53 protein-coding genes (1 of these 53 running past the window's edge) are annotated in these 57,671 nt (G+C 45.4%); 20 read left to right on the top strand and 33 right to left on the bottom strand.

Annotated features, from left to right (window positions below; translation table 11 throughout):
- Both L3V36_RS21830 and L3V36_RS21825 read left to right on the top strand, forming a co-directional pair.
- Positions 1–112, top strand: partial view of a thiol:disulfide interchange protein DsbA/DsbL gene (locus tag L3V36_RS21830; RefSeq protein ID WP_004735755.1) — the end only. Its footprint begins 488 nt before the window's first position; the window shows 112 of its 600 coding nt (coding positions 489–600); the start codon falls outside the window, past its left edge; the stop codon is at positions 110–112.
- Between the two features lie 139 nt (positions 113–251).
- Positions 252–1,208, top strand: coding sequence for a DUF2860 domain-containing protein (locus tag L3V36_RS21825; protein WP_208775656.1), 957 nt, complete (start codon positions 252–254; stop codon positions 1,206–1,208).
- A 127-nt stretch (positions 1,209–1,335) separates the two neighbouring features.
- Here L3V36_RS21825 and L3V36_RS21820 read toward each other — a convergent pair whose 3' ends face one another.
- On the bottom strand, positions 1,336–2,859 hold the full coding sequence (locus L3V36_RS21820) for a YifB family Mg chelatase-like AAA ATPase (protein WP_102501391.1): 1,524 nt from the start codon (positions 2,857–2,859) through the stop codon (positions 1,336–1,338).
- Positions 2,860–3,331: 472 nt separating this feature from the next.
- Between L3V36_RS21820 and ilvG the strand changes: the two genes are divergently transcribed.
- From ilvG to ilvA, 5 genes are read left to right on the top strand one after another with little or no spacing between them, the layout of a single operon-like run.
- Complete coding sequence (gene ilvG / locus L3V36_RS21815) at positions 3,332–4,978, top strand: acetolactate synthase 2 catalytic subunit (RefSeq protein WP_004735752.1); 1,647 nt, start codon at positions 3,332–3,334, stop codon at positions 4,976–4,978.
- Position 4,979: 1 nt separating this feature from the next.
- A complete protein-coding gene (gene ilvM, locus L3V36_RS21810) occupies positions 4,980–5,264 on the top strand; it encodes an acetolactate synthase 2 small subunit (RefSeq protein WP_017077311.1) in 285 nt (94 codons plus the stop codon).
- A gap of 12 nt (positions 5,265–5,276) precedes the next feature.
- A complete protein-coding gene (locus L3V36_RS21805; protein ID WP_004735750.1) occupies positions 5,277–6,245 on the top strand; it encodes a branched-chain amino acid transaminase in 969 nt (322 codons plus the stop codon).
- 33 nt (positions 6,246–6,278) lie between these two features.
- Positions 6,279–8,120: a dihydroxy-acid dehydratase gene (gene ilvD, locus L3V36_RS21800; RefSeq protein ID WP_086050351.1), complete on the top strand. Its 1,842-nt coding sequence runs from the start codon at positions 6,279–6,281 to the stop codon at positions 8,118–8,120.
- Between the two features lie 2 nt (positions 8,121–8,122).
- Positions 8,123–9,667: a threonine ammonia-lyase, biosynthetic gene (ilvA, locus tag L3V36_RS21795; protein WP_208775657.1), complete on the top strand. Its 1,545-nt coding sequence runs from the start codon at positions 8,123–8,125 to the stop codon at positions 9,665–9,667.
- A 97-nt stretch (positions 9,668–9,764) separates the two neighbouring features.
- Here the strand turns inward: ilvA and punR are convergent, their stop codons facing one another.
- Positions 9,765–10,679 (bottom strand): DNA-binding transcriptional activator PunR, encoded by a 915-nt coding sequence (gene punR / locus L3V36_RS21790; protein WP_102446667.1) that lies wholly within the window; start codon positions 10,677–10,679, stop codon positions 9,765–9,767.
- 163 nt (positions 10,680–10,842) lie between these two features.
- Between punR and punC the strand changes: the two genes are divergently transcribed.
- Positions 10,843–12,054 carry a purine nucleoside transporter PunC gene (gene punC, locus L3V36_RS21785; RefSeq protein WP_054548319.1) on the top strand — a complete coding sequence of 404 codons (1,212 nt, stop codon included), beginning with the start codon at positions 10,843–10,845 and terminating at the stop codon, positions 12,052–12,054.
- A gap of 127 nt (positions 12,055–12,181) precedes the next feature.
- Here the strand turns inward: punC and glmU are convergent, their stop codons facing one another.
- The 23 genes from glmU to L3V36_RS21670 form a co-directional block, all read right to left on the bottom strand.
- Complete coding sequence (gene glmU, locus L3V36_RS21780; RefSeq protein ID WP_004735743.1) at positions 12,182–13,540, bottom strand: bifunctional UDP-N-acetylglucosamine diphosphorylase/glucosamine-1-phosphate N-acetyltransferase GlmU; 1,359 nt, start codon at positions 13,538–13,540, stop codon at positions 12,182–12,184.
- A gap of 215 nt (positions 13,541–13,755) precedes the next feature.
- Positions 13,756–14,178 (bottom strand): F0F1 ATP synthase subunit epsilon, encoded by a 423-nt coding sequence (locus L3V36_RS21775; protein ID WP_004735742.1) that lies wholly within the window; start codon positions 14,176–14,178, stop codon positions 13,756–13,758.
- An 18-nt stretch (positions 14,179–14,196) separates the two neighbouring features.
- Positions 14,197–15,600, bottom strand: a complete 1,404-nt coding sequence (atpD, locus tag L3V36_RS21770; protein WP_017073834.1) for a F0F1 ATP synthase subunit beta — start codon at positions 15,598–15,600, stop codon at positions 14,197–14,199.
- A 34-nt stretch (positions 15,601–15,634) separates the two neighbouring features.
- A complete protein-coding gene (gene atpG / locus L3V36_RS21765; RefSeq protein WP_017073833.1) occupies positions 15,635–16,501 on the bottom strand; it encodes a F0F1 ATP synthase subunit gamma in 867 nt (288 codons plus the stop codon).
- 48 nt (positions 16,502–16,549) lie between these two features.
- Entirely contained in the window at positions 16,550–18,091 is a 1,542-nt protein-coding gene (atpA, locus tag L3V36_RS21760) for a F0F1 ATP synthase subunit alpha (protein WP_004735737.1), read from the bottom strand.
- Positions 18,092–18,104: 13 nt separating this feature from the next.
- The gene (gene atpH, locus L3V36_RS21755) at positions 18,105–18,638 is read right to left on the bottom strand and encodes a F0F1 ATP synthase subunit delta (RefSeq protein WP_004735736.1); all 534 of its coding nucleotides are present in this window, start codon (positions 18,636–18,638) and stop codon (positions 18,105–18,107) included.
- Between the two features lie 15 nt (positions 18,639–18,653).
- Positions 18,654–19,124 (bottom strand): F0F1 ATP synthase subunit B, encoded by a 471-nt coding sequence (gene atpF / locus L3V36_RS21750; protein ID WP_017077303.1) that lies wholly within the window; start codon positions 19,122–19,124, stop codon positions 18,654–18,656.
- A 58-nt stretch (positions 19,125–19,182) separates the two neighbouring features.
- Entirely contained in the window at positions 19,183–19,440 is a 258-nt protein-coding gene (gene atpE, locus L3V36_RS21745) for a F0F1 ATP synthase subunit C (RefSeq protein WP_004735734.1), read from the bottom strand.
- A gap of 50 nt (positions 19,441–19,490) precedes the next feature.
- Entirely contained in the window at positions 19,491–20,288 is a 798-nt protein-coding gene (gene atpB / locus L3V36_RS21740; protein ID WP_004735733.1) for a F0F1 ATP synthase subunit A, read from the bottom strand.
- Between the two features lie 8 nt (positions 20,289–20,296).
- Positions 20,297–20,686: a F0F1 ATP synthase subunit I gene (locus L3V36_RS21735; protein WP_004735732.1), complete on the bottom strand. Its 390-nt coding sequence runs from the start codon at positions 20,684–20,686 to the stop codon at positions 20,297–20,299.
- Positions 20,687–20,877: 191 nt separating this feature from the next.
- Positions 20,878–21,759 carry a ParB/RepB/Spo0J family partition protein gene (locus tag L3V36_RS21730; RefSeq protein WP_017081731.1) on the bottom strand — a complete coding sequence of 294 codons (882 nt, stop codon included), beginning with the start codon at positions 21,757–21,759 and terminating at the stop codon, positions 20,878–20,880.
- A 23-nt stretch (positions 21,760–21,782) separates the two neighbouring features.
- Complete coding sequence (locus L3V36_RS21725; RefSeq protein ID WP_017077301.1) at positions 21,783–22,556, bottom strand: ParA family protein; 774 nt, start codon at positions 22,554–22,556, stop codon at positions 21,783–21,785.
- A 14-nt stretch (positions 22,557–22,570) separates the two neighbouring features.
- Entirely contained in the window at positions 22,571–23,203 is a 633-nt protein-coding gene (gene rsmG / locus L3V36_RS21720; RefSeq protein ID WP_017058801.1) for a 16S rRNA (guanine(527)-N(7))-methyltransferase RsmG, read from the bottom strand.
- Positions 23,203–25,098, bottom strand: a complete 1,896-nt coding sequence (mnmG, locus tag L3V36_RS21715) for a tRNA uridine-5-carboxymethylaminomethyl(34) synthesis enzyme MnmG (protein ID WP_017077300.1) — start codon at positions 25,096–25,098, stop codon at positions 23,203–23,205. The genes rsmG and mnmG overlap by 1 nt, the downstream gene beginning before the upstream one ends.
- Positions 25,099–25,580: 482 nt before the next feature.
- Positions 25,581–26,015 carry an FMN-binding protein MioC gene (gene mioC, locus L3V36_RS21710; RefSeq protein WP_017095240.1) on the bottom strand — a complete coding sequence of 145 codons (435 nt, stop codon included), beginning with the start codon at positions 26,013–26,015 and terminating at the stop codon, positions 25,581–25,583.
- Between the two features lie 48 nt (positions 26,016–26,063).
- Positions 26,064–27,425, bottom strand: coding sequence for a tRNA uridine-5-carboxymethylaminomethyl(34) synthesis GTPase MnmE (mnmE, locus tag L3V36_RS21705; protein WP_102446674.1), 1,362 nt, complete (start codon positions 27,423–27,425; stop codon positions 26,064–26,066).
- Between the two features lie 130 nt (positions 27,426–27,555).
- On the bottom strand, positions 27,556–29,178 hold the full coding sequence (gene yidC / locus L3V36_RS21700; protein ID WP_004735803.1) for a membrane protein insertase YidC: 1,623 nt from the start codon (positions 29,176–29,178) through the stop codon (positions 27,556–27,558).
- 2 nt (positions 29,179–29,180) lie between these two features.
- Complete coding sequence (gene yidD / locus L3V36_RS21695) at positions 29,181–29,438, bottom strand: membrane protein insertion efficiency factor YidD (RefSeq protein ID WP_004735802.1); 258 nt, start codon at positions 29,436–29,438, stop codon at positions 29,181–29,183.
- A complete protein-coding gene (gene rnpA, locus L3V36_RS21690) occupies positions 29,405–29,728 on the bottom strand; it encodes a ribonuclease P protein component (RefSeq protein WP_017055478.1) in 324 nt (107 codons plus the stop codon). Before rnpA ends, yidD begins: the two co-directional genes overlap by 34 nt.
- Before the next feature lie 45 nt (positions 29,729–29,773).
- Positions 29,774–29,908 (bottom strand): 50S ribosomal protein L34, encoded by a 135-nt coding sequence (gene rpmH, locus L3V36_RS21685; RefSeq protein WP_004735800.1) that lies wholly within the window; start codon positions 29,906–29,908, stop codon positions 29,774–29,776.
- 206 nt (positions 29,909–30,114) lie between these two features.
- Positions 30,115–30,852: an amino acid ABC transporter ATP-binding protein gene (locus L3V36_RS21680; RefSeq protein WP_004735798.1), complete on the bottom strand. Its 738-nt coding sequence runs from the start codon at positions 30,850–30,852 to the stop codon at positions 30,115–30,117.
- A complete protein-coding gene (locus tag L3V36_RS21675; RefSeq protein ID WP_004735796.1) occupies positions 30,849–31,520 on the bottom strand; it encodes an amino acid ABC transporter permease in 672 nt (223 codons plus the stop codon). Before L3V36_RS21675 ends, L3V36_RS21680 begins: the two co-directional genes overlap by 4 nt.
- Before the next feature lie 129 nt (positions 31,521–31,649).
- Positions 31,650–32,399 (bottom strand): amino acid ABC transporter substrate-binding protein, encoded by a 750-nt coding sequence (locus L3V36_RS21670; RefSeq protein ID WP_026012349.1) that lies wholly within the window; start codon positions 32,397–32,399, stop codon positions 31,650–31,652.
- Between the two features lie 309 nt (positions 32,400–32,708).
- Here L3V36_RS21670 and dnaA point away from each other — a divergent pair, with 309 nt between their 5' ends.
- The 5 genes from dnaA (at position 32,709) to L3V36_RS21645 (ending at position 39,847) form a co-directional block, all read left to right on the top strand.
- Complete coding sequence (gene dnaA / locus L3V36_RS21665; RefSeq protein ID WP_017077294.1) at positions 32,709–34,130, top strand: chromosomal replication initiator protein DnaA; 1,422 nt, start codon at positions 32,709–32,711, stop codon at positions 34,128–34,130.
- An 81-nt stretch (positions 34,131–34,211) separates the two neighbouring features.
- Entirely contained in the window at positions 34,212–35,312 is a 1,101-nt protein-coding gene (dnaN, locus tag L3V36_RS21660) for a DNA polymerase III subunit beta (protein WP_017073815.1), read from the top strand.
- Between the two features lie 81 nt (positions 35,313–35,393).
- Entirely contained in the window at positions 35,394–36,473 is a 1,080-nt protein-coding gene (gene recF / locus L3V36_RS21655) for a DNA replication/repair protein RecF (protein WP_017080844.1), read from the top strand.
- A gap of 17 nt (positions 36,474–36,490) precedes the next feature.
- A complete protein-coding gene (gene gyrB, locus L3V36_RS21650) occupies positions 36,491–38,908 on the top strand; it encodes a DNA topoisomerase (ATP-hydrolyzing) subunit B (RefSeq protein ID WP_102446668.1) in 2,418 nt (805 codons plus the stop codon).
- A gap of 504 nt (positions 38,909–39,412) precedes the next feature.
- Positions 39,413–39,847, top strand: a complete 435-nt coding sequence (locus L3V36_RS21645) for an Hsp20 family protein (RefSeq protein ID WP_017080845.1) — start codon at positions 39,413–39,415, stop codon at positions 39,845–39,847.
- Positions 39,848–40,078: 231 nt separating this feature from the next.
- On the opposite strand, the gene L3V36_RS21640 is transcribed toward L3V36_RS21645, so the two are convergent.
- From L3V36_RS21640 to glyQ, 4 genes are all read right to left on the bottom strand, one after another.
- Positions 40,079–41,329: a valine--pyruvate transaminase gene (locus tag L3V36_RS21640; protein ID WP_017092348.1), complete on the bottom strand. Its 1,251-nt coding sequence runs from the start codon at positions 41,327–41,329 to the stop codon at positions 40,079–40,081.
- A 255-nt stretch (positions 41,330–41,584) separates the two neighbouring features.
- The gene (locus tag L3V36_RS21635) at positions 41,585–43,672 is read right to left on the bottom strand and encodes an alpha-amylase (RefSeq protein ID WP_208775658.1); all 2,088 of its coding nucleotides are present in this window, start codon (positions 43,670–43,672) and stop codon (positions 41,585–41,587) included.
- A 202-nt stretch (positions 43,673–43,874) separates the two neighbouring features.
- A complete protein-coding gene (glyS, locus tag L3V36_RS21630; RefSeq protein WP_102501385.1) occupies positions 43,875–45,956 on the bottom strand; it encodes a glycine--tRNA ligase subunit beta in 2,082 nt (693 codons plus the stop codon).
- 2 nt (positions 45,957–45,958) lie between these two features.
- Positions 45,959–46,888: a glycine--tRNA ligase subunit alpha gene (gene glyQ / locus L3V36_RS21625; protein WP_004736678.1), complete on the bottom strand. Its 930-nt coding sequence runs from the start codon at positions 46,886–46,888 to the stop codon at positions 45,959–45,961.
- 420 nt (positions 46,889–47,308) lie between these two features.
- On the opposite strand from glyQ, the gene L3V36_RS21620 reads away from it, so the two are divergent.
- Complete coding sequence (locus tag L3V36_RS21620) at positions 47,309–47,863, top strand: TMEM165/GDT1 family protein (protein ID WP_017077289.1); 555 nt, start codon at positions 47,309–47,311, stop codon at positions 47,861–47,863.
- A 151-nt stretch (positions 47,864–48,014) separates the two neighbouring features.
- The gene (locus tag L3V36_RS21615; protein ID WP_004736676.1) at positions 48,015–48,269 is read left to right on the top strand and encodes a hypothetical protein; all 255 of its coding nucleotides are present in this window, start codon (positions 48,015–48,017) and stop codon (positions 48,267–48,269) included.
- Positions 48,270–48,352: 83 nt separating this feature from the next.
- Here L3V36_RS21615 and tusA read toward each other — a convergent pair whose 3' ends face one another.
- Positions 48,353–48,604, bottom strand: coding sequence for a sulfurtransferase TusA (tusA, locus tag L3V36_RS21610; protein ID WP_004736675.1), 252 nt, complete (start codon positions 48,602–48,604; stop codon positions 48,353–48,355).
- Between the two features lie 149 nt (positions 48,605–48,753).
- On the opposite strand from tusA, the gene L3V36_RS21605 reads away from it, so the two are divergent.
- Both L3V36_RS21605 and L3V36_RS21600 read left to right on the top strand, forming a co-directional pair.
- The gene (locus tag L3V36_RS21605; RefSeq protein ID WP_004736674.1) at positions 48,754–48,939 is read left to right on the top strand and encodes a hypothetical protein; all 186 of its coding nucleotides are present in this window, start codon (positions 48,754–48,756) and stop codon (positions 48,937–48,939) included.
- 156 nt (positions 48,940–49,095) lie between these two features.
- The gene (locus L3V36_RS21600; protein ID WP_102485368.1) at positions 49,096–50,037 is read left to right on the top strand and encodes a LysR family transcriptional regulator; all 942 of its coding nucleotides are present in this window, start codon (positions 49,096–49,098) and stop codon (positions 50,035–50,037) included.
- Between the two features lie 109 nt (positions 50,038–50,146).
- Here the strand turns inward: L3V36_RS21600 and L3V36_RS21595 are convergent, their stop codons facing one another.
- The 3 genes from L3V36_RS21595 to fadB form a co-directional block, all read right to left on the bottom strand.
- A complete protein-coding gene (locus L3V36_RS21595; protein WP_017094369.1) occupies positions 50,147–51,127 on the bottom strand; it encodes an MDR family oxidoreductase in 981 nt (326 codons plus the stop codon).
- 242 nt (positions 51,128–51,369) lie between these two features.
- Positions 51,370–52,533 (bottom strand): acetyl-CoA C-acyltransferase FadA, encoded by a 1,164-nt coding sequence (fadA, locus tag L3V36_RS21590; RefSeq protein WP_004736671.1) that lies wholly within the window; start codon positions 52,531–52,533, stop codon positions 51,370–51,372.
- 26 nt (positions 52,534–52,559) lie between these two features.
- A complete protein-coding gene (gene fadB, locus L3V36_RS21585) occupies positions 52,560–54,731 on the bottom strand; it encodes a fatty acid oxidation complex subunit alpha FadB (RefSeq protein ID WP_208775659.1) in 2,172 nt (723 codons plus the stop codon).
- Between the two features lie 227 nt (positions 54,732–54,958).
- Between fadB and L3V36_RS21580 the strand changes: the two genes are divergently transcribed.
- Genes L3V36_RS21580 through hemG form a run of 3 tightly spaced genes read left to right on the top strand, consistent with a single transcriptional unit; the run spans position 54,959 to position 57,612 of the window.
- Positions 54,959–55,582, top strand: coding sequence for a YigZ family protein (locus L3V36_RS21580; protein WP_004736669.1), 624 nt, complete (start codon positions 54,959–54,961; stop codon positions 55,580–55,582).
- A gap of 34 nt (positions 55,583–55,616) precedes the next feature.
- On the top strand, positions 55,617–57,074 hold the full coding sequence (locus tag L3V36_RS21575; protein WP_017077285.1) for a TrkH family potassium uptake protein: 1,458 nt from the start codon (positions 55,617–55,619) through the stop codon (positions 57,072–57,074).
- A 10-nt stretch (positions 57,075–57,084) separates the two neighbouring features.
- The gene (hemG, locus tag L3V36_RS21570; RefSeq protein ID WP_017077284.1) at positions 57,085–57,612 is read left to right on the top strand and encodes a menaquinone-dependent protoporphyrinogen IX dehydrogenase; all 528 of its coding nucleotides are present in this window, start codon (positions 57,085–57,087) and stop codon (positions 57,610–57,612) included.
- Positions 57,613–57,671 lie beyond the last annotated feature (59 nt).

The raw sequence follows: 57,671 nt of genomic DNA, 5'->3' as shown, positions 1-57,671 counted from the left end.
CTTGTCAGGCGTTCCAGCAGTTGTAGTAAACAACCGCTACCTGATTGACGCTCAAGGCATTAACTCTCTCGATGAGTACTTCGAGCTGGTTAACTTCTTATTAAAGAAGTAAGGTAATGATTAAAGGAAGCTTCGGCTTCCTTTTTTTTGCTTGTTCAAAAATCATCATTGATAAATAATTAACCTGGAAATTTAAAGCTTTACTGCTATTAATAACCCGTCCTAAGAACCGGTGGGCAAGGAGCCCTTGAATGAAAATAAAAATAACTCTTCTCGCATTGAGCGTTGCAGCCTCTCCCGCTTTTGCCAAGCTTGCAGGCGAACAAGGTTTCAGTGGTGAAATATCTATCAATACCGGGGTTGCTTCTTCCACCTCAAACTTTAATACCGATGCTGATAGCACCATTTCGTCAAATACACAGAAAGCCTCATCTGAGAGCTCATTTCTTGTCGCACCTTTAGGCAGTGTCGCTTACACCTTTGGTGAGAAGCTAAATCACCAGGTGTACACAGGTACCGCTCGTGATGATGTGGCAACCGGTACTGTTGTGCTGGAGGTTGGCTATAAATACCAATTAGAGTCAGGCATGACTATCGACGCGTCACTTCTGCCAACCATCATGTCAGGTGAAACTTGGGCAAACCCTTACGCAGAAGGCGTTGCTCGAAGCAAAACCGATGAAACCGGCAATGCCTTTCGTTTGAAATTAAGTAGCATCGCAGGTTCTGCATTCTCGCTAGACATGGCTTACGCGACTAAAGATGTCGACAATGATGAGATTCAAGAACAAGAGCTCAAACGAGATGCCAATACTCTCTACCTGAAAGGCCAATACCGCGTTCCATTGAGCCGCACCATGATGCTTATCCCATCGATCATTTATCAAACCAGAGATGCCGACGGTAACGCTGAGTCTTACGACCAGTTTGGTGGTGAAGTGAGTTTGTTTGGTGGCATGGGCCGTCATCAGTACGCATTAACCGCAGGCTACAACCAACGTTCTTACGATGCTAACAACTCGATTTACGACAAAACTCGCAGCGATGACAACATTAACCTTTTCGCCGCGTATGAATATGAGCAATTCATGAACTGGGACAACTGGTCGTTTGTTTCTCTTGCAGGCTACGGTACCAGCGACTCGAATATAACCTTCTACGATGAATCACAATACATCGTCTCAGTCGGTCTGAACTACAAGTTCTAGTTAGGCATTACTGCTCGCTAATAACCATTAGTTCATAACAACGAAAGCCTGCGTAAAAAGCAGGCTTTCTTGTTTTTATACCAATCACAGTAAATAAATGACCCGTTGTTTACTACGATTGGTATGACTACACAGCTTGAGCTGAAAGTTGTTTCAGCAAGCGATCCATCGCTCGATAGCCAAGCGCCTCCGATAAATGCTTCTTTTCAATCTGCTCGTTACCCTCTAAGTCTGCAATAGTTCGCGCTACCTTGATGATTCGATGATAGGCACGAATCGATAAACCCAATCGATGCAGTGCGGTCTCGAGAAACTCCGCATCTTCGCGTCGCAATGGGCAATACTTTTCAATTTCTCGGCTACCTAACAGTGCATTCGACTTATGGTTTCGAGATAACATCAACTGATGCGCTTGTTTAACTCGTTGCTTCACGACTTGAGTGGTTTCTCCACGATCGCCTCCTTCGGCTAACATCCCTTTGGGCAATAGAGGGATCTCCAATGACATATCGAATCTATCCAACAATGGCCCAGATAAGCGGTTGAGGTAACGCAGGATAATTTGCGGGTTCGCTCGAGCTTGATTGCCCTCGTAATAACCTGTTGGACTTGGGTTAAGTGCACCGACTAATTGAAAGCGAGCAGGAAAGCGAGTCTTACCCGCGACACGGGAGATAATGATTTCACCCGACTCTAGCGGCTCTCGCAGTGAATCAAGCACCTTACGCTCAAACTCTGGCATCTCATCAAGAAACAATAAGCCATTATGCGCCAAAGATATCTCACCGGGGCGAGGTATCGAGCCACCACCGACCAATGCTGCCATCGAACTCGAATGGTGTGGAGAACGGAAAGGTCGTTGTTTCCAGTTGTATTGATTGATCTCTTGTTGCGTTAAAGAAGCCACCGAAGCCGTTTCCATCGCCTCGTCATCACTCATCTCAGGTAACAAATCGCGCAATCGAGAAGCCAACATGGTTTTTCCAGTTCCGGGCGGGCCGAGAAAAAGCAGGTTATGGTTGCCCGCTGCGGCGATCTCCAGTGCTCGCTTACCTTGCTGCTGGCCAATAATATCTTGTAAGTCACGATTATCAGACACATCGACATGATGATGCTCGGTTCGATATAAACCAAGCTGAGCCTGGCCACACATATCCGCACAAACCTCTAGCAAGGTTTGCGCTGATTTATGGGCCCCCTTGCCGACTAAGGCTGCCTGATCACCATTGTGGTGTGGAACCACTAAGCATCGTTCGACACTATCGGCGGCTAACGTCGCAGGCAAAACGCCCTTTACCGAGCGAAGTTCTCCTGACAATGCCAACTCACCGATAAATTCATGTTGAGCTATTTTTGATGTCGGAAGCTGATCTGACGCCACCAAAATCCCAAGCGCGATTGGCAGATCGAAACGTCCACCCTCTTTGGGTAAATCAGCAGGCGCGAGGTTGACCGTGATCCTTTTCGAAGGAAATTCAAAGCGAGAGTTGATGATGGCACTCCTGACTCGATCTTTAGATTCTTTGACCGTCGTTTCAGGTAGCCCCACCAATGTAAACCCAGGCATACCGTTGCTTATATGCACTTCAACGGTCACTTCTGGTGCCTCTACTCCCACACTAGCCCGGCTGTGAATTATCGCGAGTCCCATAACTTTCCTTTGTCTTTGATTTAAAAGTATTCGCTCTGGGTATTCGTTGCTCACCAAAGCGATAAGGTTGTTATATAGCTTGGTGGAATGGTGTTTTAATGTGAAAAAAGAATGACATTTTCCTTGTCATACTGCAGATTTGTGTGATAACACTAGAGATGTAGACTTTTACTGAAGACAATAAACGAGAAAACTCGAATATTATGATTTTTAACGCTCGCATTTACGCACTGATTAACCTGATTATCGTAGTCATTATTAAGACTGCGCGGGGGCGAGTGGGAAGAAAGTAACCACGAATTAGAAAAAACCCCCGCACTGAAAAGTCCGGGGGTTTTTTCTAATTTAGCGATTCGATTTTTATAATTTTTATTATTTTCGGCCTTGCCGATTTACAGGAAGAATGGGAGCACAAGATGTGCAAAGACAACGGAAACAATGACCAAAATAAAGGTAATACGGAGGGATTACGATGAAAGGCGCAGAACTAGTCGTATCCGCACTCAAGCAACAAGGCATTGAGACCGTATTTGGTTACCCAGGTGGTGCCATCATGCCAATCTACGATGCACTTTATGACGGCGGTGTTGAACACATCCTTTGTCGCCATGAACAAGGTGCTGCAATGGCTGCCATTGGTATGGCGCGTGCAACACAAGACGTGGCTGTTTGTATGGCAACCTCAGGCCCAGGCGCGACTAACCTAGTAACAGGTCTTGCTGATGCCTTTATGGACTCCATCCCACTCGTCGCTATCACAGGTCAAGTTGCTAGCTCCCACATCGGTACCGATGCATTCCAAGAAATGGATGTGATTGGTATGTCTCTGTCATGTACTAAACACAGCTACCTCGTTACCGATATTGAAGATCTTGCGCCAACATTGGCTGAAGCATTTATCGTTGCAAAAGCAGGGCGTCCCGGTCCGGTTATTGTCGATATCGCTAAAGATGTTCAACTAGCCGAATCCCCTGTAAAAATTCTTCCTGAATTTACACCACCAGCCATTCCTGTTGTGACAACGGATGCTATTGAGCAAGCTCAGTACTTCCTGTCTCAAGCGACTCGTCCTGTTTTATACGTAGGTGGTGGCGTTCAACTGGCGAAAGCAACCGATGCAGTTCGCGAGTTTTTACGCCTTAACCCAATGCCGGCCGTAAGCACACTGAAAGGCTTAGGCACTATCGAACGTGACGACCCGCACTACCTTGGCATGCTTGGTATGCACGGCACTAAAGCCGCTAACCTAGTGGTTCAAGAAAGTGACCTGTTGATTGTTGTTGGCGCTCGTTTTGATGACCGAGTAACAGGCAAGCTTGATACTTTTGCTCCTCACGCAAAAGTTATCCATATCGATATCGATGCGGCAGAGTTCAGTAAGCTGCGCCTTGCTGATGCGCCAATTCGCGGTGACATCAACAAGATCCTGCCTCAACTAGAACTGAGCCAAGACATCTCATCTTGGGTTCACCACTCAGAAGGCCTTCGTAGCTCATTCAAGTGGCGCTACGACCACCCAGGTGATCTGATCTTTGCTCCACTACTGCTAAAGCAGCTATCAGACATGATGCCAGCAAGCTCTATCATTTCGACGGATGTTGGCCAACATCAGATGTGGGCCGCTCAGCACATTCAGCCTCGCGATCCTCAAAACTTCATCACCTCAGCCGGTCTAGGCACTATGGGCTTTGGTTTACCAGCCGCTATGGGTGCATCGGTTGGTCGTCCTGATGACCAATCGATTCTTATCTCTGGTGATGGTTCATTCATGATGAACATACAAGAGCTTGGCACGCTAAAGCGTCGTCAGATCCCAGTGAAGATGGTGCTTCTGAATAACTCTCGCTTGGGCATGGTTCGCCAATGGCAATCTCTGTTCTTTGATGGCCGACACAGTGAAACCATCTTGGATGACAATCCTGACTTCGTCATGCTCGCGAAAGCATTTGATATCCCGGGCAAAACCATCACGCGTAAAGAAGAAGTAGAGCCAGCATTGAAAGAGATGCTAGAAAGCAAAACTGCTTACCTACTTCACGTCCTTATCGATGAAGAAGAAAACGTATGGCCACTAGTACCGCCAGGTGCTTCAAACAGTGAGATGTTGGAGAACACATAACATGAAAAGATACCTATTAGACATCAAAGCCGATGATAAGCCAGTACTACTAGAGCGTGTTCTTCGTGTTATCCGTCACCGTGGCTTCATCGTTAAGCAAGTTGCGGGCACTCAAAACCACGAAAGCAAAGTGGCGAGTGTAGAGATCATTGTCGACAGTGACCGTCCGATCTCTTTTTTGGTGAATCAAATCGAAAAACTGTGGGATGTACGTTCCGTTGACGTTATCTCTATCAGTCGTAATGAGTTGCCAAACAACAACTTACAGCAAAAGATAAACGCATAAGGAACCGCAAACATGACAGCTAAAACAGCAGACTATATTTGGTTTAACGGTGAAATGGTTCCTTGGGCAGAGGCGAACGTTCACGTCCTGACTCACGCAATGCACTACGGTACTTCGGTGTTTGAAGGCGTTCGTTGTTACAACACGCCAAAAGGGCCGGTAATCTTCCGTCACCCAGAGCATGCAAGACGCCTAAAAGACTCAGCGAAAATCTACCGCTTCCCTATTCCCTTTACTGAGGAAGAAATTATGGAAGCGACTCGCGAAACGCTACGCCAAAATAAGCTACAGTCTGCGTACATACGCCCACTGGGCTTTGTAGGTAATGTTGGTTTGGGTGTGTGTCCGCCAGAAAATACTGAGATGGATCTGATCATCGCTGCGTTCCCTTGGGGTTCTTACCTAGGTGAAGAAGCGCTAGAGAATGGTGTAGATGCGATGATTTCAAGCTGGAATCGTGCCGCTCCAAATACTATCCCTACCGCTGCGAAAGCTGGTGGTAACTACCTATCTTCATTACTGGTTGGTGGTGAAGCTCGTCGTCATGGTTACGATGAAGGTATCGCACTGAGCGTCGATGGTTACCTTTCAGAAGGTGCTGGCGAGAACATCTTTGTGATTCGTAACGGTGTGTTATCAACACCACCAGCAACCAGCGCGATTTTACCGGGCATCACCCGTGATTCAATCATGACACTAGCAAAAGACATGGGTTACGAAATCCGTGAAGAGAACATTGCTCGTGAAGCGCTATACCTTGCCGATGAAGTATTCATGACAGGCACAGCTGCAGAGATCGTTCCGGTTCGCAGTGTAGACAAAATTACAGTAGGTGAAGGCAAACGCGGTCCTATCACTGAAAAAGTTCAAGCAGCTTACTTTGGTTTATTCAATGGAACCACTGAAGATAAATGGGGCTGGTTAGACTACGTTTATCCAGCAGACCATGCGTCAGAAAGCCAAACACAAACAAATAAGTAAGCAACAGCCAAATATTTTATAAGGATTTAAACAATGCCAATCTATCGTTCAGCAACGACAACCCACGGACGCAACATGGCTGGTGCGCGCGCTTTATGGCGTGCAACTGGCGTTAAAGATGATGACTTCGGTAAGCCGATCATCGCGGTTGTAAACTCTTTCACTCAATTTGTTCCAGGCCACGTTCACCTTAAAGATATGGGTCAGCTGGTTGCGGGTGAAATCGAGAAAGCGGGTGGTATCGCAAAAGAATTCAACACCATCGCGGTCGATGATGGTATCGCAATGGGTCACGGCGGCATGCTGTACTCACTGCCATCACGTGAGCTTATCGCAGACTCAGTAGAATACATGGTCAATGCACACTGTGCGGATGCAATGGTGTGTATCTCAAACTGTGACAAAATCACTCCGGGAATGATGATGGCAGCAATGCGCCTTAACATCCCAGTGATCTTTGTATCAGGCGGCCCAATGGAAGCAGGTAAAACCAAGCTTTCAGATCAAATCATCAAGCTCGACCTTGTTGACGCAATGATCCAAGGTGCCGATCCAACGATTTCAGACGAGCAAAGTGAGCAAGTAGAACGTTCTGCATGTCCAACCTGTGGTTCATGTTCAGGTATGTTCACAGCAAACTCAATGAACTGTCTAACAGAAGCACTTGGCCTATCTCAACCGGGTAACGGTTCAATGTTGGCGACGCACGCAGACCGTGAAGAGCTATTCATCAACGCTGGTAAACGCATCGTTGATCTAACCAAGCGTTACTACGAGCAAGATGACGAGTCAGCACTGCCTCGCAACATCGCAAATCGCGCAGCCTTTGATAATGCTATGGCGCTTGATATCGCAATGGGTGGCTCAAGTAACACAGTACTTCACCTTTTAGCAGCCGCTCAAGAAGGTGACATTGATTTTGATATGGATGATATCGATGCGATGTCTCGTCGCGTTCCACACCTATGTAAGGTTGCTCCTTCAACACCGAAATACCACATGGAAGACGTTCACCGTGCTGGTGGCGTAATGGCTATCCTAGGTGAGCTTGATCGTGCTGGCCTACTGAATAATCAAACTCGCACCGTACTCGGCCTAAGCATGCAAGAGCAGCTCGCTCAATACGACATCATGCAAACAGAAGACGAAGCCGTGCTTAAGTTCTTCCGTGCAGGTCCTGCGGGCATCCGTACCACCAAAGCTTTCTCACAAGATTGCCGTTGGGATCGTCTAGATGACGACCGCAAAGAAGGTTGTATTCGTACCAAAGAAAACGCATTCAGCCAAGAAGGTGGCCTAGCGGTACTTTCAGGTAACATCGCCGTTGATGGTTGTATCGTTAAGACCGCGGGTGTTGATGAAGAAAACCTTAAATTCCAAGGTCCTGCAATCGTATTCGAAAGCCAAGATACGGCAGTAGAAGGCATCTTAGCGGGTAAAGTAAAAGCAGGCGAAGTAGTTGTCATTCGTTACGAAGGTCCTAAAGGCGGCCCGGGTATGCAAGAAATGCTCTACCCAACGACTTACCTAAAATCGATGGGTCTAGGCAAGTCTTGCGCTCTTCTAACCGATGGTCGTTTCTCTGGTGGTACATCAGGTCTTTCTATCGGTCACGCTTCTCCAGAAGCAGCAAGCGGCGGCGTAATTGGTCTAGTGAACACTGGCGATATCATCACTATCGATATCCCTAACCGCTCAATCACGCTTGATGTGGCTGAAGATGAACTAGCAGCACGCCGTGAAAAACAAGATGCATTAGGCTGGAAACCAGAAAACCGTCAACGTGAAGTGTCTTTCGCACTAAAAGCTTACGCAAGTATGGCAACAAGTGCCGACAAAGGCGCTGTGCGTGATAAGTCTAAGCTTGAGGGCTAACTATGAGTGATGACACCTCCAGTCCCAAAAAACAAAGTGGCGCAGATTATCTGCGCCAGATCCTGAGAGCGCCGGTTTACGAAGCGGCAATCGTGACACCTCTGCAAGATATGCCACGCTTAAGCGCTCGTATCGGTAATCAGGTTCAGCTAAAACGAGAAGACCGTCAGCCGGTACACTCGTTTAAGCTGCGCGGTGCTTACAACATGGTTTCAAGCCTTTCTGAACAACAGAAAGCAGCCGGTGTTATCGCAGCATCCGCAGGGAATCACGCACAAGGTATGGCGCTATCTGGCTCTAAGCTGGGCATTCAAACCACGATCGTGATGCCAAAAACGACACCGGATATCAAGGTCGATGCAGTACGCGGATTTGGCGGTAAGGTCGTTTTACACGGCAGCAATTTCGATGAAGCGAAAGCGGAAGCGGAGCGTCTGTCGGCTGAACATGGCTTCACCTTTGTTCCTCCTTTCGATCACCCACTCGTGATTGCTGGGCAAGGCACTATGGGCATGGAGATGCTGCAGCAAAATGGCCACATGGATTATATCTTTGTGCCGGTAGGTGGTGGTGGCTTAGCCGCTGGTGTTGCAGTGCTTATCAAACAACTGATGCCAGAGATTAAAGTGATTGCGGTAGAGCCTGAAGACTCGGCTTGCTTGAAAGCAGCACTGGAGGCGGGTGAACCAGTGGTACTGGATCAGGTCAGCATGTTTGCTGATGGTGTTGCGGTTAAACGCATAGGTGAAGAAACCTTCCGTCTTTGCCAACAGTACATTGATGGTCATATTACCGTCTCTAGCGATGAAATCTGCTCTGCAGTAAAGGACATCTTTGAAGACACCCGTGCGATTGCTGAGCCTTCAGGAGCGCTTGCTCTGGCAGGCCTTAAGAAGTTTGCAGAACAAAACAAACTGCAAGATAAGCAATTGGCGACGGTATTGTCTGGTGCAAACACCAACTTCCACGGTCTACGTTATGTCTCTGAGCGTTGTGAATTGGGTGAGAAGCGAGAAGGTCTACTTGCGGTAACGATTCCAGAGCGACAAGGTGCGTTCCTAGAGTTCTGTAACATTATTGGTGGTCGAGCGGTGACTGAGTTTAACTACCGCCACAACGACGAAAGCCTGGCGAATATCTTCGTTGGTGTACGTCTACAAGGTGGACAAGAAGAGCTCGAACACATCATCAATGACTTACGTGAGGGTGACTACGCGGTTGTCGACTTGTCTGATGACGAGATGGCAAAGCTGCACATTCGTTACATGATTGGCGGTAAACCATCGAAGCCATTGAAAGAACGTCTTTACAGCTTTGAGTTTCCTGAATACCCAGGTGCATTGATTAAATTCCTTGATACCTTAGGGACTCACTGGAATATCAGCCTGTTCAACTATCGTAACCATGGTGCCGATTACGGTCGAGTGCTGTGTGGCTTCGAACTCGGTGATGATGATTTAGCTCAGTTCTCTACACACTTAGAAGAACTTGGCTACCAATGCAAAGATGAAACCGATAACCCTTCCTACAAGTTCTTCTTGTCTTAAGAGTTAAGCTATCGAACCAAAAAGAGCGAGTATTAACTCGCTCTTTTTATTTGAGTGTTTCCGATAAACCTCACACGATCCTATTTTAAATAGATCATTAAAGTGCTTTACGATGATCCAACCAATCTTGGTGAAGCTGTTCACTTGATCCTAGATATTTGACCATCCATTCGATCAATTTATGGTTGTCATCTTTTCTCCAAACCAAACAACAGTGACTCTGTGGGCTAGGCTCTGGTAATATTTTTTCCACCAGCAAGCCTTGTTCGATAATAGGCGCGGCAATATGCCTTGGCATGTAGCCCACCCCAACACCATTCTTGAGGCACTCTATCGCACTGTACCAATTAGGTAATAGAAGACGTCTCTGACTCGCATAGTGGCCAGTATGGCGCTTAGGCAATACGCTAGAAGTATCATCCAAACAGATCGCGGGATACTGGCTAACAAAGGCTTCATTAAGGTTTTGCTCTCGCACACATGGGTGACTGGGTGACATCACAAATGCCCAATCTAACCGCCCCATATCCTTAACTTCAAAGTCACCGCCAACCGGAATAGCCGAAGTGGCTCCAATGACGACATCAGCCCTGCCCTGTGCAATAGCTTCCCAAGAGCCATTAAACACTTCCATGTTGATCTGCAGCTCAGCGAACTCAAAGGTTTGATAAAACTCTTCAATCATCGGCTTCATCTTGTCGAGCTTAACCACGTTATCAAGGGTTAGACGTAAGGTTTTCTTCCAACCACGCGCAGCTCGGCGAGTTTGCGCACTGAGTTCTTCCATCTGTCTCAGCAGTTGACGAGCCTCTTGAATAAACAACTCCCCAGCAGGCGTCAGCTCTACTTTTCTTGGTAAGCGTCTGAAAAGTAGAACATCAAGCTCTTGCTCTACCTGCCTAACCCCATAGCTGATCGCCGATGGTACTTTGTGCAATTGCTCTGCAGCCGCAGTAAAGCTGCCCAAGCGAGCAACGGTATCAAGCATTTCTAACGAGGATTTAGAGAACATAAGCCTTCAAATTTTTTGATTGATAACTACATATTTTAGCGTTTTATTTTATCAGCTATGAAAAATAGAATGTCAGCATAAATAAACAGGGGTTCTTTCTCCTGAGTATCTAACAATTTTTTTGATGATAAAAACATCACTACCTTTAGCTTAATGGCATCTTATGAATATTTCTAAATTTCAATTGGTCTACCTTGCAGTTCTTTCTATGCTTGGCTTTATTGCGACCGATATGTACCTTCCTGCATTTAAGGCAATGGAAGTCGATTTTGCAACCGGTCCAGAGCAGATAGCTCTGTCTCTAACCGTATTCCTTGGTGGTATGGCAATGGGTCAGCTTCTTTGGGGTCTGGCGAGTGACAAGTATGGTCACCGTAATACACTAGCGGTTGGTCTTGTTATCTTTACTGCAGCTTCATTCGGCTTAGCATTCAGTACCGAAGTATGGCACCTACTAACGCTGCGCTTCATTCAAGCGATCGGTGTGTGTGCGCCTGCGGTAATCTGGCAAGCAATGGTTATTAAGCGTTACTCTCAAAGCAGCAGCCAGCAAATTTTTGCGACTATCATGCCTCTAGTAGCGCTATCTCCAGCATTAGCACCGCAACTGGGTGTGTTGCTAGCAGACAGCTTTGGTTGGCACAGTATCTTTATCACACTGACGCTAATGGGCGCATTGTTGATCGCAACGACCATGGCTCAACCAAAAGAAGCGCCAGAAGTAAAACAAACGTCGATCAAAACCGATATCAAAGCACTGCTTCATTCAAAGCCTTACATGGGTAATGTGTTGATGTTTGCTTCAGCGTCAGCAGCGTTCTTCGCTTACCTAACCGGTATGCCAGAGATCATGGCCCAACTGGGTTATGAAGCAAAAGACATCGGCTTGAGCTTTATCCCACAGACAATCGCATTCATGGCGGGTGGTTACTTCGGTAAGCAGGCAGTGAAGAAGTATGGCGATGGTGTCGTACTAAGAAATCTTATTGGTTTGTTTAGTGTTGCCGCATTACTGATTTTCATTGCATCACAATGGGAACTGACTTCAATCTGGCCTCTACTCGCACCTTTCTGTCTAATTGCCGTAGCGAATGGCGCACTTTACCCAATCGTAGTAAACCGTGCCCTATCAAGCGCGAAACAAAGCCCTGCGACAGCGGCTGGCTTACAAAACAGCCTGCAAATCAGTATTAGTGGCCTAGCAAGTGCATTGGTTGCAGCAATGGCAAGCCAAGCACTAAGCGCAACAGGTATCGCGGTAGTGATTTGTTTAGGTGCATTGTGGATTGGCTATATTGTTTCGAACAAAGAGCTTTCTGAACACTTCGCAACACCGGATAACTCTCGAGTGGTTGCTGACGATAAGCAAGACTAGTTTCTCGTTTAACGAAAACAAAAAAAGAGCGAGTAATCTCGCTCTTTTTTTATATCTAAAGTTATTTAGAAAGCAGCCAGTGGCATTGCTACTGGCTTGTATCAGAATATCTTTTGGACGTTAGTACTTACTTCTTAGTTGGACGTTTCCAATCAGCAATCTTACGTTCTTTAGCACGGCTGATAACTAACTCATTTTCAGCAACATCACGAGTTACTGTAGAGCCAGCACCAACGGTAGCGCCATTACCAATAGTAACTGGAGCAATTAATTGACTATCTGAGCCAACGAATACGTCATCGCCGATGATGGTCTTAAACTTGTTTGCGCCATCATAGTTACAAGTGATAGCACCTGCACCCACGTTTACGCGCTGACCAATTTCAGCATCGCCTAAGTACGTTAGGTGATTCGCTTTAGAGCCTTCACCAAGGCGAGTGTTCTTCATTTCGACAAAGTTACCAACGTGCGAGTTATTACGCATGTCAGCACCAGGACGTAGACGAGTGAAAGGACCAACCGTACAGTCTTCACCGACCGTTGCACCTTCAATTACACTGTATGGACGCACGATGGTGTTGTCATCGATCTCACAGTCTTTCAATACACAACCGGTACCGATAACCACGTTGTCGCCAATGCTTACGCTGCCTTCGATGATAACGTTAGTATCAATCTCAACATCCATACCGCACTGCAATTCACCGCGTAGATCAAAGCGGCTTGGGTCACGTAGCATAACGCCTTGCTTCAATAGTTTGTCTGCTTGCTCAGCTTGATAAGCGCGTTCTAAACGAGCCAGTTGAGAGCGGTCGTTCACGCCTTCAACTTCAATAGGGCTTACTGGGTGTACTGCTTCTACAGCACGACCTTCATCGTGAGCCGCTGCAATAACGTCAGTCAGGTAGTATTCACCTTGTGCGTTATCGTTGCTTAAGCCAGACAACCAACGCTTCAGATCGCCACCAGTAGCCACCATAACGCCAGTGTTGATCTCTTTGATAAGCTTCTGCTCATCGGTTGCATCTTTTTGTTCAACGATAGCAACAACAGGACCATTACGACGAATAATACGACCGTAGCCCATTGGGTTGTCTAACACGACCGTAAGTAGCGCGATGCCACCGTTTGGTTGAGCGTCTAATAGGTTTTCAATGGTTTGAGGTGAAATCAATGGAACATCACCGTATAGCACAAGTACTTTTTCATCATCAGCGAAATGTGCAGATGCCTGATCCACAGCGTGGCCAGTACCCAACTGCTCAGCTTGCAGTGCCCAGTTTACCGATTCTTCAGCTAAAGTAGCCTTCATCTGATCACCACCGTGACCGTAAACCAAGTTGATGTTTTGAGCGCCTAAGCCGTTACAAGTATCAATAACATGTTTAACCATCGGCTTACCCGCAAGCGTGTGCAGAACCTTTGGTGTGTTTGAATACATGCGAGTGCCTTTGCCCGCTGCGAGAATTACCGCGCTAAACTTCATTGTAAACCTATCCAACATTATTTTTATTAAGCCGATATTGTAACCGTTTTTAGCTAACAAATTAAATTGTAATAGCTATTTAACCAGTACTGATACGTAAAAGGGTCATCATTAGTCCTCAATGTGTAAACACATTTCAGGGCGGGATAACCTAAAAATGCAAAAAGGCGACCCTTAGGTCGCCTTTATCTCAGAGTCAGTAATCTTATAAAAGATTAACGACGCTGTTTTGTCAGTTCGATAACTCGTAACTGAGCAATGGCTTTAGCCAGTTCACCGGCCGCTTGTGCGAAGTCTATGTCGCCATGCTGATTTTGGATATTCTCCACAGCCTTGCGTTTAGCTTCTTCCGCCTTTGCTGCGTCTAGTTCTTCACCACGGATAGCCGTATCAGCCAGTACAGTCGCTGTACCAGGTTGAACTTCTACCATACCACCAGAAACATAAATAATTTCTTCGTGGCCGTGCTGCTTAACAATACGCACCATACCAGGCTTGATAGCGGTCAGCAGTGGAGTGTGACCATGGAAAATACCAAGCTCACCCTCACTACCGGTCACCTGAAACGTCTCAACAAGGCCTGAGAAAATTTGTTTCTCTGCACTTACAACGTCTAGGTGAAAGGTTATTGCTGCCATATCGCCTCCTAGTTAGCCTTATAGCTTCTTAGCATTCTCAATAGCTTCGTCAATTGCACCACAGTACATGAACGCTTGCTCTGGAATGTCATCGTATTCACCAGATAGAAGACCTTGGAAGCCACGTAGAGTCTCTTTAAGAGGTACGTAAACGCCTGGGTCACCTGTAAATACTTCCGCTACGTGGTAAGGCTGAGTTAGGAACTTCTCAATCTTACGAGCACGAGATACAACTTGCTTATCTGTTTCAGATAGCTCATCCATACCTAGGATAGCAATGATATCTTTCAGCTCTTTATAGCGCTGAAGAGTAGACTGAACGCCACGAGCGATGTCGTAGTGCTCTTGTCCAACTACCAATGGATCCAGTTGACGTGAAGTAGAATCTAGCGGGTCGATCGCTGGGTATAGACCCATAGATGCGATATTACGGTTAAGTACTACCGTTGCATCTAAGTGAGCGAACGTTGTTGCTGGAGACGGGTCAGTCAAGTCATCCGCAGGTACATATACCGCCTGTACAGACGTGATAGAACCAGCTTTAGTTGACGTGATACGCTCTTGTAGAACACCCATTTCTTCAGCTAGTGTAGGTTGGTAACCTACCGCAGAAGGCATACGACCTAGAAGTGCTGATACTTCAGTACCTGCTAGTGTGTAACGGTAGATGTTATCAACAAACAGTAGAACGTCACGACCTTCGTCACGGAAGCGTTCAGCCATTGTTAGACCAGTCAGTGCAACACGTAGACGGTTACCTGGTGGCTCGTTCATCTGACCGTAAACCATCGCTACTTTTGATTCTTCAGGATTTTCGATGTTTACAACACCAGCTTCCTGCATCTCAAAGTAGAAATCGTTACCTTCACGAGTACGCTCACCTACACCTGCAAATACAGATAGGCCTGAGTGTTGAAGTGCGATGTTGTTGATAAGTTCCATCATGTTAACGGTCTTACCTACACCAGCACCACCGAATAGACCGATTTTACCACCCTTAGCGAATGGACAAATCAAGTCGATTACTTTAACACCAGTTTCTAGAAGAGAAGTCTCGTTAGACTGCTCTTCGTAGCTTGGAGCTTCGCGGTGAATTGCGTAATGCTCTTCAGCACCGATTTCACCACACTCATCAATTGCGTCACCTAGGACGTTCATGATACGACCAAGTGTCTTAGTACCTACTGGTACCGAGATTGGAGCGCCAGTATTTTCAACTGTCAAACCACGACGTAAACCATCAGAGCTACCCATTACGATTGCGCGTACTACGCCACCGCCAAGTTGTTGCTGAACTTCAAGAACTAGACGTTCTGTCACTTCATTAACATTCAGAGCATCGTATACACGAGGTACTTCGCCCTGTGGGAACTCTACGTCGACTACCGCACCAATGATCTGTACGATCTTACCTGTAGCCATCGTTAATCCTCTAACTATTTAGTTTTACCTAAGCTTAAACCGCAGCTGCGCCTGAAACGATCTCAGAAAGTTCTTGTGTAATCGCCGATTGACGGGCTTTGTTATACACAAGTTCTAAGTCATCAATAATGTCACCAGCGTTATCTGTTGCTGATTTCATTGCAATCATTCGAGCTGCTTGCTCACAAGCAAGATTCTCGACCACACCTTGATACACTTGAGATTCGACGTATCGAACTAATAGTGCATCTAGTAGTGGTTTTGGCTCGGGCTCATAAATGTAGTCCCAAGAATGACTGCGTTTCATTTCTTCGCTGTCTGATTTAGGCAAAGGAAGTAATTGATCGATCGTTGGTTCTTGAACCATAGTGTTTTCAAATCTGTTAAACACTACGAACAGGCGATCCAATTCACCTTCATCATATTTCTTCAGCATAACGCTTACAGAGCCAATCAAGTCTTCAAGGCTTGGACGATCGCCCAGACCAGAAACTTGAGCTGCTACTTTCGCGCCGCTGTTATTGAAAAATGCTGTTGCTTTAGTACCTACAATTGCAAGTTCTACATCAGCACCTTTCTCAGACCAATCTTTCATGTCGTTCATAGCTTTTTTGAACAAGTTAATGTTCAAACCACCACAAAGACCACGGTCTGTAGAAACGATGATGTAACCAACACGTTTGGCTTCACGTTCCTCAAGATAAGGATGCTTATACTCGAGGCTACCATTAGCCAAATGACCGATCACTTTACGCATTGTTTCTGCATATGGACGAGTAGCTTCCATTGCGTCTTGAGAACGACGCATTTTCGAAGCTGCTACCATTTCCATTGCTTTCGTAATCTTCTGTGTGCTTTTAACACTACCGATTTTATTACGTATCTCTTTTGCGCCGGCCATCGTTACTCTCCGTTAATGGTATGAGGTGGCCCTAAGACCACCTACCAATTACCAGGTCTGGGTTGCCTTGAAATCGTCAACAAGCTTCTTCAGCTCAGCTTCGATTTCTTTGTTGAAAGCACCCGTTGCGTCGATCTGTGTTGCTAGATCAGCGTATTGACCACGAGCAAACGACAGTAAAGCAGCTTCAAAATCTAGAACTTTTGACAGTTCTACGTCTTGAAGGTATCCACGCTCTGCAGCGAAGATTACTAGAGCTTGGTCAAATACAGACATAGGAGCATATTGTTTCTGCTTCATCAGTTCTGTAACTTTTTGACCGTGGTCTAGTTGCTTTTTGGTCGCTTCATCAAGATCCGATGAGAACTGTGCAAATGCTGCTAGTTCACGGTATTGAGCTAGAGCAGTACGGATACCGCCAGATAGCTTCTTGATGATTTTAGTCTGCGCCGAACCACCTACACGAGAAACTGAGATACCAGGGTCAACAGCTGGACGTACGCCCGCGTTGAATAGTTCAGTTTGTAGGAAGATCTGACCATCAGTAATCGAGATTACGTTCGTTGGTACGAATGCAGATACGTCACCAGCTTGCGTTTCGATGATAGGAAGAGCAGTTAAAGAACCAGTCTTGCCTGTCACTTCACCGTTAGTGAACTTTTCTACGTATGCTTCGCTTACACGAGCAGCACGCTCTAGTAGACGAGAGTGAAGGTAGAAAACATCACCAGGGAACGCTTCACGGCCAGGTGGACGCTTAAGTAGTAGTGAAATTTGACGGTAAGCTACCGCTTGCTTAGATAGATCATCATAAACAATCAGTGCATCTTCGCCGCGATCACGGAAGTATTCACCCATCGCACAACCAGCATACGGTGCAAGGTATTGCAGCGCAGCAGATTCAGAAGCAGATGCAACAACAACAACAGTGTTAGCCAGTGCGCCGTGCTCTTCTAGTTTGCGAACTACGTTAGCAATAGTCGACGCTTTTTGGCCGATAGCTACGTAGATAGAGAAAATACCAGAGTCTTTCTGGTTGATAATCGCATCGATCGCCATTGCTGTTTTACCAGTCTGACGGTCACCGATTACTAGTTCACGTTGACCACGACCGATAGGGATCATTGAGTCAACTGACTTGTAACCAGTTTGAACAGGTTGATCTACCGATTTACGGTCGATTACACCTGGTGCGATAATTTCTACAGGCGAAGTTAGTTTCGCTTCGATAGGACCTTTACCATCAATTGGCTCACCTAGCGTGTTTACAACACGACCAAGCATTTCAGGACCTACTGGTACTTCAAGAATACGACCAGTACCTGTAACTTTCATGCCTTCCTGTAGGTCAGCATACGGGCCCATTACAACAGCACCAACCGAATCACGGTTCAAGTTTAGTGCTAGCGCGTAACGGCCACCCGGTAGTTCGATCATTTCACCTTGCATCACGTCCGCTAGGCCGTGGATGCTAAGGATGCCATCGCTTACAGAAACGATAGTACCTTCATTGCGAGCTTCACTAACAACGTCGAAAGATTCAATACGTTGTTTAATTAGATCGCTAATTTCAGTGGAATTAAGTTGCATGCTCCAATCCCCATTAAGACTGCAATGCATCGCTCAGGCGGTCTAAACGACTGCGCGCTGAGTTATCGATGACTAGGTCTCCGGCTCGAATAATAACTCCACTAAGTAGAGTCTCATCTATACTGCAATTCAGCTGAACTTTGCGCGCTAGGCGCAGTTCCAATTTGCTGATGATGCTTGTGCGCTGTTCTTCAGAAAGTTCAACCGCTGAAGTAACGTCAACGTCGATTTCTTTCTCATGCTCTTGTTTAAGCAATAAGAACTGTTTACAAACATCAGGAAAGGCCATTAAACGACCATTCTCTGCCATCACTTTAATTAAGTTCTGGCCGAATTCATCAAATTGTTCGCCACAAATTACAATGAATATTTCAGCTAACTTTTCAGCAGTCATTGAACTGCTTAATAAATTATGAACATCATCATTTTGTGCCACTTCGGCAGCAAAAGTAAGCATTTGACCCCATTGGTCTAGCTCACCTTTATCTACCGCAAAGTCAAACGCTGCTTTAGCATAGGGGCGTGCGATTGTAGTCAAATCAGACATATACAGCCCCTTGCTTTAAAGTTTTGCAGTAATGTTGTTAAGAAGATCATTGTGTACATCTTTATCGATTGTACGCTCAAGGATTTTCTCAGCACCAGCTATAGCCAGAGTTGCGACTTGTTTGCGCAGGTCATCACGGGCACGTGTGCGTTCAGCTTCAATTTCAGCTTCAGCTTGCGTTAAGATCTTCTGGCGTTCTGCCTGAGCCTCTTCGCGAGCTTCATCAATAATTTGAGCTTTACGTTTGTTTGCCTGATCAATAACCTCAGTTGCAGTGCGCTTCGCTTCCTTCATTTGCTCAGAAGCGTTGGCTTGTGCCAGGTTCAAGTCTTTAGCAGCGCGTTCAGCGGCTACAAGACCGTCAGCAATTTTCTTCTGACGTTCTTCAATTGCTTGCATGATTGGTGGCCATACATATTTCATGCAGAACCAAACAAACAGCGAAAAAGCAATTGCTTGACCTAACAGAGTTGCGTTCATATTCACAACAGCTACTCCTCGTTAAGAATCAACTACAAAAATTTAATTAACTATTAAGAGTTAATTAGCCTGCTAGCTGACTTACAAATGGGTTAGCAAACGTGAATAGTAGTGCGATTACGATACCGATCATTGGAACAGCATCCAGTAGACCAGCGATGATGAACATCTTAACTTGTAGCATTGGAGCCATTTCAGGTTGACGCGCAGCGCCTTCTAGGAATTTACCACCAAGAATAGCAAAACCAATTGCAGTACCTACGGCACAAAGACCAACAATGATAGCAACAGCGATTGCTGAAAAACTTAGTACAGTTTCCATTTACGTTCTCCGATTAACATTAATAGTTAGAATAAAGCTTAAAAATTTTTTTAGTGATCACTATCTTCATGGGCCATTGATAGGTAAACGATTGTCAACATCATGAAAACAAACGCTTGAATCAAAATAACCAAGATATGGAAGATAGCCCAAGGTAGTGCACCTACCCATTGTAAGTACCACGGTAGCATTGCCGCGATAAGAATAAACACCACCTCACCCGCAAACATATTACCAAATAAACGCATACCTAGAGATAGTGGCTTCGCTAATAGCGAAATTACCTCAAGCACCAAGTTAAATGGAATCATGATTGGGTGATTAAATGGATGCAGTGCCAATTCTTTAGCAAATCCGCCTAAGCCTTTTACTTTGATGCTGTAGTAGATCATCAGAGCAAAAACACCTAAAGCCATTGCCATTGTTATATTTACATCAGCTGTAGGAACCACTTTCAAGTAAGGGATACCTAGCCAATGCTCTGCAGGATACGGTAAGAAATCGATAGGCACTAAGTCCATCAAGTTCATTATGATAATCCAGCAGAATATAGTCAGTGCTAATGGAGCTACCAGAGGATTGCGGCCATGGAAAGTTTCTTTAACGTTGTCGCCAACGAATTCCACTACCATTTCAACAAAACACTGAAGCTTACCAGGTACACCTACTGTTGCTTTCTTAGCGACTGAGCGAAAAACCCAAAGGAATAACACCCCTGTCAGCACAGAAAAAAACAGACTGTCTATATGTACGTTCCAGAAACTTGTTTCCTCTACAAGACCAAACTTAGCTAAAGAAAGGTTTTGTAAATGGTGTTCAATGTATCCGGATGCTGTTGGCGCAGCCATAACTCATCCTATTTTTTATTGTTAATGAAAAGCACTGGCGCAAAGATATTAATACCTAGAACCAGTAAATAGGTCAGTTTGAGGGGAATTAATTCCACCTGCATATACATGTAGACAATAGAGAATAGTAAAACTGTGATTAAGATTTTGAGCACTTCGCCAGCATAGAACGACGCCGCAACTAACTTAGTTGCACGAGCTCCACAAAATAGGAAAGCACACACACAAAAAACTACATTCGCGATGACAAAAATACCGCCACCGATTAATGCAGCAAAACCCCAATCAGGATTAACAGCTAAACCTAACCCTATCGCCACTAATATAACCGCGCTAAGCTCGATCAATAACATTTGCTTTGCAAGCACTCGTCCTGGTCTTGCTAACGCCGCTACCATGTATTCGTTCCTCTTTAAGCCCACTTTACCACTCGCTTATAAGCGTGCTGAGAAATTGGCGAAAATTATACGTTCAGCCAAATTGATTGCAATCACAATGCAGCAATCTTTTACATTTTTGCATACAAACCGACAACTTTTGTACGAAATTACTTGTTTATTACATAATTGACCTAAATCAATTATCTCATTTAGTACTCTAGTTTAGCAATAAGTTGCTCTAATTTGTGAGGCTCATCAAGAGTAATCGTCACTTTTGACTTACCGCTAACAGAACGAGTAACTGAAACGTTTGCTTGCAATTTTTCCGTGAGTCTTCGTGAAAGTTCGATAGCTTCTGTGTCTTCAGGCTTCGATTCTGGTTCAACGTCTGGTTTTAAGCACTTTTTGACAAGCTGCTCAGTTTGACGCACGGTCATTTTTTTGGTTGCCGCAGTGTTTGCTGCCTCAATCTGGGTATCGCCTTCAAGCGCAAGCAATGCTCGAGCATGACCCATTTCCAGTTGTTTATTGGAAACTAAACCTTTTACTTCATTTTCTAGCTGATTTAGACGTAATAAGTTACTAACCGTTGCTCTCGATTTACCGATCACTTCAGCGACTTGTTGATGTGTCAGCTCGAATTCGTTCTGTAAGCGTTCTAGCGCTTGTGCTTCTTCGATAACATTCAAGTCTTCACGCTGAATGTTCTCAATCAATGCCATCGCAATCGCAGCTTTGTCTTCAACCTTCTTGACCAAGCACGGCACCTGTTTTAAGCCCGCTTGACGCGCAGCTCTCCAACGGCGCTCACCAGCGATAATCTCATATTGACCATACGCTAAAGGACGCACGACGATAGGTTGAATAATACCTTGAGATTGAATAGATGCGGCCAGCTCTTCTAGCGCTTCTGGCGCCATATCCTTACGCGGTTGATATACGCCTGGCTTCAAGCTACCAATAGCAATCTCTGTGAACTCGCCTTCTGCAGACAAAGCCTGACTATGAGAAGCAACTTGTTGTTTTTCACGAGCCAATGAGCTAGTTGCAAGCAATGCATCTAACCCTTTTCCTAAACCACGCTTAGACATTGAGCGAATTCCTTTGGTTAGACCTATACTGGGACTTCTTCACGACGCAACATTTCGCCTGCAAGAGCAAGATATGCCTTAGCACCTGCGGAATACTTGTCGTAGTACATTGCTGGCTTGCCATGACTCGGCGCTTCTGCCAAACGTACATTTCGAGGGATCACAGTTCGGTAAACTTTGCTACCGAAGTGTTTTTTGAGTTGATCAGAGACTTCATTCGATAAGCGGTTACGAGGATCATACATTGTACGAAGAAGACCTTCGATCTTCAGATTCTCGTTTACTACCGCAGCGAGCTTACTGATGGTATCCATCAACGCAGTCAAACCTTCCAAAGCAAAATATTCACATTGCATAGGAACCAATACGGAATCGGCCGCAGCCATCGCGTTGATTGTAAGAAGGTTTAATGAAGGTGGGCAATCAATAAAGATGAAATCATAGTTGTCGCGAATGGATTCGAGTGCGTTTTTTAAACGAACTTCACGAGCAAATACTTCCATTAACTTGATTTCTGCCGCAGTCACATCACCGTTTGCGGCGATGAGGTCATAGTTGCCAGATGTACTTCGGCAAACTACCTCATCAAATGGGGTGTCTTCAACCAGCAAATCGTAAGCAGTTGCTTCAACTTGATACTTGTCGACACCGCTCGCCATAGTGGCATTACCTTGAGGATCGAGGTCAACAACCAATATCTTGCGTTTTGTTGCCGCCATTGATGCTGCCAAATTAATGCAAGTTGTTGTTTTTCCTACGCCGCCCTTCTGGTTGGCAATTGCTACGATTTTACCCACTATGGCCTCGCTGATTATCCCTGACGCGATAAAGTAACTAGATGACGCTCTCCATCAAGCTCTGGCACTTGCAAAGCTTTAATGTCTGTCACTGAACACCATTCAGGTAACAGGTCGATTTCGTCTCTAGGATGTTGTCCCTTAAGAGCCAAAAATACACCGGATTGCTCTTTAGGTAAATGGTGACACCACTCTACCATGTCTGTCATTGACGCAAATGCGCGACTGAGCACGGCATCAAACTTTTCTTCCGGTTGAAATTCTTCAACACGACTTTGAACCGGTACCACGTTGTCGATGCCCAATTCATGAATCACTTGTTTAATAAAACGAATACGCTTACCTAGGCTATCGAGCAAGTAAAACTCGCAGTCAGGATTCATGATTGAGAGCGGAATCCCAGGAAGACCAGGGCCTGTACCTACATCAATAAAGCGCTTGCCTTGTAAGTGAGTGCTAACAATGATGCTATCTAAGATATGTTTCACCATCATTTCTTGCGGGTCACGAACTGACGTTAGGTTGTAAGCCTTGTTCCACTTGTTCAGTAACTCAACGTAGCCAACCAATTGGCCACGTTGCTTTTCAGATACTTCAAGTTCAGTCTGGCCAATCAGGTGATCCAGTTTTTCGCGTAATGCGCTCATTATGCTTCCTCACCTTTTTTCAGCAGGCCGTGTTTTTTCAAATAAACCAACAGAATTGAGATTGCTGCAGGCGTAATACCTGAAATTCGAGAAGCAATACCAATTGAGTCAGGCTTAGCAGTCGTTAGTTTAAGAACCACTTCGTTAGAAAGTCCTTTCACCTTGCTGTAATCGATATCAGCAGGCAATTTGGTATTTTCATGACGCAGTGATTTTTCAATTTCGTCTTGTTGACGCTGGATATAACCATCGTACTTCACTTGGATCTCAACTTGCTCGGATGCTTGTTGATCTTCCAATGCCGGGCCAAAACGATCCAATGCCGTTAGTTGTGAATAAGTCATTTCAGGGCGACGAAGAAGATCTTCACCGCTTGCTTCACGAGACATAGGTGTTTTAAGAATTTGGTTCAGTTGATCAACATCTTCAGATTTTGGATTAATCCATGTTTCTTTTAGACGTTGACGTTCCTTCTCCATGTTTTCTACTTTCTCGTTGAATCGAGCCCAGCGAGCATCATCCACCAAGCCAAGTTCACGCGACTTCTCAGTCAAGCGGATATCAGCGTTGTCTTCACGAAGTAACAAACGGTATTCCGCACGAGACGTGAACATACGGTAAGGTTCTTTTGTACCCATCGTCGATAGATCATCAATAAGAACGCCCATGTAAGCTTGGTCACGACGCGGGCTCCAGCCTTCTTTGCCTTGTGTAAACAAACTTGCATTCAGACCGGCCATCAAGCCTTGTGCTGCCGCTTCTTCGTAGCCAGTGGTACCGTTGATTTGACCAGCAAAGAATAGACCCTTAATAAACTTAGTTTCGTAAGTCAGCTTAAGGTCGCGAGGATCAAAGAAATCATACTCGATCGCATAGCCAGGGCGGACGATATGAGCATTTTCAAAACCTTTCATTGAGTGAACGATTTTTACCTGAACATCAAATGGCAGGCTTGTCGAGATACCATTCGGGTATAGCTCATGTGTCGTTAGACCTTCAGGTTCAATGAAAATCTGGTGACTGTTCTTGTCAGCAAAACGCATCACTTTGTCTTCAATCGATGGACAGTAACGCGGGCCAATACCTTCAATCACGCCCGCGTACATTGGGCTGCGATCGAGATTGGCACGAATAACGTCATGCGTATTTTCGTTAGTGTGCGTGATGTAGCATGGAATTTGGCGAGGCTGTTGAGCTCGGTTACCCATGAACGAGAATACAGGTGTTGGGTTATCACCGTGCTGAACCTCTAACTCAGAAAAATCAACGCTACGTGCATCGATACGAGGAGGTGTACCCGTTTTCAGGCGATCAACTCGGAATGGAAGATCACGAAGACGGTCAGCCAGTGCGATCGATGGTGGATCACCAGCACGACCACCTGAAGAACTTTCCATACCAATATGGATCTTTCCACCTAGAAATGTACCCACCGTCAGTACCACAGCGTTAGCGCGGAACTTAAGGCCCATCTGTGTAACAACACCCACCACTTGATCCTGTTCAACGATCAAGTCATCAACCGATTGTTGAAACAGAGTTAGGTTTGGCGTGTTTTCAAGAACATTTCGAACAAAGGCTTTGTAAAGCGCGCGGTCAGCTTGTGCACGAGTTGCACGTACCGCAGGACCTTTTGATGCGTTTAACGTTCTGAACTGAATACCTGCATGATCAATAGCTTGCGCCATTAATCCACCCATTGCATCGACCTCTTTTACCAAGTGGCCCTTACCGATCCCGCCAATAGCAGGGTTGCAAGACATTTGTCCCAACGTATCGATATTATGAGTGAGTAGTAACGTACTTTGACCAGTACGTGCAGATGCGAGTGCGGCTTCCGTTCCTGCATGGCCACCACCAACAACGATGACGTCAAATTTTTCGTGATAAAGCATGAACCGACCTCGGGTATTCAAACGTTTTCTAGATTGATAAAAAGGAGCGATATTCTACCTGTTTTCATAGCTTGAGAAAACGTTTTTGGGATTTTTCGATAAAGCTGTTTTTAATTAATATAGATAAGATCTTTATAGAGATCTTTTATTATATCTATTATTAGGATCGAGGGTATCTGTGGATAAGTCAAAAATGATCAACAAGATCATGGATCTTTTTTGGATCAAAGTATGTGATCTAACTTTGATCATGATGAGGATTAGCTGGGATCAAAATGGCTACTTATTCACAGGGGAGAATTGGCTAGAAAGTTGTTATTTGGATAACTATAGGTTAATCACCGTATATGTATGATCTTATCCACAGAGAAAATTGAGGTTTTTGCTTTAATTTTCGAATTTTTTTCAAAAAAGTTATTCACAATCACGATATTCAGAGACAAAAAAAGCGGCATAAGCCGCTTTTTGGGGAAATTGAGGGACTAGAACTGGTCACTATGATCGTTAAACCACTCTTCAGCTGCATCCTCAGGTACCGGAGTTTCCAATACATCGATGGTAAAGCAGTCTGAAATAGGCTGTGCACCGAGTTTTTTCAGTTGGCTGTGGACTGATTTTCCCGCAGAACAGAAGGTATCGTAACTTGAATCACCAAGTGCGATAACAGCATAACGAAGAGCACTTAAATCTGGAGACTCTTGGGTCAATGCGTTGATCAACGGTTGGATATTATCGGGAAAATCACCCGCGCCATGTGTTGATGTCACCACTAACCAAATACCTTGCTGAGGAATATTATTGTATTCAGGCTGATTATGAAGTTCTATCTCGTGCCCTTGAGCCTCTAGAAGATCGTTAAGGTGATCGCCAACGTATTCAGCGCCACCTAAGGTGCTGCCTGTAATAATGTGGATCATTAAGCTGTCCTTACAAAAGAAAAGGCCAGCGTAAGCCAGCCTTTATGGTTATTTACCGATACAGAATGAAGAGAAGATTCGACCTAAAAGATCATCGGAACTGAACTCGCCTGTGATCTCATTGAGGTGCTGTTGGGTGATACGAAGCTCTTCCGCTAATATCTCTCCGGCCATGTAGCCTTCAAGCTGCTGTTGCCCAATATCAAGGTGTTCCGATGCGCGTTCTAGTGCATCCAAGTGGCGGCGGCGCGCCATAAAGCCACCTTCATGACCGCCAGCAAAACCCATGCAATCCTTGAGGTGGCTACGCAGAGCGTCGACACCTTGGCCTGTTTTTGCGGATAAGCGAATCAGGGTTGGATCGTTAACATGACAAATGCCTAACTCTTCACTGGTTTGATCCGCTTTATTACGAATTACCGTCATTCCGATGTTGTTTGGTAGACGATCAACGAAATCTGGCCAGATATCTTTTGGGTCTGTTGCGTCTGTTGTCGTGCCATCAACCATAAATAAAACACGGTCTGCCTGAGCAATTTCTTCCCAAGCGCGTTCAATACCGATTTTTTCTACTTCATCAGAGGCATCACGCAGGCCTGCGGTATCGATAATGTGCAGTGGCATACCGTCAATATGGATATGTTCACGCAATACATCACGTGTAGTGCCGGCAATATCGGTCACAATCGCAGATTCTTTGCCAGACAGCGCATTCAATAGGCTCGATTTACCGGCATTTGGGCGACCTGCAATCACGACCTTCATGCCTTCTCGCATGATGGCACCTTGATTCGCTTCTTGGCGTACAGCTTCGAGGTTATCGATGATAGCCTGTAAGTCAGTACTGACTTTACCGTCAGCAAGAAAATCAATTTCTTCTTCTGGGAAATCGATCGCTGCTTCAACGTATATTCTTAAGTAAATCAGAGAATCTACAAGCGTATTAATGCGTTTAGAGAATTCGCCTTGTAGCGATTGAAGCGCCGATTTAGCCGCTTCTTCTGAGCTGGCATCAATTAAGTCAGCAATCGCTTCGGCTTGAGTTAAATCCATCTTATCGTTCAAGAAGGCACGTTCTGAAAACTCACCTGGACGCGCTGCACGCACGCCTGAAATGGCTAGGATGCGTTTGATTAGCATATCCATAACCACTGGGCCGCCGTGGCCTTGCAACTCTAATACGTCTTCGCCGGTAAACGAGTGCGGGTTAGGGAAGTAAAGCGCGATGCCTTGATCGAGTTCGATGCCATCGTCAGATTTAAACGGTAGGTACTCAGCGTAGCGAGGCTTGAGTGTTTTTCCTGTTACTTCTAGAGCAACCTGAGTCGCCAATGGGCCGGAAACGCGGATAATACCGACGCCACCACGGCCGGGCGCGGTCGCTTGAGCAACAATCGTATCTGTAGTCATAGTTGTGCCTGCTAGCATGTGAGAGCCAAAAAGGGGCGTTCACGATTAATCAATTAGCTGAATTGTAATCAGCTAAAAACAAAAAGGCGACCTTTTGGTCGCCTTTCTTTATCTCTTTCTATTATCGAACTTACTTAGAATGTAAGCCTTTCTTTTCCAGCGCGCGGTAGATAAGCGTTTGCTGAATCAGAGTTACGATGTTCGATACTAGCCAGTAAAGAACCAGACCTGAAGGGAAGAACAGGAAGAAGAATGTAAACATAACCGGCATAAAGGTCATGATCTTCTGCTGCATTGGATCCGTTACAGTTGTCGGGCTCATCTTCTGGATTAGGAACATTGAAGCACCCATCAGAAGTGGCAAGATGTAGTATGGGTCTTGTGCTGAAAGGTCAGTAATCCAACCGAAGAACGGTGAGTGACGCAGTTCAACAGACTCCATTAGTGCCCAGTATAGCGAAATGAAGATAGGCATTTGCAAGATGATAGGTAAACAGCCACCAAGTGGGTTTACTTTCTCTTTCTTGTACAGCTCCATCATTTCTTGGCTCATGCGTTGACGGTCGTCGCCAATACGCTCACGCATTGCAGTCAGCTTAGGCTGAAGCATACGCATTTTCGCCATAGACGTGTACTGAGCTTTCGTTAGTGGGTACATAGCACCACGAACGATAAACGTTAGACAGATGATTGCCAGACCCCAGTTCACAACGATGCCTTGAATGAACGAAAGCAGAGTATGAAGTGGTTTAGCAATGAACCATAACCAACCGTAGTCAACTACTAGGTCTAGGTTCGGTGCAACAGCAGCCATTTGGTCTTGAAGTTTAGGACCAACCCAAAGCGTTGCTTTAAAGCTTGCTTCGTCGCCAGTAGCGATGGTCTTGTTCGGCATGCGAACACCGATGTCACCAAGGTTACCAATGACACGAGTGTAAAGGTTGCTGCCTGCTTCGTCGCGTGGGATCCAAGCACTTGCAAAGTAGTGCTGAATCATCGCTGCCCAACCTTGACCATTGGCTAGGTTAAGAGACAGGTTGCGATCTTGCATGTCGTCGAAGCTGTATTTTTTGTAACGCGTATCTTCCGTAGAGTAAGCACCACCACGGTAAGTTGGCATTGTTAAGCTACCGCCGTCATCCATAACGTTTTGACGTAGGTGAGCGTACATGCCGAATGTCGCGTTAGTACCAGAGTTGTTGACTACATCGTATTCAACATCCATTGCGTAGCTGCCACGCTTAAGGACGAATGTTTTCGTGTAATCAAGGCCGTTCGCTTGGTAAGTCATCGGGATGCGTAGTTCATCCTGACCATCAGCAAGCGTGAAGCTGTCTGCTGAAACTGTGTAGCTAGGGCGGTTAGTGCTGCTTAAATCGATACCTTGAGGGCCAACTAGACCGCTTTGTGCGATAAATTGGTGACCAGGTTCGTTCTTAAGAAGAACAAATGTATCTTCAGAATCAAACTCAGCAGAGTAATCATTTAGGTTTGCTTGAACGACATCACCACCAACCGTATCAATTGACAGAGTCAGTACATCAGTTGTTACTGTGATAGTTTTTGCAGAAGCGACTTGTTGGCCCGGAGCTGGGTCTAAGTCATCTGCATAAGATGGCGCTGGTAGGGTGCTGCCAGATTGTGCCTGCTCAATCGCTTGTGGAGCTGGGTTCTGCGCTACGTTCCATTGTTGGAACAGTAGGAAAGAAACCAAAGCCAATGCGATTAACAGGATATTACGTTGAGAATCCATCGTTATTTATCTCTGTCTTGTTTTTGGACTGGTGGAACGGGGTCAAAGCCCCCTTCGTTCAAAGGATGGCATTTTAATAGACGTTTGCCTGATAACCAACACCCTTTTACAAAACCGTGAGCTTTCAACGCTTCTATCGCATATAAAGAGCAGGTTGGAGTAAATCGGCAGCGTGGGCCGATGAGTGGACTAATAAACCATCTATAAAAATAGATGGGTATTAGCGCTATCCACGCGAAGGGCGAGACAGGCGAAGCCATAATTTGTCGAGTAGCTTGAACATTTCTTCATTGCTTAAATCTTGCGCGCTCTTCTTAGCGATTACAACAAAATCTTTGTTAGGAAGTTTGTGTTGAGTGTTACGAAAGCTTTCACGAGTAAGACGCTTGAATCGGTTACGACCCACGGCGGTTTTAATCTGCTTTTTCGGAACAGCTAATCCAAGGCGAGGATTTGAAAGAGAGTTATTTCGGGCAATGATGGTGAAATGAGGGGAGCCTGCTCGATGAGCTTGCTTGAAGACATTCTGATAATGTTCGGGAGTTAACAAGCGTAACTCCCGACCGAAGGCTAGCTTATTCAAAATAATCAAAGATTACTTAGAAAGACGCTTACGGCCTTTTGCACGACGTGCATTGATTGTTGCGCGACCGTTCTTAGTAGCCATGCGAGCACGGAAACCGTGAGTACGCTTACGCTTTAGAACTGTAGGTTGAAAAGTGCGTTTCATTGTAATTACCTTACTGATCAGTAGTTTTAGGTTTTTGTTAAACCCGGCGTGGGCATTTTTTCTCTTCTTTATATAAGAAAGGAAAACCGACGCCTCTCAACAAAGAGGCGGAATTGTAATCACTGTCACAAAAAGTGTCAATGATTGGGTTAACTAAAATTCCGGTCGGGGGATTATACGTAGAATAACTAAAATCACAAGGATCCTTATTCGATCCCGACCTTATTTAAGAATTTCTTTAATTTAGGATCCTGTGGATTACCAAAAATATCCTGTGGAGATCCCTGTTCGACAATGTGACCATCAGCCATGAAGATCACTCGGTCTGCGACCTCTCTAGCGAACTGCATTTCGTGCGTAACCACCAGCATGGTTTGATGCTGATTTGCCAGTTTTTTCATTAAGTTAAGCACTTCGCCAACCCACTCAGGATCGAGCGCTGAAGTAGGCTCATCAAACAATAAAAGCTCTGGTTGTAGAGCCATCGCACGGCCAATACCAACACGTTGCTGCTGGCCACCAGAGAGCGCTGCTGGATAGCTATCTGTTTTCTCTCCTAGGCCAATATCATCGAGTATTTGTTGTGCTTTTTCATGAGCTTGCTGCTTTTTCCAACCACGAACGGTAATCAAACCTTCCGCAATATTCTGTCTTGCCGTTTGGTGAGCGAACAGTGCGTAGTTTTGGAACACAAAACCGGTCTTACGGCGCAGTGCAAGCACCTCTGCTTTAGTGTGTTTCTGAGTATCAACCTTGATATCATCAATCGAAATCGTACCTTGATCGGCTTGCTCTAGAAAATTCACACAACGCAGCAGGGTAGACTTACCCGTACCACTTGAACCTATGATGACAATTATCTCACCTTGCTTGATTTCGAGGTCGATCCCTTTCAATACTTCGGTGTCACCAAACTGCTTGTGGATATTTTGTAATTTGATCATCGTACATACGCCTTATTCAGTTTCACTTCGGCCCAAATTTGAATACGAGTGAGGATAACCACCACGCCCCAGTAAATCAGCGCGACTGCTAAAAAAGCCTCGAAGAAGCGGAAACTTGAAGAAGCTTCCATCTGAGCTTTAGCCATGATTTCGGCTACACCTAGGGTGAATGCAAGTGAAGTCGACTTAATCATGTCGATGAAATAGTTCATCAAAGAAGGCAGTGCCACACGTGTCGCTTGCGGCAAGATCACTCGACGCATGGCTTGGCTGGTTGTCATACCAACTGACAGGCTTGCTTCCATTTGACTACGATCGATACCGATAATCGCGGCACGAATACTTTCAGCCATGTAAGCAGCAAAGTGTAAGGTTAAGCCGATAACCGCGGCGCCAAACGCATCAAGTCCAACCATCCACGGAAACACTTGTGGTAGGCCATAGTATAGAAGGAACAGTTGCACCAGCAGTGGCGTGCCTCGGAAGAAGCTAATATACAGCTGGCTAAGCTGGTCGAGTACTGGGATTTTGAAGACACGAATGTTCGCCAGTATCAAAGATAGAATTAGGGCGAAAAATAAGCCCCAGATTGCCATCTCCATAGTGGTGCCTAAATACTTCAGCAGTATTGGCAACAGACCTAGCATGTAATTAAAGTCAAATCCCATAATCTATCTCATATTTTTATTGGAAGTATTGTTTGGAAATACTGTTATATCAGGCTTTTTAATCAGTGCACAAAAGCAAAAAGCCCACCGCTGTGTAAAGCAGTGGGCCTCAAATGGGAAAGTGAGTCGTTACTTCTGAGTAATGTCCGCACCAAACCATTTCTGAGAGATACTTTCTAGCGTACCATCTGCGCGCATTGCTGCTAATGCTTCGTTTACTTCTGCTTGCAGTTTTTGACCGTTGTCGTTGTTAACGAAAGGCCAAGCGTTTTCGATTGTCTCGAATGGTTGTCCTGCTAGCTGTAATGGTAGACCAGTCTTCTTGATAAGCTCTAGTGCTGATAGGCGATCCATTACGAACGCGTCGGCACGACCAAGAGCGACATCATGTTCAATACCAGTATCGTAGGTTTTGACATTGATTTTGCCATCTTTGTCGTAGCTGCGCAGCAGTTGCTCAAAGTTTGAGCCAAGGTTTACTGCAACCGTCTTACCATCTAGGTCTTCGATGCCTTTAATGCTGTCATTACCTTTACGAACGGTAATTTGTGCGCCGTCTACTACGTAAGGGTCTGCGAATAGGTATTTCGCTTTACGTGCATCCGTTATTGTAATTTGGTTTGAAATGGTATCGATTCGACCCGTTTCAAGAAGACCAAACAGACCAGAGAAGTTTGCCGTTACGTATTCAACCTTGTAATCGTTACGTTTACCGATCTCATCCCATAAATCCACTTCAAAACCTTGTAGTTGGTCTTGTTTAACGAACGTAAATGGGAAGTAGCGACCTGACATGCCGACTTTAACTTCAGTCGCGGCTTGAACAGTAGCAGCAGAGAGTGCGATAGCCGCAATTGCAGCCTTAATCCAGTTATTCATTTGGTAACTCCTTATATTTATAGGGTTGGATGTTACTGGGAAAATGCTCAATAGAATAAATAACCAGATGTTATTAACCATAACCAGATCGTATTCTCGATTTGGGGATAACTAGCAAGGATCCGGGCATAAGTGGATCGTTGTGTGAGTAAAGTAGGGGCAAGATGTGTGGATCCATCCAGTTTTGCACTATTTATTGTGAATAACTTGGATCTTATTCACTGGATCTGTGATCAATTGCTGGTGATCTGACTTATCAACAGGTAAAATTAGCGGTCATTTCATATAACTTAAATAGAGTGGGGCACCGTGTCATCTTCGCTTTGGTTGCAATGCTTGCAACAGCTTCAAGAAGAGTTACCAGCTACAGAATTCAGTATGTGGGTACGTCCGTTACAAGCGGAGCTCAATGGTAATACTCTAACTCTATTTGCACCAAACCGATTTGTACTCGATTGGGTGCGCGATAAGTACCTAAATAGCATTAACCGTTTGCTACAAGAATATTGTGGTAATGATATCCCGCATCTTCATTTTGAGATTGGAAGTAAACGAGTCATTGCTCCAAGGTCTGAGTCTATCGCCCCTGCTCGTACTCGTACTGCTGCTGATGTAGCTGCTGAGTCGTCTGCACCTGCGCAGCTACAAGCACGTAAACCAGTACACAATATCTGGCGTGATGAAGAACCTGTAGCGGTTGACCTTAATCACCGTTCAAACGTGAACCCAAAACATAAGTTCAATAACTTTGTTGAAGGTAAGTCGAACCAACTGGGTTTGGCTGCGGCACGTCAGGTTTCTGATAACCCAGGAACCGCTTACAACCCGTTGTTTTTGTATGGCGGTACTGGTTTAGGTAAAACGCACTTGTTGCATGCGGTGGGTAACGCCATTGTTGATAATAAGCCGAATGCTAAAGTGGTTTACATGCACTCAGAGCGCTTTGTTCAAGACATGGTGAAAGCGCTCCAAAACAATGCGATTGAAGAATTTAAGCGCTACTACCGTAGTGTTGATGCATTGCTTATCGATGATATCCAATTCTTTGCTAATAAAGAGCGTTCTCAAGAAGAGTTCTTTCATACCTTTAATGCGCTGCTTGAAGGCAATCAACAGATCATCCTAACGTCTGACCGTTATCCAAAAGAGATCAACGGGGTAGAGGATCGTCTTAAATCCCGCTTCGGTTGGGGTTTGACGGTTGCGATTGAGCCACCTGAGCTTGAGACTCGTGTGGCGATCTTGATGAAGAAAGCAGAAGACCACCAAATTCATCTTGCGGATGAAGTGGCGTTCTTTATTGCGAAGCGTTTACGCTCTAACGTTCGTGAGCTAGAAGGCGCATTGAACCGTGTTATTGCGAATGCAAACTTCACTGGTCGTCCGATCACGATCGATTTCGTGCGTGAAGCACTGCGTGACTTACTTGCCCTGCAAGAAAAACTGGTCACCATTGATAACATTCAAAAGACAGTCGCTGAATACTACAAAATCAAAGTCGCTGATCTATTATCTAAACGTCGTTCTCGTTCTGTTGCTCGTCCGCGCCAATTGGCGATGGCACTGGCTAAAGAGCTGACTAACCACAGCTTGCCTGAGATTGGTGATGCATTCGGTGGCCGTGACCACACGACCGTGCTGCACGCTTGTCGTAAGATTGCTCAGCTGCGTGAAGAGAGCCACGACATTAAAGAAGATTATTCGAACTTGATTCGTACCCTTTCTTCTTAATACACAGTATTCTTAACCTTAATAAGCAGAATCTTGGCCACGTACTATTACGCAGTGCCATTTAGACCGTAAGAGCAAGATATGAAATTTACCATTGAACGTAGTCACCTGATAAAGCCATTACAACAAGTATCTGGCGCACTCGGTGGCAGGCCAACGCTTCCAATTCTAGGAAACCTACTGATTAAAGTAGAAGATAACGTGTTGTCGATGACAGCGACGGATCTAGAAGTTGAATTGATCAGCCGTGTAACGCTTGAAGGTGATTTCGAAGCGGGCAGCATTACCGTACCTTCACGTAAGTTCCTAGATATCTGTCGCGGTTTGCCAGATAGCTCAGTGATCACTGTGGTATTGGATGGTGACCGTGTTCAGGTTCGTTCTGGTCGTAGCCGTTTCTCATTGGCAACATTACCTGCGGCAGATTTTCCAAATATTGAAGATTGGAGCAGTGAAGTTGAAGTGTCAGTGACACAAGCTGAATTGCGCGGTCTTATCGAGAAAACACAATTCTCAATGGCGAACCAAGACGTTCGTTACTACCTCAACGGTATGTTGTTTGAGATTGAAGGTTCTATCTTACGTAGTGTTGCAACTGATGGTCACCGTATGGCGGTATCTCAAGCGCAACTGGGTGCTGATTTTGCTCAGAAGCAGATCATTGTTCCTCGTAAAGGTGTGCAAGAGTTAGTGAAGCTACTGGATGCTCCTGAACAGCCAGTAACGCTGCAGATTGGTAACTCTAACGTGCGTGCTGAAGTGAACAACTATGTCTTCACTTCTAAGCTGGTTGATGGTCGTTTCCCTGATTATCGCCGCGTAATGCCACAAAATACCACTAAGACATTAGAAGCCGGCTGCGATGAGTTACGTTCAGCGTTTTCTCGTGCTGCGATTCTGTCGAATGAAAAATTCCGTGGTGTTCGCGTTAATCTTGTCGATACCGAGATGCGTATTACAGCGAACAACCCAGAACAAGAAGAAGCGGAAGAAGTGCTAGATGTCACCTTCGACGGTGACGCGCTAGAGATTGGCTTCAACGTAAGCTACGTATTGGATGTATTGAACACACTGCGTTGTGAACAGGTTCGAATCTCAATGTCAGACGCGAATGCGAGTGCGTTGATTGAAAACGCACAAGATGACAGCGCGATGTACGTTGTTATGCCGATTCGTTTGTAACTGTGTTTATTTGTACATTATGTTTGCTTATCAACAACGTTTGTCTATCGAGCCGTGATTGAAGATTAATATGAAGACGTTATGCCTTTATCGCGCTTAATCGTAAAGCAGTTTAGAAATATTGAAGCCTGTGACATTCAACCGTCATCAGGCTTTAACTTTCTTATAGGGGCTAACGGAAGCGGCAAAACCAGTGTCCTTGAAGCAGTGTATCTGCTCGGACATGGTCGCTCGTTCAAAAGCTCCTTAACCGGTCGTATCATTCAAAATGAGTGTAGTGAACTGTTTGTCCATGGCCGTTTTATGACCTCGGATCAATTTGAGCTGCCAATTGGCATTAATAAGCAGCGCGATGGCACCACAGAGGTTAAAATAAGCGGTCAAACTGGGCAAAAATTGGCTCAGTTAGCTCAAGTCTTACCTTTGCAGTTGATTCACCCCGAAGGGTTTGATTTACTAACCGATGGACCTAAGCATCGCCGCGCATTCATTGATTGGGGAGTCTTCCACAGTGAGTCGGGTTTTTATGATGCTTGGGGCAGGGTAAAGCGCCTCAATAAACAGCGTAATGCATTATTGAAAACGGCGACGAACTATCGAGAACTGAGCTATTGGGATCAAGAATTGGCCCGTTTAGCTGAAAGCATCAGCCAGTGGCGTGCCACTTACGTTGAACAGCTTAAAGAAGTCGCCGAAGAAATCTGTGCAACCTTCTTACCTGAGTTTGAGATAAAGATTAACTACTATCGAGGCTGGGATAAAGACACCCCATACGCCGAGATATTAGAAAAGAATTTTGAAAGGGATCAGCAGCTTGGTTACACCTTTAGTGGGCCAAACAAAGCGGATCTAAAGATAAAAGTGAACGGCACTCCAGTGGAAGATGTCTTGTCACGAGGTCAATTGAAGTTGATGGTGTGCGCGCTACGAGTAGCACAAGGGCAACACCTCACTCAAATGACAGGTAAGCAGTGCATCTACTTGATAGATGACTTTGCTTCCGAATTAGATAGCCAACGCCGAGCACGTCTTGCTGAGTGTTTAAAGGCGACCCAGGCTCAAGTTTTTGTAAGCTCTATTACCGCTGATCAGATTGCAGATATGCATGACGAAAATAGCAGGATGTTTCATGTGGAACATGGCAAAATAGAGCAAGGATAATTAGTCAGAGAGTAACTATGTCAGATAATTACGATTCATCGAGTATTAAAGTACTGAAGGGTCTGGATGCGGTACGTAAGCGTCCTGGAATGTACATTGGCGACACGGATGATGGTACCGGTCTGCACCACATGGTTTTTGAGGTGGTAGATAACTCTATTGATGAAGCACTCGCTGGTCACTGTAATGACATCATCGTAACTATCCATGAAGATAGTTCTGTGTCAGTAAGCGATGACGGCCGTGGTATTCCAACTGAATTGCACCCAGAAGAAAAAGTATCAGCAGCAGAAGTAATCATGACGGTTCTTCACGCTGGTGGTAAGTTCGATGATAACTCGTACAAAGTATCTGGTGGTCTGCACGGTGTTGGTGTTTCAGTAGTTAACGCACTTTCTAAGCAAGTTACTCTTACTATCCATCGCGGTGGCAAAATCCACACTCAAACATACTGCCACGGTGAGCCTCAAGCGCCACTAGCGGTTGTGGGTGACACGGACAAAACAGGTACAGAGATTCGTTTCTGGCCGAGTGAAGAAACCTTCAATAACATCGAGTTCCATTACGATATTTTAGCCAAGCGTTTACGCGAGCTATCATTCTTGAACTCAGGTGTATCAATTAAGCTAATTGATAAGCGCGAAGAAGACAAAATGGATCACTTCGAATACGAAGGCGGTATCCAAGCGTTTGTTGAGCACTTAAACACCAACAAAACACCAATTATCCAGAAAATATTCCATTTCGATCATGAGCGTGAAGACGGTATTACCGTTGAAGTTGCTATGCAATGGAATGATGGTTACCAAGAAAACATTTATTGCTTCACCAACAACATCCCTCAACGTGATGGTGGTGCTCACTTAGCGGGTTTCCGTGGTGCACTAACACGTACACTGAACAGCTTCATGGACAAAGAAGGCTTCTCGAAGAAAGCGAAGACTTCAACATCAGGTGATGATGCTCGTGAAGGTTTGACAGCGATTGTTTCGGTGAAAGTGCCAGATCCTAAATTCTCAAGCCAAACTAAAGACAAGCTGGTTTCTTCAGAAGTGAAGTCTGCCGTTGAGTCTACTATGGGTGAGAAACTGTCTGAGTTCCTAATTGAGAACCCAGGTGAAGCGAAAATCGTTTGTTCTAAAATTATCGATGCAGCACGTGCTCGTGATGCGGCGCGTAAAGCTCGTGAGATGACACGTCGTAAAGGCGCATTAGATTTAGCGGGCCTTCCTGGTAAACTAGCTGACTGTCAGGAAAAAGATCCTGCACTGTCTGAACTATATATTGTGGAAGGAGACTCTGCTGGCGGATCAGCTAAGCAGGGGCGTAACCGTAAGAACCAAGCAATCCTACCGCTTAAAGGTAAAATCCTTAACGTAGAGAAAGCACGTTTCGATAAAATGCTGTCTTCTCAAGAAGTCGCAACGCTAATCACAGCACTTGGTTGTGGTATTGGTCGTGACGAATACAACCCAGATAAACTGCGCTACCACAACATCATCATCATGACCGATGCCGATGTCGATGGTTCTCACATCCGTACTCTGCTACTGACGTTCTTCTACCGTCAAATGCCTGAACTGATTGAACGTGGTTACATCTACATTGCTCAGCCACCGCTTTACAAAGTGAAGAAGGGTAAGCAAGAGCAGTACATCAAAGATGAAGATGCGATGAACCAGTATCAAGTATCTTTGGCTTTAGATAATGCAGAATTGCACGTAAACCCTGAAGCACCTGCGTTTACTGGTGAAGGCTTAGAGAAGCTTGTTCATCAATACAATGCAGGTATTAAGCTGGTTGATCGTATGAGCCGTCGTTACCCACGAGCACTGATTCACGAACTGATTTATGTACCTCGCCTAACCGCTGAGCAGTGTCATGATGAAGCGGCAGTTGAAGCTTGGGGTAAGCAGCTTGTAGAGCAGCTTAACGGCAAAGAAGCGGGTGCGAGCCAATACTCTCTTGAAGTTGAAAAGCACGAAGAGCTAGGTTTAAGCGTTCCTAAGATTGTAGTGCGTACACACGGTGTTACTCACGAACATGTACTCAGCATTGACCTTGTCAACTCGAAAGAGTTTGGTAAGCTAGCGGACCTTTCTGAAGCGCTTGACGGCTTGATTGAAGAAGGCGCTTACATCAAGCGTGGTGAGCGTACTCAAGCGGTTTCTAGCTTTGTTGAAGCTCTAAACTGGTTAGTGAAAGAGTCTCGTCGTGGCCTGAGCCTACAACGATACAAAGGTCTAGGTGAGATGAACCCTGATCAGCTTTGGGAAACGACAATGGATCCTGAAACTCGTCGTATGATGCAAGTAACGATTGAAGATGCTGTTGGTGCTGATCTGTTGTTTACAACGTTGATGGGCGACCAAGTAGAACCGCGTCGTAACTTCATCGAAGAAAACGCACTTAAAGTAGCTAACCTAGACGTTTAGTATCTTTGATACTTCGCTCTTTCGCTTAATTTCTGTGTCGAGGTGCTCACATACATTCGTATGCTCCGCGCCTCTTCCTTGAACTAAAACGAAATAGCTTCGTCTCAAAAAACTCAATATCTTATTGAAAAGACTGTCAGAAATGACGGTCTTTTTTTGTTTTTAAGTGATTGAAAAATATTGGATTGGAAAAATAATTGAAAATAATCCCTTGAAACTATTTTGCTCAATCCGCATATCTAGTTGTGAAGAGGATGACTGTCTTGCTCTACAAGAGAAGAAACAGAACCTTCATAACCGCTAACGAAGTATCGCTCAATAGAGGATAACTTTGGCAGCACACAATTTAAAAATTGATTCATTGTCATGTCCCAGCGTTGTCGCCAAAAGAGGTGAAACCCGAGGAATGCGAACTGAATCCCTTAGCTGTTTACTGAATCATACACAGGTTCGATCTCAGTAAAAATCACAGCTAAGACTATTGCTTACTAAAAGGATAGCATTATGAGAACTGTAGATTTCACTCCACTTTACCGCAACGCAATTGGCTTCGATCGTCTTTTCAACATGATGGAAGCAAACACATCGAAAAACACTTCTGGCGGTTACCCTCCGTATAACATCGAGCAAAAAGACGAGAATAACTACCGTATTACTATGGCAGTCGCTGGTTTTGCAGATGACCAATTAGATCTTACTCAAAAAGAGAACATGCTAATTGTGAAAGGTGAGCGTAAAGCAGAAGCAGAGAAAACCTTCGTATATCAAGGTATTGCAGAGCGCGATTTCGAACGTAAATTTCAACTGGCTGACTACGTAAAAGTGGTAGGTGCAAGCATGGAAAATGGTCTTCTTCACATCGACCTAGAGCGCGAAATCCCAGAAGCGATGCAACCACGTAAGATTGCTATCAACGGTAATAGCCTACTAGAAGGCTAATACCCGTCATACTTGAAGCTACAGCGTTGTTGACGTCGTAAATTCCCCCTAATTACATAGGTTCCCTATGCTCATAGGGCTGAATTTTCTAGTCGCCTAGCTGAACCCCCAATTATTTAGGGTATTCAAGTGACAAACATTATCGGGAAGTAAAAGTGAAAGAGCACCAGTACCTTGAAGAAGGTCGGTGCTCTTTTTTGTATTTGGCCTACAGTAACCTAAAAGGTTTTATTACTGTTCTGAGTAAGCCTTTTTTACTTCTTCAGCAATGATTGAAATGCCTTTCTGCATCGCCTCATCATCTTGCACGTAGTTCATGCGTAGACATTGATGGGCATGATCCCACTCGTCTTCTTGGCCGATAAAGAAGTATTCACCCGGAACAATCAATACGCCACGAGCTTTGAGGCGGTCGTACAGCTCCATGGTGGTAATCGGCAGTTCATCAAACCATAGCCATAAGAAAATCGCGCCTTCAGGCTTGTGGATACGGAAGCGAGGGTCATCGATCGCTTCTTGTAAAAGCTCAACTGCACGTAGAGATTTATCTTTATAGAAAGGTTTGATTACCTCGCTGCTTAAGCGCAGTAAATCGCCTTTTTCAATCATGTGGTTAGCAATCGCAGGACCAACACTATTGGGTGCTAGGCTGATAATGCCATTCATGTTGGTTAGCGCTTGTGTTACTTCTTCGCTCGCAATTACGATACCGCAACGTACCCCAGGTAAACCAAGCTTAGATAAGCTCATGCACAGAATGGTATTTTCATTCCAGAACGGCTCGACATCTTCAAAGATGATGTTTGGAAACGGCAGGCCGTAAGCATTGTCGATCAGCAGCGGGATGTTGTTTTCACGCGCCAGTTTATCCAGCTTACGTACTTCTTCGTCGGTCAGTACGTTACCTGTTGGGTTGGTTGGGCGAGAAGCACAGATAGCGGCAACCGAGTCATCAACCTTGAGCTGTTCAAAATCAACGTGGTATTTAAACTGGCGGTTTTCTAGCAGTTCGATCTCTGGGTGGTAAGAGATAAAAATATCGTCATCAATGCCAGCATCGCCGTAGCCGATGTATTCCGGAGCGATCGGCAACAAGATTTTCTTGTGTGATCCGTCTGGCTGTTGGCCTGCTAAAAGATTAAATAGGTAAAAGAAGCCACTTTGACTGCCGTTGGTCAGGCTGATGTTCTTCTCGCTAATGTCCCAACCATAAGTTTCTTTCAGCATCGCCGCTAACGACTTAATGAAGCTGTCTTTGCCTTGCGGACCATCGTAGTTGGCGAGGGCGGCGATGAGTTCTCCACTGGCGAGCATGTCGGCACTGGCTTGGTTAAAGTAATCGAGCATGGCTGGGATAGCGGCTGGGTTGCCACCTCCGAGCATGATTGCACCAGGAGTGCGCAGGCCATCATTCAAATCATCCATTAAACGAGTGATTCCAGAGTATCGATTAAATTTTTCACCAAACTTAGAGAACTGCATTACTTATTTTACCTAATTCATTGTGATTGCTTGTTATGTGTCATTAAGGCAGACCTTATGTCTACCATCAGTGTGTTCCTTGAACATACCGCAATGTTTTTGCGACGCATAGCGCCAAATGCTCTAACGTGAAAAAAACTTCTATAAAGTTTAACTAATGAGTGTCTGCTTTCTTATTGAACGAGTGTTTCGTGATCAAAAAAGGAGAAGCCTAAGCTTCTCCTTTTAATTTGTGCGGGTTATTTCAATCAGCGTTTACTTCGAGCCGGTATAAACGACTAATACCTTGTCATCTTGGTATTGGCGTTCGAACGCATAGTAGCCCTTGCTGTTACGGATGATGTGCTTACCTTGGGCTACCGCTGGATGGCGTTGGCGGAATTGGCCAAGCGCTCGCCAGTGATCCAGCAACTCTGCTCGTTCACCTGTGATTTGATCCCAAGGCATGTCAGAGCGAGTGCCTTGCATTGGGTCGGAGCCTGTTGGGCCGAAATCACGCGCGATTTCATCACCGTAATAGATCTGTACTGCACCGGGAGCCAGCATCAACGCGTTGGCAGCTTTGGTTTGTTTTGCAAAGTCACTGCCATGTTGTGTCCAGAATAACGAGGTGTCGTGAGATGAAAGGTAACTCAACACGTTGAACTCGCTGTCACTGTTGATCTTGTCTGCGTAGCGCAGGTAGTCAGCATCGAGATCGGATAGACACTTAAGTGCTTTGGGTGCGATATCACTCTGGAATTCAAAGTTGATGATCGAATCAAACCCGTTAGCGAAATAGTCTGATTTCACCACGCTGTGTGCCCATACTTCACCCGTCATCCAGAATGGTAGGTCATCCAACGCTTTGTCTGGGTTGTTTTGCTTCCATTCTGCAAGCGCTTGGTTAGTGCTCTCTTTAAGCTCTGCCCACGCATCTAACTCAACGTGCTTGGCGGTATCGACCCTAAAACCATCAACGCCATATTCACGTACCCAGTCAGACAACCAAGTGATGAGGTGTTCACGAGGAGTTTGGAGTTCATCTGTAGCGCTGGTGGACTTGTTGCGATAGAAGTTCGGTAGCCCAGTTGTCTCTGTCGATTCTGTTTTGAAATCGGGTAGGTGTGCCAAAGACATGGTGAGGTTGTTGTAACCCGGAGAGTCATAAGCACCAATGTCGCTGCGTAACCAAGCTTTACCCCACCATTTCTCCCACGCTTCTTTGTCACTGTAAGATATGTAGTTATTGAAGTAGTGCCAGTTCTGGCCTGCTTCTGGTTGCCAATCTGTCCAGTTTTCGCCAAGGGTTTGTTTAGCTTGTTCATCCGTGAGGTTGAGCTTACCAAAATCAAACTCTTGCATGTCGGCAAGTGTCGCATAACCGGTGTGGTTCATTACCACATCCCAAACAACGCGAATGCCTTTGCTGTGCGCGGTATCGATGAAGGTTTTCAGCTCGTCTTCGGTGCCCATGTTGTCATCGAGCTTGGTCCAATCTTGATGGTAGTAGCCGTGGTAGCCGTAGTGTTTGAAGTCACCGCGATCACCGCCGCCAACCCAGCCATGGATCTGCTCTAGTGGAGAGGTAATCCAGATGGCATTGGCACCGAGTGATTCTATGTAGTCGAGTTTTTCGGTTAACCCGGCTAAGTCACCACCGTGGAAGGTGGCTATTTCATCTTGTCCATCTTGGCTACGATTGTAACTGTTGTCGTTATCAGGGTTGCCATTGTGGAAGCGGTCTGTCATCACGAAGTAAACCGTGGCGTTGTCCCAACTAAAATCGGCTTTGGTTTCTGGTTCTACTTTCTCTAGTAGCAGAACACCTTGGCTGTTTTCTGCAGGCTGCATGGTGACGCTGCCGTTGGTAACTGTGACTTGTTTTCCTGAAAGGGCGTCTCTTACCAAGGTGCCATCATCAAAGGTTTGAGTAACATCGATGGTGGTTGGTTGATCACTGGGTACAGGACAGGCAAAGCTTTGAACTTGTTGCTGATTTGGCTTTACCTGAACCGTGAGTTCATTGGTCTGTGGGTTGAGCGTAAACTGGTAGGTGTTAGCGCGAAAGACCTTGATGGCGATTTCAGAATTCTCGGCACAGTCGTCTAGACGAAGGGGTTTATTGAATTTGATGCGACTCTCTTCAGCCAAAGCATAGTTAGTACCACAGGTCTTTTGAGCGTCGCTGATAGAGAAGGTATAGCTACCTTTGGCGAGTTCCTGTTCTGCAATTACGGTGCCTTTACCTGATGATTCAAATACGACAGTGTCGTTATCAATCGTCAGCAGTAGGTTGTTGTCACTGGTTTGGCTGCATGCGCTGAGTGCGAGTATTGAAAGCGCGAGTACTGTTTTTTTCATTGTTCCCTTCCCCTGAATAAACAGGTTATTTATAGCAAACAATGCCCTCTACAGTCTGAGTGCTGTTTCATTCAGTTAATCAATAATACGCCTACAAACAAATGCTTGGTTCACAAAAACAAAAAGGGAAGCTTTCGCTTCCCTTTGGGTGTTTACCGTTAGTTACTCAGAGTATGGCTTAGAGCAACTGTCTCACTCGTGCTTATTTTTGCAGTAGAGAGATGTCAGCAATCTGTAGGAACAGGTTACGTAGGTTATTGAGTAGCGTTAGACGATTCTTCTTAAGCGCTTCGTCATCAGCCATAACCATTACGTTATCAAAGAATGCATCAACGGGTTCACGTAGATCTGCAAGCTTGCTTAGGGCTTCTTGGTAGTTACCTGTTGCGAATGCTGGCTCTAGTGCTTCTGTCATTACTTCAACGTTTTCAGCCAGCGCTTTCTCTGCGTCTTCTTGAAGAAGCGCTAGATCGATTTCAGCGGGTAGATCGCCATCGAATTTCGCGAGGATGTTACCTACACGCTTGTTCGCTGCTGCTAATGCTTCTGCTGCTTCCAGTTCACGGAAGTGAGAAACCGCTTTAACACGTTGGTCAAAGTCAGCTGGCTTGGTTGGACGACGTGCTAGTACCGCTTGGATGATATCAACACTGAAACCAGCATCTTGGTACCATGCGCGGAAACGACCTAGCATGAAGTCGATAACGTCAGCTTCTACGTTTTCGTTGGTTAGCTTGTCGCCTAGTAGCTCTTTCGCTTTACCGATTAGATCAGTTAGGTCTAGGTTGTAGCCGTTTTCAACGATGATACGTAGCACACCTAGTGATGCACGACGTAGAGCGAATGGGTCAGAACCTTTTGGTGCTTGGCCAATACCGAAGATACCCACGATAGTGTCTAGCTTGTCTGCCATTGCAACGGCAGAAGAGATGCCAGTGCTTGGTAGTGTGTCACCCGCGAAACGAGGCATGTACTGCTCGTAAAGTGCTAGTGCTACTTGATCGTCTTCACCATCGTGCGTTGCGTAGTGCATGCCCATCACACCTTGAGTATCCGTAAATTCGAATACCATTGATGTCATTAGGTCACACTTAGCCAGTAGGCCTGCACGCTTAGATTTCTCAACGTCAGCATCGATTTGCTCAGCAATGTAGCCAGCAAGCTCTGTGATGCGGTCTGTTTTGTCTTTGATAGTACCTAATTGCTTCTGGAAGATAGCTTGGTCTAGTTCAGCAAGACGGTCGATAAGCGGACGCTTACGGTCGGTGTTGAAGAAGAACTCAGCATCAGCAAGACGTGGACGTACAACCTTCTCGTTACCTTCGATAACGTGACGAGGCTCTTTAGACTCGATGTTCGAAACGAAGATGAAGTTTGGTAGAAGGCTTCTTTCAGCGTCACCAATCTCATGCGAATAAACAGGGAAGTACTTCTGGTCGCCTTTCATGGTGTAAACCAAAGCTTCAGAAGGCACTTTTAGGAACTCTTGCTCAAACTTAGCAGTAAGCACCACTGGCCATTCAACCAAAGAGGTAACTTCTTCAACAAGGTCATCTTCTAGGTCAGCAATACCGCCAACCGCGTCTGCTGCTTTTTTAGCATCAGCAAGGATGATCGCTTTACGCGCATCGTAATCTGCCATTACTTTACCGCGCTCTTCTAAGATCGCAGGGTATTGGTCAGCAGAGTCGATTGTGAACTCTTGTTCGCCCATGAAACGGTGACCACGGATAGTACGAGCAGAAGCTACGCCTAGAATTTTGCCTTCAACAAGCTCATCACCTAGTAGTACTGTCAGTGTTTTCACTGGACGAATAAATTGAATGTCTGAGTTACCCCAGCGCATTGCTTTAGGAATTGGTAGGCCAGCCAGTGCTTTCGCAGCGATGTCCATTACCAATTCTTGAACTGGTTTGCCAGCCACTTCTTGTTTGAAAAGAAGCCACTCACCTTTGTCTGTTTTCAGACGGTCAGCTTGCTCAACAGTAATACCGTTACCACGCGCCCAGCCTTGTGCAGCTTTAGTCGCGTTGCCTTCCGCATCGAATGCGACAGAAATTGCAGGACCGCGCTTCTCAACGACTTTGTCTGCTTGGCCTTCAGCCAGTGCGGTCACTTTAAGTGCTAGACGACGAGGTGCTGCGTACCACTTGATGCCTTCGTGAGAAAGCTCAGCCGTTTTAAGACCTGCTTCAAAGTTAGAAGCAAAGGCTTCAGCTAGAGAACGAAGTGCCGTTGGTGGAAGCTCTTCCGTACCCAGTTCAATTAGAAAATTCTTCGCCATGATTATTTACCTTCCTTTTCTTCTACAGATCGGCACATTGGGAAGCCAAGTGCTTCACGTGACGCGTAGTACGCTTCTGCAACTGCTTTAGTCAGGTTGCGGATACGAAGGATGTAACGTTGACGCTCTGTTACAGAGATAGCTTTGCGCGCATCAAGGATGTTGAATGCGTGACCTGCTTTTAGAATGCGTTCGTAAGCAGGAAGCGGCAGTGGCTTCTCAAGCTCAAGTAGCTCTTTACACTCTTTTTCGCACTGGTCGAAGAAAGTGAATAGGAAATCTACGTCTGCGTGCTCGAAGTTGTATGTTGATTGCTCAACTTCGTTTTGGTGGAAGATGTCACCGTAAGTCACGTTAGAACCGTCTGGTGCTACGTTCCAAACTAGGTCGTAAACAGAGTCTACTTCCTGGATGTACATTGCTAGACGCTCGATACCGTAAGTGATCTCACCCGTTACAGGCTTACACTCAAGGCCGCCAACTTGTTGGAAGTAAGTGAATTGAGTCACTTCCATACCGTTTAGCCATACTTCCCAACCAAGACCCCATGCGCCTAGCGTTGGGTTTTCCCAGTTGTCTTCTACGAAGCGAATATCGTGAACAAGCGGGTCGACACCAAGAACTTCAAGCGAGCCTAAGTACAACTCCTGGATGTTATCTGGAGAAGGTTTTAGAGCTACTTGGAATTGATAGTAGTGCTGCAGGCGGTTCGGGTTTTCACCGTAACGACCATCGGTCGGACGACGAGAAGGTTGAACGTATGCCGTAGACATTGGCTCTGGGCCAAGTGCACGTAGACATGTCATTGGGTGAGAGGTGCCAGCACCTACTTCCATATCTAGTGGTTGAACAATGGTACAACCGTTTTGTGCCCAGTAATCCTGCAGCGCGAGGATCATTCCCTGGAAGGTTTTGATATCGTATTTTTGCATAGTCAGGTTCGCGCGATTCTTTTAAATGAATGAGAAAAATAACCTCTGAGTATACCGAGATATTGGTAAAGCGAGTAGGGGTAATCTTGTTTAATTAGTGGTCTAAAATGTCGTTTAGTGGATTTTTTTGCCTTTAATGTTTGTTTTTCGGCACAAGTGGATATTTTGATAACTTTGACACTTGTGTTTGAAAGCGTGGGTGATTAAAATCTCGCGGTCTTTGGGGAGTAGCTTACTTATTCATATCCTATTGAATGAGTTCGTCCGTCAACATAATTGATGCAAAATCATCATGGCGTTCGAGGCAACCACCACCTTGGTGGCGCTTAGCAAGACCTTAGACAAGCATCGTGAACCGGGATGGGGCGCGAGGTTTGTCTTTGGTTAAATATAATAATCTCCGTCCCAAATGAGCATGTCGTGAGCGTTTTAGCAATTTCAATTACAACTGTCGCCTTAGCCGAGATCGGTGATAAGACTCAGTTGCTATCCCTTTTATTAGCCAGTCGATATCGCAAGCCGATACCTATTATCGCGGCTATCTTCTTTGCCACCATCGCCAATCATGCTCTTGCTGCATGGCTCGGTGTCGTTATCGCAGATTACTTATCTCCTGAAATCTTAAAATGGGTGCTGGTGGTCAGTTTCATTGCGATGGCGGGCTGGATTCTGATTCCGGATAAGTTGGATGACGATGAGCAGATCTCGAATCGAGGCCCATTTGTTGCCAGTTTTATCGCTTTCTTTATTGCTGAGATTGGTGATAAGACTCAGATTGCGACCTCCATTCTAGGGGCTCAATACTCTGATGCATTAACGTGGGTGATTCTGGGTACTACCATCGGTATGTTGCTGGCGAATGTGCCAGTGGTGATCATTGGTAAGTTATCGGCAGATAAGATGCCTCTTGATCTGATTCGCAAGATCACCGCCTTGTTATTCGTGGGTTTGGCTATCGCAGCGGCTTTCTATTAAGCGGTGGTATTGAGTCTTATTATACTCAACCAGTAGAGTAACGTGTTGTAGGTCATACTCTTACAGTATTGTCGGGTTTATCGAGCGAATGGACATATAACTGTCATACTTGTCATGATATTTTAATCTTGTGAGTTAAGAACACGAGGGCATGATTATGTTGACGCGTTATATGGGTATTACTCCACAAAGCCAAAGTTATCTATTTACCTTTGGGCTTGCACTTACACTATTAGGCATGGTGTTGACGGACATGTGGCTACCAATGGTGGCTGGTTCGATGATCATGACTGGGCTTGCGGTAGAGGCCTGGATTCGAGTGGCGCATATTATTCCTATGCGCAAAGATATCCGAGAAATTCAGCATCAGCTTGAGCATCTGCAAAACAAGTCTAGAAACGAATAAATAAAAAGCCGCTCGTACTCTGAGTTCTGTTGAAGAACATAAGGTACGAGCGGCTTTTTTGATGCTTGATACTCGGTGGGGCGTTATGCCTCCAATCCCTTTCTGATCAAATACTGGTAAGGCAACGTTTCTGTCGCTTGACCTACCAACTGGTGATCCATGAATCGACAAAAGCTCGGGATATCTCGAGTTGTCGAAGGATCGTCAGCTTTTACCAGTAACACATCGCCATCCTGCATGTTTCTAATTGTCTTCCTGACCATCATTACTGGTTCCGGGCAACGCAGGCCTTCAGCTTCTAAAGTATGGGTTGCCAGTTCAGGTTTGAATGTCATGGTTTGTATCTCTATATCTATCTAACGAGTGAATAATACGTCTGCAGAAAAAATATGCAATAAGTGCTTGGCAAACAGAATCATTTCCTATAACTTAGTTAACAAGTTGATAACAACTTGAAACAAAGGCAACTAGCTAAGGAGTGGCGATGTTGACAGGATTAGATAGATTAACAATTTATTCAGTTCTCTGTTTTATTTCTTTCTGTGCGTTAGTTTTGCGCTCATCGACAGAGACCTCACTGATGCCTATCTTTGGCATAGTAGCAACGATTATTGGTATTTGGGTAGAGATGCGCCGTTGGCAAGGTATAGCCGAAGAGCAAGAGCACTAACCCGAATACAACAAGCAAATTCCGATACGACAACATTCCGACACTATCCCCAGATTTTCTTGGGCTTCCCCGCATAATTGCGGGATTTTTTTTATCTAAAGCATGCTATAAACAACTTAGTAACTAATGACAGTTGTATACAACTAGGTAAGTGGCGTGGAATTAGAAGACATCTATCGTAGAGACCTTAATTTATTGGTCGCCTTAAAAGTATTGATTGAAGAGGGCAGTGTTAGCCAGGCTGCGCTTCGTCTTAACTTAAGTCAATCCGCAACCAGTCGAGTGTTAGGGCGCTTAAGAGAACTACTTAACGATCCGCTGTTTACACGCCAAGGTCAGCACCTGATTCCCACCAAAAAAGCACTCGAGATCAGCCAGCGTATTGATCAGCCTTTAGAGTCATTCCGCCAACTGCTGAGCCCGAGTGATTTCGATCCTTACTATTGCAGTGAACGCTTTCTGATTGCGACTACTGACTACGCGATGCAAACTATCTTGCCTTATGCATTGCCTAAGATTTATGAACAAGCGCCGAACATATCTTTGGAGTTTGCACCGCTGCAGCATGAGCATTTGTTTAAACAGCTCAGTACCGAACGTGTTGATATGGCGATCTGTCGTCCGAGTGGCAGCATTGCACCACTTCATCAAGAGGTCTTGGGGCCGGTTGGTGTGTCGTGTCTGTTATCTAAAAACCACCCATTGGCGGATCAGCCTTTAAGCCTTGAAGACTATGTATCACTCCCGCACGCGATGATTGCGATCAGTGATGGTGTTAAGGCTTTATTAGACAACGCTTTAGCCAATCAAAACCCACGTAAAATGGTGCTGCGTGCTTATCACCTTGAAGCCGCATTAGCGATTGTCGATAGAATGCCGTTGGTGATCACTGTACCAGCCGATCTGGCTTATTTGGTGGCAGAGCGCTATGACTTGGTTGTTAAGCCATTACCATTTGAGTTTATGCCGTTTGATTACTCGCTGATCTGGCACTCGCGCTGCGATTCTTCTGCCTCGCAACAATGGTTAAGAAGAGTAGTAAAAGAAGAGTGTGGTGAGTTGATTCAGAAACGGATTGCGGATGTAGGTTTGGGTTAACTTAACTTAGATCTAGTTTTGGTTTACTCGAACCAAATGACCAAAATGCAAAAGGGCTGATTACTATCAGCCCTTTGTTGTTCTGAGATATTTGAGCTTTAGTTGATTACTAAAGCTTTATAACTACGCGACCAGTGATTTGACCGTTAGTGATGTCTTCTGCTGCTTGAATAGCGCCATCTAAAGACACTTCTTTAGTCGCTTGGCCGTAGAAAGACTCAGGTAGCAGCTCAGCAAGTTGTTCCCACGCTTTAATACGTTTTTCACGAGGGCACATTACCGAGTCCACACCTTGTAGGCGAACGTTACGCAGAATGAATGGCATTACTGTGGTTGGTAAGTCAAAACCGCCTGCTAGACCACACATTGCAACCGCGCCGTTGTAATCAATTTGTGCCAATACTTTCGCAAGTACTTTGCTGCCTACCGTATCGATAGCACCAGCCCACAGTTGTTTTTCTAGTGGCTTAGCTGGTTCTTCAAGTTCAGCACGCTCTACAATGCGTGTCGCACCTAGTGATTTAAGTAGTTCACCGTTTGCAGAAGCACGGCCAGTAACCGCTGCTACTTTGTAGCCTAGTTGGTTTAGTAGCGTAATAGACACGCTGCCTACGCCGCCACTTGCACCTGTTACTAAGATTTCACCGTCTTCTGGTTTGATGCCTGCATCTACGATAGCTTGCACACAAAGCATTGCTGTGAAACCTGCTGTACCGATCGCCATTACTTTCTTAGCGTCTAGACCCGCTGGCATTGGCACTAACCAATCACCGTTTAGGCTCGCTTTTTCAGCCATGCCACCCCAATGACCTTCACCAACACCCCAACCCGTTAGAACAACTTCGTCACCCGCTTTGTAGCGTGGGTCATCAGATTGTGAAACCACACCTGAAAGGTCGATACCAGGAACCATAGGGAAGTTACGAACAATGCGCCCTTTACCTGTAATCGCCAAACCATCTTTGTAGTTCAAAGAAGAGTAGCTCACATCAACCTTCACGTTACCTTCTGGTAATTGAGATTCATCAATTTGAGATACTGATGCGATAGTTTTTTTATCTTCTTGGTTTAGTACAAGTGCTTTAAACATGATCTGCTCCGTGGGAGGAATATTAGGAAACTGAAGTAACTTTAGTTGAATCATCGAAGAAAAAATAATGAAACATCAACATTGAATCTATGCGTTTTGTGCATAGATGTGAGTGATGTTTTTTCTCTCGCTAAGTTCGCTGAACGAATCGATACATTATTGGACGCCGAGCAATAAAAAGTGCAGCTATATAAATATAGCTGCACAAAAGATTACCCTACAAGTATTACAACCAACGACCGCTATGGGCGTTCAAATACCGTTGCAATACCTTGGCCTAAACCAATACACATGGTCGCTAAACCGTATTTCACGTCTTGTGCTTCCATCAGGTTGATTAGGGTCGTCGAGATACGAGAACCAGAACAGCCCAGTGGGTGACCAAGAGCAATCGCACCGCCGTTAAGGTTTACTTTCTCGTCAACTACATCCAGTAGACCTAGGTCTTTCGCACATGGAAGAGATTGAGCAGCAAACGCTTCGTTTAGCTCAATCACACCCATATCTTCGATGGTTAGGCCCGCACGTTTAAGTGCTTTTTTCGTCGCTGGTACTGGGCCGTAACCCATGATTGAAGGATCGCAGCCAGCGATAGCCATCGACTTCACGCGAGCGCGAATCTTCAGGCCAAGTGCGTTGGCTTTCTCTTCGCTCATGATAAGCATTGCCGATGCACCATCAGACAGTGCTGATGAAGTACCTGCTGTTACCGTACCGTTTGCTGGGTCAAATACCGGGCGAAGCTGAGATAAGCCTTCAACCGTAGTTTCTGGGCGAATGACTTCATCGTAATCCAGAGTGAACAGTGAACCGTCTGCTGCGTGAGCTTCTGTTGGCAGGATTTCGTTTTTGAAACGACCTTCAACTGTTGCTGCTTGAGCTCGAGCATGTGAGCGTGCTGCGAATGCATCTTGGTCTTCACGGCTAATACCGTGCATTTTACCTAGCATCTCAGCGGTTAGGCCCATCATACCCGCCGCTTTCGCTACGTGTTTAGACATGCCTGGGTGAAAATCAACACCATGGTTCATTGGTACATGACCCATGTGTTCGACACCACCGATCAGGCAGATTTCAGCATCGCCAACCATGATAGAGCGGGTTGCATCATGCAGAGCTTGCATAGATGAACCACATAAACGGTTGACCGTCACCGCACCAATCTCAATCGGTAGACCAGCAAGCAAAGCAGCGTTACGTGCCACGTTGAAGCCTTGCTCTAGCGTTTGTTGTACACAACCCCAGTAAATGTCTTCAATCTCGACAGGGTTTACTTCTGGGTTGCGCTCTAAAATGCCTTTCATCAAATGTGCAGACAGATCTTCAGCACGAGTGTGACGGAAAGCTCCACCTTTGGAACGTCCCATTGGGGTACGAAGGCAATCAACAACAACTACATTTTTCATTTTGCTATTCCTTTTCCAAATGTGGGTTACAGAGAACTGGCTTGTTGACCGTCGTAAAAGCTTTCGCCCTTCGCTGCCATATCAAGCAATAGTTGAGGAACTTGGTACATTGCACCTAAGTCTTGGTAGCTCTTCGCCATTTCAACGAAGTTACCAATACCCACACTGTCTAAGTAGCGGAATACGCCGCCTCTGAATGGAGGGAAGCCTAAACCGTAAACCAGTGCCATATCCGCTTCTTGCGGTGTCGCGATGATGCCTTCTTCTAAACAAAGCACCACTTCGTTGATCATAGGAATCATCACACGTTGGATAATGGTCTGGTCATCAAAGTCTTGTGGCTGTTGGCATACGTCAGCCAAGATAGGAAGAATGTCTTCAGAGAAGGTCTTCTTAGGACGACCGCGCTTGTCTACGCTGTATGTGTAGAAACCGCTGCCGTTCTTCTGGCCGTATTTTTCAGCGACATAAAGCGCGTCAATCGCATCACGCGCTTCTTTACCCATACGCTCAGGGAAACCTTGCGCCATTACTGCTTGGGCATGGTGTGCTGTGTCTAAACCAACAACGTCTAATAGGTACGCAGGGCCCATTGGCCAACCGAACTTGCGCTCCATGACTTTATCGATCTTAGTGAAGTCAGCACCGTCGCGTAACAACATGCTGAAACCGCCAAAGTAAGGGAAAAGTACACGGTTTACGAAGAAGCCAGGGCAGTCATTAACAACGATAGGGGATTTGCCCATTTTCGCTGCGTAAGCGACTACGCGATTAATTGTTTCTTCTGAAGTATGCTCGCCACGGATGATCTCAACCAAAGGCATGCGGTGTACTGGATTAAAGAAGTGCATGCCACAGAAGTTTTCAGGGCGCTTTAAAGATTTCGCTAACAGGTTGATTGGAATCGTTGAGGTGTTTGATGTAAGAACCGTGTCTTCACCAACCAAACCTTCCACTTCGCTCAAAACTGCCGCTTTTACTTTAGGGTTTTCTACAACCGCTTCCACAATCACATCTGATTGCTCAACACCTGCATAATGTAGACTTGGAGTAATAGAAGACAGAATACCTGCCATCTTGAACCCATCAAGGCGACCGCGTGATAAGCGTTTATTCAACAGCTTAGAAGCTTCGTTCATACCAAGATCAAGAGACGCTTGTGCGATGTCTTTCATCATCACTGGCACGCCTTTCAATGCTGACTGGTAAGCAATACCGCCACCCATGATGCCAGCACCAAGTACTGCTGCGCGTTCAGTTGCTTTATTCGCAGACTTACCAGCTTGTTTTGCTAAGCCTTTAATGTATTGGTCATTCAAGAATAAACCGACAAGGGCTTTCGCTTCTTCAGATTTTGCTAGCTTAACGAAGTGTTTGCGTTCGATGTCTAACGCCGCATCGCGATCGCTGCGCGCTGCTTCTTCAATTGCAATCACAGAAGTAATCGGAGCTGGGTAGTGAGGCCCTGCTTTTTGAGCCACTAAGCCCTTAGCCATGGTAAAGCTCATCATCGCTTCTAGTTTACTTAGTGAAAGCGCTGATGTTTTTTGTTTGCGGCGTAGCTGCCAATCAAGTTTCTCATTGGCTGCCAAAGAAACCGTGTTGATCGCTGATTCTAGTAGTTGGTCTGTTTCAACAATCGCATCTAACAAGCCAACTTTAAGCGCTTCATCTGCACGGCATGCTTTGCCTTGAGTGATAATTTCCATCGCGCTGTCAGCACCGATAACACGAGGTAGGCGCACACAACCACCAAAACCAGGCATGATGCCAAGTTTGGTTTCTGGTAGACCTATGCTGGTGGTCTTGTCACCGATGCGGAAATCGGTAGCGAGTACACATTCACAGCCGCCGCCAAGGGCATGGCCACGCATCATTGAAAGAGTTGGGACAGGAAGGTCTTCGAGCTTGCTGAAGATTGAATTAGCGAATCTTAACCATTCATCAAGTTCTGCTTCTGGCTTAGCAAATAGGCCAAGAAATTCAGTGATGTCTGCGCCCACAATGAACGCGTCTTTGTTTGAAGTTAAGATTAAACCACGTAATCCTGCGTGAGCATTAAGAGCATCTAACGCTTTATCTAGTGATTCTAAAGTTGCAAGGTCGAGTTTGTTTACAGATGCCGGTGCACAGAAGCTTAATTCCGCAATACCATCTTGTAATTCCTTTACCTGTAGGGTGTTAGCTTGGTAAATCATTGTCTATCTCCATGACATACAATCCACGATTGTTTGAGAGAATCTTGTTATCTTTCTATTATTGTAGAACACCTGGTAAGACCAGTTATTCTAGTCTGTACCTCTGCTTGATTAATTTCAATACATTTTTTAAACAATTGTTTAACATTGTGCGACAGCACAGATCCTCTAACCCTTATTATTCACGCGTGATACACTTCGCTGCTCTTAATAATTAAGTTAACGATATGAATGAACAGCCCTATTTAATACCGTCAGCGTCGGCTTTATTTGAAGAAGAGATAAAAAAGAGCGTTTTTATTACTCATCTTGCTCATACTCCAAGTGTAGAAGCTGCTAAGCAGTTCGTTGAACAGGTAAAAAAAGAGCATTCTTCAGCGCGACATAACTGTTGGGGCTTTGCTGCAGGGCGACCTGAAGACTCGATGAAGTGGGGCTTTAGTGATGATGGCGAACCCTCGGGTACTGCTGGAAAGCCTATCTTGGCACAACTGTCTGGTTCAGGTGTTGGCGAGTTAACGGCTGTAGTCACTCGCTATTCAGGCGGAATCAAGCTCGGTACTGGTGGTTTAGTTAAGGCTTATGGTGGTGGAGTACAACAAGCTCTCAAGCTGCTTCAAACTATCGAGAAAAAAATAACCACAAAATTACGGCTAGAGTTAGACTATGGCTTTGTGCCGATTGCACAATCCATCATGGCTCAGCATCAGGCTGTTGAAGTCCAAGCGGATTATGGTGTTCAAGTTGAGCTTATTATTGAAATAGAGCTCCTTCAGGTAGATTCGTTTACCCAAACCATGATCAATAAAAGCGGTGCTAAGGCACTGGTAACGAAAGTCAAAGACAACTAGGAAGTGTGAAGCATTTCGCTTCGTTCAATAGCTCATGCAATTTCGCTCAATTATTCGAATCGTCGGATTATTATTAGCACTTTTTAGTGTATCAATGCTCGCACCTGCGCTCGTCGCTCTGATCTATCGAGATGGTGCGGGTGTGCCATTTGTGACGACCTTTTTTGTTCTCTTATTCTGTGGAGCAACCTGCTGGTTTCCAAACCGACGTTATAAGCATGAATTGAAAGCGCGTGATGGCTTCTTGATTGTTGTTTTATTCTGGACGGTAATCGGTAGTGCTGGTGCGCTGCCGTTTTTGATCGCCGATAACCCCAATGTGTCGGTAACCGATGCTTTCTTCGAATCCTTCTCTGCATTAACAACCACGGGCGCGACCGTTATTGTCGGCCTCGATGATCTGCCTAAGGCGATTCTGTTTTACCGCCAGTTCCTGCAATGGTTTGGTGGTATGGGTATCATCGTATTGGCGGTAGCCATCCTTCCTGTTCTCGGCATCGGTGGTATGCAGCTATATCGTGCAGAAATCCCGGGCCCTGTAAAAGACAGTAAGATGACTCCGCGTATTGCTGAAACGGCAAAAGCGCTTTGGTACATCTATCTGAGCCTAACGATTGCTTGTGCGGTGGCGTTTTGGCTTGCAGGCATGAGCTTCTTTGATGCTATAAGTCATAGCTTCTCTACTATTGCGATTGGTGGCTTCTCGACTCACGATGCGAGTATGGGCTATTTCAACAGTCCGGCTATCAACATGATTACGGTCGTGTTCCTTCTTATCTCTGCGTGTAACTATTCGCTTCACTTTGCTGCATTTGCTTCTGGTGGTGTGCATCCTAAGTATTATTGGAAAGATCCTGAATTCCGCGCCTTTATCTTTATTCAAGCAGTCTTGTTCTTAGTTTGTTTCTTATTACTGCTTAATCACCACTCTTATGACTCGTATTACGATGCTTTTGATCAAGCGTTGTTCCAAACGGTATCTATATCGACGACAGCAGGCTTCACCACTACAGGTTTCTCCGAGTGGCCATTGTTCTTACCTGTTCTGCTTCTGTTCTCTTCTTTTATAGGGGGCTGTGCAGGTTCAACGGGCGGTGGTATGAAAGTCATTCGAATCTTATTGCTTACTTTGCAAGGTGCTCGTGAAATGAAGCGCCTTGTCCACCCGCGTGCTGTCTATACCATCAAGGTTGGCGGTTCTGCGTTACCACAACGTGTTGTTGATGCGGTTTGGGGCTTCTTCTCTGCATACGCATTGGTTTTTGTGGTTTGTATGTTGGCTCTTATTGCTACTGGGATGGATGAGCTGAGTGCTTTCTCTGCCGTAGCGGCAACATTGAATAACCTTGGCCCGGGCTTAGGTGAAGTGGCAATGCACTTCGGCGATGTGAATGATAAGGCTAAATGGGTGTTGATCGTATCTATGCTGTTTGGTCGTTTAGAGATATTCACCTTATTAATTTTATTGACCCCTACGTTTTGGCGTAGCTAAGGACAACATTGTGGCAAAAGCTCTATTTTTGTATTCAAGCCGTGAAGGGCAAACCAAGAAGATCTTGAACTATATAAAAGAAGAAATGAATGAGTTCGAATGTGAGCTTCAAGATCTGCACACTATTAGTAATGTCGACTTTGCTCAATACGACCGAGTGTTGATTGGTGCATCTATTCGTTACGGCCACCTTAATAAGAAACTATATAAGTTCATTGATGCCAACCTTACTCAGTTGCAATCCAATAAGGTTGCCTTCTTCTGCGTTAACTTAACGGCTCGTAAAGAAGACCAAGGTAAAGACACCCCTGAAGGTAGTGCCTATATTAAGAAGTTTCTTCTTAAGTCACCATGGCAGCCGACTCTAATCGGTGTATTCGCGGGTGCTCTCTATTACCCTCGTTATAACTGGTTCGATAAAACCATGATTCGCTTCATTATGAATATGACAGGCGGAGAAACGGACACAACCAAGGAAGTTGAGTATACGAACTGGGAAAAAGTCTCTTTATTCTCTAAGAAATTGCAAGAGATGTAAGAGAAAAGCCTACTTTTGAGGCGTTTTGTGCTCTTTTTAATCGAACGAATAAAAAAACG

It is taken from the genome of Vibrio sp. G-C-1 (assembly GCF_021728015.1).
GTDB classification, from domain to species: domain Bacteria; phylum Pseudomonadota; class Gammaproteobacteria; order Enterobacterales; family Vibrionaceae; genus Vibrio; species Vibrio splendidus.
The sequence above is the reverse complement of the archived record's forward strand: the minus strand, read 5'-3'. Positions and strand labels throughout refer to the sequence as shown.

Bases quoted from the DNA above. Each gene is read 5' to 3' on its own strand.
- L3V36_RS21825 (WP_208775656.1), top strand. From the start codon at position 252: ATGAAAATAAAAATAACTCTTCTCGCATTGAGCGTTGCAGCCTCTCCC.
- L3V36_RS21820 (WP_102501391.1), bottom strand. From the start codon at position 2,859: ATGGGACTCGCGATAATTCACAGCCGGGCTAGTGTGGGAGTAGAGGCA.
- ilvG (WP_004735752.1), top strand. From the start codon at position 3,332: ATGAAAGGCGCAGAACTAGTCGTATCCGCACTCAAGCAACAAGGCATT.
- ilvM (WP_017077311.1), top strand. From the start codon at position 4,980: ATGAAAAGATACCTATTAGACATCAAAGCCGATGATAAGCCAGTACTA.
- L3V36_RS21805 (WP_004735750.1), top strand. From the start codon at position 5,277: ATGACAGCTAAAACAGCAGACTATATTTGGTTTAACGGTGAAATGGTT.
- ilvD (WP_086050351.1), top strand. From the start codon at position 6,279: ATGCCAATCTATCGTTCAGCAACGACAACCCACGGACGCAACATGGCT.
- ilvA (WP_208775657.1), top strand. From the start codon at position 8,123: ATGAGTGATGACACCTCCAGTCCCAAAAAACAAAGTGGCGCAGATTAT.
- punR (WP_102446667.1), bottom strand. From the start codon at position 10,679: ATGTTCTCTAAATCCTCGTTAGAAATGCTTGATACCGTTGCTCGCTTG.
- punC (WP_054548319.1), top strand. From the start codon at position 10,843: ATGAATATTTCTAAATTTCAATTGGTCTACCTTGCAGTTCTTTCTATG.
- glmU (WP_004735743.1), bottom strand. From the start codon at position 13,540: ATGAAGTTTAGCGCGGTAATTCTCGCAGCGGGCAAAGGCACTCGCATG.
- L3V36_RS21775 (WP_004735742.1), bottom strand. From the start codon at position 14,178: ATGGCAGCAATAACCTTTCACCTAGACGTTGTAAGTGCAGAGAAACAA.
- atpD (WP_017073834.1), bottom strand. From the start codon at position 15,600: ATGGCTACAGGTAAGATCGTACAGATCATTGGTGCGGTAGTCGACGTA.
- atpG (WP_017073833.1), bottom strand. From the start codon at position 16,501: ATGGCCGGCGCAAAAGAGATACGTAATAAAATCGGTAGTGTTAAAAGC.
- atpA (WP_004735737.1), bottom strand. From the start codon at position 18,091: ATGCAACTTAATTCCACTGAAATTAGCGATCTAATTAAACAACGTATT.
- atpH (WP_004735736.1), bottom strand. From the start codon at position 18,638: ATGTCTGATTTGACTACAATCGCACGCCCCTATGCTAAAGCAGCGTTT.
- atpE (WP_004735734.1), bottom strand. From the start codon at position 19,440: ATGGAAACTGTACTAAGTTTTTCAGCAATCGCTGTTGCTATCATTGTT.
- atpB (WP_004735733.1), bottom strand. From the start codon at position 20,288: ATGGCTGCGCCAACAGCATCCGGATACATTGAACACCATTTACAAAAC.
- L3V36_RS21735 (WP_004735732.1), bottom strand. From the start codon at position 20,686: ATGGTAGCGGCGTTAGCAAGACCAGGACGAGTGCTTGCAAAGCAAATG.
- L3V36_RS21730 (WP_017081731.1), bottom strand. From the start codon at position 21,759: ATGTCTAAGCGTGGTTTAGGAAAAGGGTTAGATGCATTGCTTGCAACT.
- rsmG (WP_017058801.1), bottom strand. From the start codon at position 23,203: ATGAGCGCATTACGCGAAAAACTGGATCACCTGATTGGCCAGACTGAA.
- mnmG (WP_017077300.1), bottom strand. From the start codon at position 25,098: ATGCTTTATCACGAAAAATTTGACGTCATCGTTGTTGGTGGTGGCCAT.
- mioC (WP_017095240.1), bottom strand. From the start codon at position 26,015: ATGATCCACATTATTACAGGCAGCACCTTAGGTGGCGCTGAATACGTT.
- mnmE (WP_102446674.1), bottom strand. From the start codon at position 27,425: ATGACTACAGATACGATTGTTGCTCAAGCGACCGCGCCCGGCCGTGGT.
- yidC (WP_004735803.1), bottom strand. From the start codon at position 29,178: ATGGATTCTCAACGTAATATCCTGTTAATCGCATTGGCTTTGGTTTCT.
- yidD (WP_004735802.1), bottom strand. From the start codon at position 29,438: ATGGCTTCGCCTGTCTCGCCCTTCGCGTGGATAGCGCTAATACCCATC.
- rpmH (WP_004735800.1), bottom strand. From the start codon at position 29,908: ATGAAACGCACTTTTCAACCTACAGTTCTAAAGCGTAAGCGTACTCAC.
- L3V36_RS21680 (WP_004735798.1), bottom strand. From the start codon at position 30,852: ATGATCAAATTACAAAATATCCACAAGCAGTTTGGTGACACCGAAGTA.
- L3V36_RS21675 (WP_004735796.1), bottom strand. From the start codon at position 31,520: ATGGGATTTGACTTTAATTACATGCTAGGTCTGTTGCCAATACTGCTG.
- L3V36_RS21670 (WP_026012349.1), bottom strand. From the start codon at position 32,399: ATGAATAACTGGATTAAGGCTGCAATTGCGGCTATCGCACTCTCTGCT.
- dnaN (WP_017073815.1), top strand. From the start codon at position 34,212: ATGAAATTTACCATTGAACGTAGTCACCTGATAAAGCCATTACAACAA.
- recF (WP_017080844.1), top strand. From the start codon at position 35,394: ATGCCTTTATCGCGCTTAATCGTAAAGCAGTTTAGAAATATTGAAGCC.
- gyrB (WP_102446668.1), top strand. From the start codon at position 36,491: ATGTCAGATAATTACGATTCATCGAGTATTAAAGTACTGAAGGGTCTG.
- L3V36_RS21645 (WP_017080845.1), top strand. From the start codon at position 39,413: ATGAGAACTGTAGATTTCACTCCACTTTACCGCAACGCAATTGGCTTC.
- L3V36_RS21640 (WP_017092348.1), bottom strand. From the start codon at position 41,329: ATGCAGTTCTCTAAGTTTGGTGAAAAATTTAATCGATACTCTGGAATC.
- L3V36_RS21635 (WP_208775658.1), bottom strand. From the start codon at position 43,672: ATGAAAAAAACAGTACTCGCGCTTTCAATACTCGCACTCAGCGCATGC.
- glyS (WP_102501385.1), bottom strand. From the start codon at position 45,956: ATGGCGAAGAATTTTCTAATTGAACTGGGTACGGAAGAGCTTCCACCA.
- glyQ (WP_004736678.1), bottom strand. From the start codon at position 46,888: ATGCAAAAATACGATATCAAAACCTTCCAGGGAATGATCCTCGCGCTG.
- L3V36_RS21615 (WP_004736676.1), top strand. From the start codon at position 48,015: ATGATTATGTTGACGCGTTATATGGGTATTACTCCACAAAGCCAAAGT.
- tusA (WP_004736675.1), bottom strand. From the start codon at position 48,604: ATGACATTCAAACCTGAACTGGCAACCCATACTTTAGAAGCTGAAGGC.
- L3V36_RS21605 (WP_004736674.1), top strand. From the start codon at position 48,754: ATGTTGACAGGATTAGATAGATTAACAATTTATTCAGTTCTCTGTTTT.
- L3V36_RS21595 (WP_017094369.1), bottom strand. From the start codon at position 51,127: ATGTTTAAAGCACTTGTACTAAACCAAGAAGATAAAAAAACTATCGCA.
- fadA (WP_004736671.1), bottom strand. From the start codon at position 52,533: ATGAAAAATGTAGTTGTTGTTGATTGCCTTCGTACCCCAATGGGACGT.
- fadB (WP_208775659.1), bottom strand. From the start codon at position 54,731: ATGATTTACCAAGCTAACACCCTACAGGTAAAGGAATTACAAGATGGT.
- L3V36_RS21580 (WP_004736669.1), top strand. From the start codon at position 54,959: ATGAATGAACAGCCCTATTTAATACCGTCAGCGTCGGCTTTATTTGAA.
- L3V36_RS21575 (WP_017077285.1), top strand. From the start codon at position 55,617: ATGCAATTTCGCTCAATTATTCGAATCGTCGGATTATTATTAGCACTT.